The sequence below is a fragment of the Pseudarthrobacter sp. NPDC058329 genome, assembly GCF_042879835.1.
In the GTDB taxonomy this organism is placed as follows: Bacteria; Actinomycetota; Actinomycetes; order Actinomycetales; family Micrococcaceae; genus Arthrobacter.
In genome coordinates this window covers 225,906-280,290 of the sequence record NZ_JBHVZR010000004.1, presented here as the reverse complement: position 1 = coordinate 280,290, position 54,385 = coordinate 225,906, and the positions used below count along the sequence as shown (strand labels likewise).

Genomic DNA, 54,385 nt, shown 5'->3' with positions numbered 1-54,385 from the left:
ACCACCCAGCCACCACGGGAAAACGCGGCAACCAGACAGCAAAAATTTGAAACCAGCTGTAAAAACCAGACCACCCACAGGGGCGGGCAATCCAGTCAATTCAACCAATCCATAAAACAATTGGTATCAACAAACTTGGCACACTATTGAGTTCTCAAACAACAGACACACCCGGCACCACCACAACAAATTCCATGTCGAGGATCGCTCCGGAGCAACTTTCCAAACTTACCCGAACCCCCACCCCAAATCAAATCCACATTTCCAGGACCTTCATCAGCAGGAATCCGCCCCACACCACCCCAGGAGCACTCAAAAGCACTACCAGAATCGGCACAAATTTTTGGGGGATTGGCCGCCCGCGGTAACCAGCTCAACGCTGTCTCCCTCGCGGCGACTTAGAAAACAATACACCCCCACAGGCCCCTCCCCAAATCCCCTATCGAGGGGGTGCTGAACCCCGGAAACCCGCGGCAGAACAGGCCATAGGCAGCATAGGAGAGCCATCCGCCGTCGTACTCCATTCCTGTGCGGTGCGACACAGCCTGATTCGGCGAAGCTCAACCGGGTGGGCGGCTTAAATGCAGAAGGACCGGCAACCGTGAGGTTGCCGGTCCTTCTCAAGCAGCTGGTATCAGCAGGGCGGAATTACCAGGAAGACTTGGTGATGCCCGGAAGCTCACCGCGGTGAGCCATGTCGCGGAAGCGAACACGGGAGATACCGAACTTCTGGAAGGTGCCGCGGGGACGGCCGTCGATGATGTCGCGGTTACGCAGACGGATCGGGGACGCGTTGCGGGGCAGCTTCTGCAGGCCCAGGCGGGCGGCTTCGCGTGCTTCGTCGGTTGCGTTTTCGTCAACCAGGGTCTTCTTCAGCTCGAGGCGCTTTGCAGCGTAACGCTCAACGATGACCTTGCGCTGCTCGTTGCGAGCAATCTTGGACTTCTTAGCCATGTTTAGCGCTCCTCTCGGAATTCGACGTGCTGGCGGATCTTGGGGTCGTACTTCTTCAGGACCATACGGTCCGGATCGTTACGACGGTTCTTGCGGGTTACGTACGTGTAACCCGTGCCCGCAGTCGACTTGAGCTTGATGATCGGACGTACGTCCTTGTCCTTAGCCACTAGAGCTTCACCCCACGAGCGAGAATGTCGGCGACGACAACGTCGATGCCGCGTACGTCGATGGTCTTGATGCCCTTTGCAGAAACCTGCAGCGTGACATTACGGCGCAGGGACGGAACCCAGTAGCGCTTCTTCTGGATGTTCGGATCGAACCGACGCTTGTTGCGGCGGTGCGAGTGCGAAATGCTGTGCCCAAAGCCCGGCTCGGCTCCGGTCACTTGGCAGTGTGCTGCCATGACTTCTCCTCAAGAATTGAAAGTAATGATCCGCATATCTGCTGCTGGACCATGCTGCTAAGGGCGACCCAAAATGAAAGAAGGGCAACGGTTAGTCACGCAACTTGAGCCCCTAACTACCGGTCGCCCTGGAGAAATTACCGGGCAACCGGAGCAATTGCGCACGCTCCGCGCACTTAGCGCCTACCAAGTCTACGAGTTCACGCAATTAAAGACCAATCCGGCCTCCGAGGGTGTATAAGGAGGCTCTGAAACTAGAGCCTGGTGAACTGGGGGTACTTCGGCTTGAGGCCGTCGCCGGAGGACTTTCCGGCGACCCGGCGGACAACCCACGGACCGGCGAACTCCCGCACCCAGCGCGCATTCGCACGGACAGCCTCGAGCCGGCCGAGTTCCGGCACGGGCCTCATCGGCGGGACCTCGAGCGAATAGTCATGCTCCAGGACATCCAGCACGCGCTTGGCCATGTTGGCATGTCCCGCGGCGGACATGTGCATCCTGTCCTGCGCCCACATGCCCCAGTCGTAGTACTCGCTGAAGCGCCAGTAGTCCACCAGCAAGGCATCATGGTCGCCGGCGATGCCGCGGACCAGTTCGTTGTAAATGGCGGTGCGGCCACGGGTGGTGCTGAAGACCTTCGAACCCCGGGAGTCGAAACCTGTGAACATAACCACGGCGGCGCCGGTGGCGCGCAATGTGGCGATGGCGGCGTCGTACTCCACCAGGAGGTCGTCGATGTCTATCCTCGGGCGGAGAATGTCGTTGGCACCCGCGTAGATAGTCACGACGGTTGGTCGGAGTTCGACGGCGGCGTCCACCTGTTCAGCCAGAATCTGGCGGAGCTTCCTCCCCCGGATGGCGAGGTTGGCGTAGCCGAAGCCAGGATCGGCGGCGCCCAGCTGCTCAGCCACACGGTCCGCCCAGCCACGGACGCCGTTGGGGCGGGTGGGATCGTCGTCGCCCACGCCCTCGGTGAAGGAGTCACCAAGGGCCACAAACCGGGTAGTGAAATCCATTCGGCCAGTCTGCCACCAGTTGCTGGGAGCAACCAACCGCGGGACGGTGCCTAGCCTTCCCGCAGGATCCAGTGGTCGGAGTCCAACCGGCCAACAACCTTCTCACCAATGCGTGCCAGGTCCAGCACGTCCTGCTCCGTCAGAGCGTCCAGGAACAGGTCCCGAACGGTCTCGACGTGACCGGGCGCAAGTCCCACGATGGTTGCCATGCCCTCTTCGGTGAGGTGGGCCGTGGTGACGCGGGCGTCGTGCGGATGTGGACGGCGTTCCACCCACCCCCGCTTCTGCAGCTTGGTCACTACGTGCGAAAGCCGCGACAGGGATGCGCTGCTGCGGGCGGCCAGCTCACTCATCGGCAGGAACCGGTCTTGGGCCTCAGACAGCATGGCCAGGACCGTGTAGTCGAAAAGGGATAGCTTCCCCGCTGCATGGAGCTTGGTGTCGAGGGCCGCCGGCAGGAGCGTATTGATGCTTACGAGTGCCAGCCAGGCACGGCGTTCGTCGGCGGAGAGCCAGCGGGGTTCGGTCATGTGCCCATTCTACGAGAAGGGGGCGGTTGATCCTTCAACTAGCAGCAGTGCCGCCGGTAGGCTGGGCGCATGTATGTTGTCTCACTGAGCTACCGGGTCCCCCAGGACATCGTGGACTTTCACAACGACGCGCACATCGCCTGGCTGAAGAAGGCATTCGACGACGGCGTGTTCATCGCCGCCGGGCGCAAGGTTCCGCGGACGGGCGGGATGTTGCTCTCGCGGGCCGATCGCGCCACACTTGACGCCAGTTTGGCGCAGGACCCGTTCTATTCGAATGGTGTTGCGGACTTCGAGGTTGTGGAGTTCCACGCCGCGAGGGTTGCGTCGGGGTTCGAGAACCTGCTGGACAGCTAAGGTCCAACCAGGCCCGCCGTAGACTTTGCGGCGATCTTCTTCAGCCCGCCCTTTCGCGGCACCTTGACCGGTTGCGGCCACCGCGGCGTGAGCTGGTCACCCAATGTGACGCCGCGCAGTTTCCGGCCAAACAGCGGCAGGACCCAGTCGTGGACCCAGCGGCGCTGGCGCTGTTCCCATTCCCGCAGGCTGAGCTTTTCCGGCGGTTCCCAGTCCTTGAGCCGGATCTTATGCGGCACTCCCAGCTGGTCCAGCACCTGGCCCGCCAAGTACTTGTGGCCGGCCTTGGACATGTGGAGGCGGTCCGAGTCCCACATCCGGCGGTCGTGGAAGGCGTCGAGGCACCAGTAGTCCACCAGCACCGCGCCGTATTTGGCGGCGATGGCCCGGACCTGTTCGTTGTAGAAATTATTGCGTTTCTTCAACGGCTCAAGGAGAGCCGAAACCTTCACGTCAAAGCCCGTGAAGAGCACCAGCGTGGCCCCTGTTCCCGCGAGCTGCGCCACCAGCCTGTCATAGTCGGCCATCAGCGCCGCCATATCGGTCTTCACGTCCAGAATGTCGTTGCCGCCTGCGTAGACCGTGACGAGGGTGGGCCGCATGCGCAGCGCCGGCTCCAGCTGCTCGCCAATAACGTGCCGGAGCCGCTTGCTCCTGATAGCGAGATTCGCGTACCGCCACCCCGGCTGGGCCTTGGCAAGTTTCTCCGCCACCCTATCCGCCCAGCCCCGCACGCCATTAGGCAACCGTTCGTCCCGGTCCCCGACCCCCTCGGTGAAAGAGTCCCCCAGAGCAACAAACACCCGGCGCCCGGACTCAGGAAGCAAAGGTTCAGGACGCACCCCGCCAACGTAGCGGCCCAAGGAAAAGCGCGTACGACGCCGGGGTGAACAGCAAGTGCGAGAGCGTCACGGGTTTAGCCGCAGGACCTGATAGAGCGTCCGGGAAAAACCCGCAGGATCTGATAGGGCGTTTCGTAGGCGGCGGGAGGGACATCCGGCAGCGTGCGTCTAAGCGAGGAACGAGCGAGCACGCAGAGGATGTGCCTCCCGCCGGCCCCGGGCTTAGCCCTCGGCTTTGCCCTGGCGCCAATACCCCATGAAAGCAACCTGTTTCCGGTCGATCCCCACGTCACGGACAAGGTACCGCCGCATGTCCTTGATGACGGCGGCTTCGCCGGCAATCCAGGCGTAGAAGGGCATGGCGCCGGCGGGCATGTCGGGGTTTTTAGTGGCCTGGATTTCGGCCGTTTCCATCCGCTGGGGAGTCTCCCAGAGGATGTCCACATCCACGTTGACATCCTCCGGCTCGGGGCCCGCGCCGCCGTCGGCCGCTTTGATTCCCACCCAGCCGGGCACGGGCACTGCCTTGCGCACGGCTTCCTGAAGCAGTTCCCCGTGCGGCCGGGACCGGCCAATGGCGGCGCCCCGCGCGAGCCAGGTTATCTCGATGTCCGCGGGCGAGGAGAGTTCCAGGAAGTCGCCGGCCTCGGGGACCTCCAGGAAGGCGTGGCCTGTCATGTAGTCGGGCAGGCTTTCCAGAATGGCGGAGATGGCGGGGATGGCTGTCTCGTCGCCGGCGAGCAGGACACGCTGCGCCAGCCCGGGCCGCCATTCGATGCCGCCGTAGGCCTCTGCTGTGGAGCACTGTGCGGCGCGGTTGTTGGGGCCGATGAGGGTAAGGGCGTCCCCGGGCTTGGCGTTGAGGGCCCAACTGGCGGCGGGCCCTCCGTTGCCCTGGTCATCGAAGTGCATCACGAAGTCGACATCTATCTCGGGGTAGACGGTATCCAGGCGGGCCTGGCGGACGGTGTAGGTCCGCATGGAGCCGCGCACTGCCGGGTCCATGGCCAGCCATTCCCGGTACCAGCCGGACATGCTCATTTCGAAGACGGGCAGCGGAAGCTCTGTGCCGTCCGCCGCGAGGGACGGGATCATGAGTTTGATCCGGAGGTCGAGGGTGTCGCCGTTGACGCCGAAGTCCCGCAGCGAGTACCCGCCGAACGTGATCCTGCGGAAGTTCGGGCTAAGTTCCTGCACGGATGAAACGGTGACCTCAAACGCCAGGGTCATCGGCTCGGTGGAGGCAGCAGCAGTATCGCGGGTCTTCATGAAACGAGCTCCAGTTCGTTGGCGGGTATGTGGTGTCGGCCGATGGGAATGATCAGTGGAGTTCCGCTGACGGGATCCGGGATGACGCGGGATTCGAGTCCGAAGACGTTACGGACCAGCCCCTCGGTGACCACCTCTTGCGGCGCGCCCACTGCAACAACGGCGCCGTCTTTTAGGGCGATCACGTTGTCCGCATAGCGGGCGGCGAGGTTCAGGTCGTGCAGGACAATGGCCACGGTGGTGCCGCGCTGGCGGTTCAGGTCCGTCACGAGGTCCAGGACCTCCACCTGGTGCGCCAGGTCAAGGTACGTGGTGGGCTCGTCCAGCAGCAGGACGTCCGTTTCCTGCGCGAGGGCCATGGCGATCCAGACCCGCTGCCGCTGGCCGCCCGAGAGTTCGTCCACGTTCCTCTCAGCGAGGGCCAGCGTCTCAGTCGCTTCCAGCGCGCGCTGCACGGCGGCGTCGTCCTTCTCGCTCCAGCTGCGGAAGAAGCCCTGGTGCGGGTAGCGGCCGCGACCCACGAGGTCGCGGACAACGATGCCGTCAGGAGCTGTGGGGTGCTGCGGGAGCAGGCCAAGCGTGCGGGCCAGCTCCCGTGCCGGACGCGAATGGATGTCCTTGCCGTCGAGTGTCACGACGCCGGCCGCGGGCTTAAGGAGCCGGGACAGGCCACGGAGGAGGGTGGACTTTCCGCAGGCGTTGGCACCTACGATCATGGTTACCTTGCCTTCGGGAATTTCGGCGGTAAGCCCGTCCACCACGCAGCGCTGATCGTACTTCAGCGTCAGGTCCTTGGCGTTGAGAACTGCCACGTCAGGCATCCTTTCGGTTGGCCGTGACCAGGAGCCACAGCAGGAACGGGGCGCCGAGTGCACCGGTAATGACGCCCACCGGCAGCACCGTGCCGTCCAGCAGCAGGGGCGCCAGGTTGACGGCGACGTAATCCGCGGCAAGGACAATGAGGGCACCAACAAAGGCCGACGCCGGGAGGCTGGCTTTGCCGGTGAAGCGCCGGGCAATGGGCCCGGCGAGGAAGGCGACGAACGAGACCGGGCCGGCTGCCGCCGTCGCGACGGCTGCCAGTGACACGGCGATGATGACCAGGGCGAGGCGGGTGGCACCTACCCGAATGCCCAGGCCGGCGGCGGCGTCCGGCCCAAGTTCCAGAATGCGCAGGGGGCCGGCGATGGCAACGACTGCGGGAATCAGGAACGCGAGGGCGAGGGCCAGGACGCCTGCCCGGTCCCAGTTGGCGGAGTTCAGGGATCCGTTGAGCCAGACGAGGGCGTCAGCCGCGGTGCGGATGTCTGCGCGGGTCATCAGGAAGTTGACCACTGCGTGGAGCGCGGCGGCGATTCCGACGCCGGCAAGGATGAGCCTGTTGCCGGCGGCGTCGCCGCGGTTGGTCCCGCGGATCGCACCGCTGGAGATGGCGTAAATGATGGTGGCCACACCCAGCGCACCGCCGAGGGCTGCGCCGGAGACCGCCACACCGGAAGCACCGAAGACCACGATGGCCACTACGGCGGCAGCACTGGCGCCGTAGCTGATGCCGATGACGTCGGGGCTGGCCAGCGGGTTGCGGAGCATGGTCTGGAACAGGGTCCCGGCCAGGCCGAATGCGAGGCCGATCATGGTGCCGATGACAGCCCGCGGAAGCTTGTTTTCCATCACGATGAAGCTGGCCCCGGGTATTTTTTCACCGCCGGTCAGGTGCGCGAAGAGGATCCTGAAAAAGTCCGGAATGGTAACGGTGTAGCTGCCCAGCAGGACCGACACGGCAAACAGGATCACGACGGCGGCGGCCAGGAGGGCGGTCCGGTTCAGCAGTCTCCTGGTACCCCGTTGCCCTATCAGTTTTGGTCCTTTAGACCCTGTTTTAGCAGCCATATCTGATGGGGCAACGGGGGTTTTGGCGGTGACCGTCACAGTCCGGCCCCCTTGCCCCGGCGGATCAGCCAGACGAACACCGGTGCGCCGACGAGGGCGGTCATGATGCCGGCCGGGACTTCGCCGGGGAGGAGCACCACGCGGCCGATGATGTCCGCGCCCAGGAGCAGTACCGGCGCGAGGACCAGGGAGAAGGGCAGGATCCAGCGGTAGTCGGGGCCGGTGAGGAAACGGACGGCGTGCGGAATGACCAGGCCCACGAAGGCGATGGGGCCGGCAAGGGCGGTGGCGGAACCGCACAACAGCACGATTCCGAGGGCGGTGATGCCGCGGACCAGGCCCACGCGCTGGCCGAGGCCGCGGGCAATGTCATCGCCCAGGGCCAGGCTGTTGAGGATGCGCCCGGTCAGGAGCACGATAAGTGCTCCGGCGGCAAGGAACGGAAGCCCGGACACCACCACTGACCAGTCGCGCCCGGCGATCCCGCCCACCTGCCAGAAACGGAACCGGTCCAGGGTGTCCTGGCTGGAAACCAGGATGACGTTCATCAGTGAGTACAGGCCCGCATTGAGCGCGGCACCCGCCAGGGCGAGCTTGACCGGAGTGGCGCCGTCCCTGCCCAGGGAGGCGATGAGGTACACCACGACGGCGGCGGCTGCTGCCCCAACAAAGGCGAACCAGACGTAGCCGGAGAACGTGGCAATGCCGAAGACATAGATGCCGGTGACCACGGCCAACGCGGCACCGGCATTGACGCCCATGATGCCTGGATCGGCCAGCGGATTGCGGGCCACCCCCTGCATGGCTGCGCCCGCAAGGCCCAGCGCACCGCCGGCCAGGAGGCCAAGGACGGTGCGGGGGATGCGGGCGTGGACCACAGCGTGGTCGCCGTTGGCGGGATCGAACTGCGTGATTGCGTCCCAGACGGTGCCCAGGGGAAGGCCCCGGGCCCCGATGGCCAGGGAAGCCCCGGCCAGGAGTGCAAGTACAACAACGGCGGCCAGCAGCCAGGCGGTGCGCTTCCCCCCGAAAGCGCGGCCGTGGAGAGGACCAACAGGCCCCCTTGCCGGCACCCGGGTGCCGGCATCCCCCTGCCCGGAGGCCGCCGTCGTTGTACTGTGCGTCATGGAACGGTGCTTACTTCACTGCATCGGCTGCGGTGGCCAGCTGCGGCAGGAACGTGTCCAGCGACCACGGCAGGCTCAGCGGGGAGGCGGCGGAGATGGACAGCGTCAGGGTGTTGTCCGAATCAGCAACCAGTGCGCCGTTCTTGATGGCCGGGATCTGGCTCAGCAGCGGGTCGGCTTTGATGGCGTCAGCGGTGGAAGCGTCCGGAACCCAGGTCACAAAGACATCGGACTCAAGCTCGTTGGCCTTTTCTGCTGACCACGCAATGAAGAATTCCTTGGAGTCCTTGGAGTTGTCTTCAACCACTGGGGCCAGCTTCATGCCGATTGCGGAGAGGAAGCGGGGGCGGTTGTCATTGGCGGTGTAGACGTTGACGCCGTCACCCTTGGCGGGCTCGAGGTTGCCGTAGATGAAGCTCTTGCCCTCAATTTGCGGGTAGTCGGAGACCTTCTCCTTGATGGTGGCCTCGGTGTCCGAGATCAGCTTGGTGGCTTCAGCGTCCTTGCCCAGGGCCTTGCCGATGATGGACGTGGACTCCTGCCACGGGGTGCCGTAGGCCAGTTCGGGGTGGGCAACCACGGGAGCGATTTCGCTGAGCTTCTTGTAGTCCTCTTCAGTGAGGCCCGAGTAAGCCGCGAGGATAACGTCCGGAGTAAGCTTGGCGATCTCGGTGAAGTTGATGCCGTCGGCCTCGGAGTACTGAACCGGGGCCTTGTCCGAGCCAGTGCCGGCGCCGAGCTCCTCGAGGGCCGCATCCTTCCACGGCGTGGAGCCTTGGTCGTTGCCGCCCCACTCAACCTTGGGAACGCCCACCGGTACAACGCCCAAGGCAATGGCGACGTCGTCATTGACCCAGGAGACGGTGGCTACGCGGGTGGGCTGCTTCTCAATGGTGGTTTTTCCGAACACGTGCTCGATGGTGACCGGGAACTGCGCGCTGCTGGAGCTGCTGGCAGTGGAGTCGGAGCCGGAGGCAGCTGGGCCTGTGGAGCAGGCGGAGAGGGTGAGCGCCGCGGCGGCCAGGACGGCCGTGGCTTTGCCGGCTGACTTGAACAGCGTGCGGCGGGTGGCGCTGGGCACGGAGAAGAGGGAGGAAGCCATTGAATTCCTTAAGTGAATGATGCGAACTCAAGTAAGGCTAGCCTATCTTTGCAACGATTACGCAAGGCTTCTGTAACTTAATCCCCTTCGTGACGAACGGCACAGACCTTGGCGCATTTACCGTGCCTCAGCCACGCGGGGTCAGGTCCGGCCCAGTTTTCGGTATTCATCGGGCCGGAAGTGACCCCGCGTTGCCGTCAGCGGTACGAGAAGCTCATCAGGACAGCCTTCAGGGCACGGCCTTCAGGGCCCCAGTACCAGTCCTTCGCTGCATCGTCATCCGCGAACGGCTGGCCCGTGAACACCACGTCTGCAGTCAAAACGCGGTTGCCGAGCATAATGAGCCCGTTTTGCACTTCCCCGTCAGGCGAGACGGGTAATCCTGCGGTAAGCCCCATCCGATAATTTGAAACGCCGTCGTGGCGGTCAACAAAAAACGACGAATGGGGCGTGGGAACCGAGTGGCCGATAAGACCTGGTACCGGGTCCGTCTCAAGTACGGTCCGGTCGCCGGGACCGGCCACCACGTCCGCAATTTCGCCTGTGTAGATAGTGATTTCCGCCGGGCCAGTGGGATCTGACACCGTGGCAGTGCCCACAAACGGTGAGGCGGATGCCTCGAACAGCTCCGCGTGCCAGCCCTTTGGATACTGGAACGAAAGCCTGCCGTCCGGGAAAGTGAAGGTGGCCAGGCCCTCAGCGGGAGGAGTGGACGACGTCGCGCGTACACCTTCCGCCGTCGGGCTCGTACTGGCGGCGGGGGCCGTGCTCGTTGCCGCCGGGGCGGACGCCGCAGGAACCTGGGAATCGGCGCCGTCCGACGAGATGCTTGCCCCGCAGCCCGTCAACGTGAGAATTGCGGCAGCTGTCAGAGCCGGGAGGATGCCTGCGCAGTGTGCTGGGCGCATTTGTGGTGCCTTTCACGTAAAGGCCGTCAAACTCATCGGGTGTCAGATGCAGGACCCAGCGTTCCGCAGCTGCCCATCGGGGAGGATGAAGGCGAGTGCTTGATGTGCACCAGCATGGCACCGGCGCACCTTGGCAACCAGCGCCCCAGCAATATATCCATCGATTTGTTATGAACGTATTCCGCAGGTAACAGCTAGCGCAAAACGATGTCCACCGGGTTGGCTTCCGACCGCCAGGCTCCTTCCTGGCCCGCCCGCGGCTTAATGACCGGCGCCGTGAGCACCCCGGAACGGTTGGTGCGCTTGTCGCGGAGGATTTCGGTGACTGAACCAAGGTGCCGGGACAGGTCAATGACATTTTCGGGGGCGGCCAGCAGCAGCTGGAACCCGAATTCATGCAGCGCCTTGATTCCGGCCCCAGCGAATTCCTCAGATGCCAGCACAAAAGCTTCGTCCATCATCACGGTGCCGTACGTGGTGAAGCCCTGCTCGGCGATCCCCAGCTGGTAACTCAGCGCTGCGGCCATGATGAATGCGGTGAACCGCTGCCGCTCACCGCCGGACATCGAACCAGTGTCCGCGTGCATAAAGACCTCGGTCTTCTTCGCGCCGCCGCCCTTTCTGCCCGACGCCGGCCCGGCAACTTCCCGATGCTCCTTGCACTGGATAAACAGGTGACCACGGACATCCAGCACCTCGGCCCGCCAGCGCCTGTCTTCCGGTGCCTGCGAACCGAGCCGCTTGACCAGGGTTTCCAGTGACTTGTAGCCGGCGGTGAGCTCACCGTCGTCGTCCCTCTCACCACCTGCACCTTCGACGCGGGGACCATCGGACTTTGGCGGCCGGGTGTGCCGCGCCTTGAGGGCGTTCTGGATGGCATCCTTGAACTGCTTGGCCGTGGGAGGCAGGGTCTGCTTGATATCCAGTTCCAGGAAGCTGCCCTCGTGGAAGCTGACCTGTGAAAGGATGCCGTTCAGCGGGAGGATGCGGCTGGTGATGGAGCGGCGTTCCTCATCGAGCAGGTGCAGCAGGGTGCTGAAGGATTCGTGCGTGCGCTGGTTGAAGAACTGCCGGAATTCCGCTTCCTGGGCCGGCAGGCCGTCGCTGACAATCGCGTGGTACCGCGTCTCGAACTCGCCGGCAGCGCCGATTGTGGTCCCGTGGTCCGCCGAAATGGCACTGCCCCACTCGCGGACGAAGCCCTCGAAAATCCTGGTGAGGCGCTCGGCTGTGGCTTGCCCCCGGGACTCCGCCGTATGCAGTTCACCCAGCAGTGCGGTCTGCACCCGGTTGGCGAGGTTGTCCAGCTCGTGCATTTCCGTCACGTCGCCGAAATCGGCAAAGTACTGTTCCAGCGCGGTCACGGTGGCGTCCGACGGCGGCGCGTGGGCAAGGCGCCTGCGTGCGGCTTCCAGCAGGGAATCGGCAGCGGTCAGTTGCCTGTCCACGGCCTTGTACTCGCTTTGAAGGACAGCGGCTGCCTCGGTGCTGGACTGGTGCTTCCGCCGTACCTCCTCGATGGTGGCGCGCAGCGGCTCCAGGTCCGCCTGCGCTGCCAGGGCGTCCTTCAACCGCTGTTCAATCCTGGCCAGATCCCCGGCCGCGACTGCCGCCGACACCTGTTCCCAGGCGCGGTGGTCCTCGGCGATACGGCGCAGGGCGTCGAGTTGCCGGCTCATGCCCTGGTGCGAATCCTCGCGGGCCTGTGCCAGCTCCGCTGCTTTAGCCACGTCCTGCCGCAGGTCCGCCACCTGGCCGGCAACGAGTTCCAGCTTGGCGGCGTTGTCGAAGCCAAGGACGTAGTCCTGCCGGCCGGTGAAGCGGTCGTCCTTTTCCACGGTGTGGCGGTTGCGCTTGACCACCCCGCCCAGGCTCAGGCCGCGGTCCAGCCGTGCCAGCTCGTCCGGGTCCTCCACGCAGGGGTAAGCGAAGTCCAGCGCGATGCGTTCGCGGATCCAAGCCCCGGCTTCGGCGGCAACGCCCGAGGCGAGGATGTCCAGCTTGGTGAGCAGGTCGCCGTCGTGCACGTCCTCCAGCGCCAGCGCACCGCCGGCGAGCGGCTTGGAAACGTCCACGGCCCTCAGGGCGCCGCGCACCCTGTGGTCGTTGAGGTACCGGGTTACCGCAGCGAAATGTTCGCCGGGTACCAGCAGGGTGGTGGCGAGGTTCCGAAGCGCCCGCTCGGCGGCGGGCCGCCACTGCTCCTCCCCCTCGGCGAGGTCCATCAGTTCCCCGGCAAAGGGCATCCGGTCTTCTGCCACGCCGGTGGCGGCGGCGATCGCAGCCCGGTTTTCAATGCTCGACGGCGGCAGCAGTGACTTGCGCGTCTTCAGCGACACGAGCTCCTGCTCAGCCGCGGCCAGCTCGCGCTTTGTTGTTGCGTGGGCGTCGAAGGCTTCAAACCGGAGTTCCTGCAGGGCCTGGGAATTATCCTTGAGCTCGGCTGACCTTGCCGCCGCCTGCTCGTGCGCCTGTTCCCACCCCTCGGCGGTCCACTTCAGTTCGAGGCCGGCGTCGGTCAGTGCCTGACGTGCCGCCTCCTCCACCTGCTGGCGAAGTTTCAGGCCCACCCGGGCGTTTTCCAGGGATTGCTCAATGGCGGATATGGCGTTGCCGCCCTGGTTGTTGTAATCCGCCTCCAGCTGGCGCAGTTCCTTGGCCAGGCCGTCCCGGACGGCGCGCTCAGCCCCGAGTTCCTTGGCTTTTGCCTGTGCGAGCTCCTTGAAGCGGACCAGCATTTTCTGATGGACCGTGACGGCCAGCTGCTGCTTGTAGGCCTCGAACTCCTCGCCGGCCAGGTCCCGCAGCCGGTTGGCGTCCAGCAGCGCCTGCGCATACTCCCGGTTCAGCGCAGGGACCGGTGCGAGCTGGTCCCGCTGCTGTCGCACGTCCTCCAGCCGCTGCCTGATGGACATCAGGTTGCTGAACTCCTCCACGACGTCGTCCGCAGCCGCGAGCGTGGCCGGGGCGTCCAGGACCTGGTCGCGGAAGAAGGTGTTGACGCTGCCGCCCAGGCCCTTGCCCGCCTGGATGACGCGCAGGAGCGGAAGGGCCTGGTCCGAGTTGATGCCCAGCAGCCGGCGGAAGCGCTCCGCAAAGGCCTTATGCACGTCAAAGACCTGGGCGTCCGGGAAGATCGCCTCCAGAGCCGCCTTGGTGAACCGCTTGTCCGCGATGCCCTCCAGGGCCTCAAGGTCCAGCGGATCGTGGTCTACGAGATAAAAGCGGCCAACGTTCGACTCCGTCCCGTTCTTCGGCAGGTCAAACAGTGCCGAGACCGTCACCCGGGTACCGGCGGCGTTGTCGAACGTCAACGCGACGGCGGACCAGGTGGCGCCCGGCCGCTGGAAGGCACTCGCCGAGCCCTCCCCTACAGCCTTGTCGCCCACCTTGCCCCGCATGTACGTGAACGTGGTCCGCTTGTCCTCCACGGCACCGCCCGAACGCTGGGCAGCGGCCTCATTGGACCTCGGCCTCGCGTCGAAGACCCGCAGCATGGCATCAAACAGCGTCGACTTGCCGACGCCCGAGTTGCCGGTCAGCAGCGTCCCGTTACGGTCGACGTGCATCGTGTGCGCCCCGTGGAACGTGCCCCAGTTGACCACCTGCACCAGGGCAAGGCGCATCTGGCCAGGGTTCGTAAGCTCGCCCATCGGCAGCATGCTTGCGATGCTCACTTGGCTGGCTCCTTCGTGGCTGAGTACGACGACGGTGCTGCCGCCCCCGCCCCTTCGGCGTCATCGGGTTCCTCGCTCGTCTCAGCATCGAGCTCTATGAGCGTCTCTGTGCCCGTCGGGTCTGTGGTGGCTGCTGCCAGCGCCTCAATTTGGGCCGGGATGTCGCCGATGTTTTCGAATGGGAGGGCAAGGGGCAGGGCGTTGGAGATGGTGTAGACGTCGTCCAGGCCGGTGGGGAGGAGGAGTTGGCGGGCCAGGAGTTTCGTAATGGCCCGGTTGACGACGTCCGAGTCGCGGAGCGCGTCCTGCTGGCCCGCAGGCTGGTAGTGGGTGATCAGGTCGGCGATTTCCTCGCGGGTGATGGTGGGATCGGTCTGAGCGGTGACATGCCGGTCCAGCAGCAGGCGCATCCTCAACAGGACGATGGTCTCCACCCGGCTGAGTGCACGCTGCTGCCTCAGGATGCTGGAGCGGGTGCTGCCACCGATCGCCTCCGGGTCCACCGGGCGCAGGACGGCGATCTTTCGTTCATGATCCAGCTGCATGGTGAGGAACAGTTCGGACAGGCGGCTGCGCAGGATGACCTGGTTGTCCAGCAGGACGGTCCAGAGCTTTTCGTCCCGGCCGCCGTCCACGTAGGGACCTTTGAGCAGCTTCACCAGCGCCTGCCGCACCTTCATGGACAGGACGCCGGTGTCGCCGGGGAAGAGCGCGGCCCCGTCTATGAAGGTGTCGCGGGGGCTGAGGGCCTCCGTTTGAAGTCGTTCAGCGACCGATGCCGCCCGGGTTTCGACGGGCTCGGCCACCGGATCGGTGACGGGCTCAACCTCCGGGGCGGCCGTCGTCGTTATCTCTTCAGTCATCGTCAATCCTTTGGAAGCGTGACCAGCGGCAGGTAGGCCCTGCGCGTGGTGCCGTCTATCTGTTCGAAGTCCAGGGCGTCGAGGGCTTCGGTGTCGAAGCCCGCCCCGGCGTGCAGGGCGTGCGAGAGGAGCGCCCGGATGGTGTTGATGTGCTGTTCCTCCGGCGGCAGCTGCTTCCAGGCCTCGGAAAGGGTGCCGGCGCCGGCCATCGCGGAGCGGACAACGTCCGGTTTGGCCTTTCCGGTCCTCGGCGAGCGCACGCGGTCGGAATCGCTGAAGGCGATGGGGTCCGCGAGCTTGGGCGGCGCGGCGAACTCGTCCGGGTCAAACAGCTTCACCATGGACAGCGACTCGAAACCTGCGTTAAAGAGGACGGGTCCACCGACCAGCCCGGGACGTTCCCGTTCGTAGGGAAGGGAACGGATGGCCTGCTCGGCTTCCCGGAGGACCTGCCGGAGCCGTACCGACTGGCGGAAGTCATCACTTTGAACGTAGGTGTTGAGGCTTTCGCTGAGCTTGCCGTAGATCCGCTGGATCTGGCTGTGCTGCTGGCGAAGTTCAGCCACCAGGTTCTTCAGGGTCTCCCGGTCCTCCGGTGAGAGGTCGTCCGCGAACTGCCGGCTGAGGACCTCGCCAATGGCCGACCGGAACCTCAGCTGCTGCTGCGGGTCCTTTAGGAAGGCGGTGAAGGAACGGAAGGTCCTGCCCTCGGGGCTCTGGCGGAGCCGCTTGTCCGCCTCCAGCACCTGGGCCATGGTGGCACCCTTGGTCAGTGACTCCTCGATGATCTGGTTGCGCAGCCCGCCCACCAGTTCCTCGATCCGGTCGCGCATTTTCTTGTAATCGGCGGGCAGGCTCGCGGCTAGGTCAAGGATGTTTCCGGCGGCCTCAACGGCTTCGTCGTCATCCAGCAGGCCGTCGAATTCGCCGGAGCTGATGTCCTGGATCAGCTGCTGGCGGTCCTCGATCTCCTCCTCCAGCGATTCCAGGCGGGCGCTCTGGTCCGGGTTGGTCTCGTTGGCGAGCTTCTCGACGTCGCCCAGCAGCGTCCCGAGGCGCGAACCGTTGAGGGTGGACCGCTCGCTGGAAAGGCTGTCGAGGAACGCAAGTACGCGTGCCGCCGGTTCTGTGACTTCGTACACGATCTGGCCGGACTGGTTTCGGCGCGTCAGGAACTGGCGGCGCGTCCATTCGTCGCCAAAGGCCTTCCCGTTGGCTCCGCCGCCCAGGCCGGGCTCCTGCCGGCGAAGCTCCTCAAGGAAGGAGTCGACGTCGGCATGGAACTCCTCGAGCGGCAGCTGCGGCCGGGTGCGGGTGAAGGATGCCTGCAGCACGGCGATCACCCAGGGGGCGGAGCGCGTCAGGGCCCAGGCGGGTCCTTTGGTGAGGATTTCGAGGTCCCGGAGCCGGGCGCTGATGGCGTCAGCAGATGACCTGGCGGAGCGGGGCACACACTCTCCTTGGGCTGTCGAGGGGGTTGGGGCAGGAGCTCCAAACGGAAAACTGCCAACAACAAGGTTAACGCAGGCGGCCGCGACCGCTCCGTGACCTACTCCGCCGCATTGTTGCGATCCAATATCAAGAGCCCTTTCTGCGTGCCGTGGCTCTGGCCGGAACTGCGCGCCTGCCCCTACGCTCATGCCTACTGATCTCAACCAAAGCAACGTCGCAGCAGGGGGACTTATGCAGTTCGATCTAAGCGCAGTGGAAACCGCCACCTTGGTCTTCGCGGGCACACTGGTGTTCGCGTTTATCCTGGCCGCCTTTGTTCTCACGGCAGGACTGGTGGCGCTGGTGCTGCTGGGCACCGGAAAGCTTGGCTGGACAGTGGTTTCCAGGTCGCTCCTGGCCGTGGTCCACGGCATCAACGCCGGCTGGGACCGGCTGGTGCACCACGCCGCTGCGTTCGATCCTGCAGGGGACTTTCAGGGGCAGCCCTCCCCTAGCACGGGAACCTACCCGCGGGTAATATTGAGAGACAGCTGAAGGGTTCTCCAACCCGGCGGATCCTGGCTACAAAAGCTATCCGGCCAAGGAGATAACCCATGAGCTCCGCCACTGACAGCCCCTCAAAAACCAGCCCTGCCAACGACAAAACCCCCACAGACGCCCCCGCCGAGGAAACCCCGGTTCCCGCCGGCAACATCGGTGCCGGTGTTACCGCTGACGAGGCAAGGGCGGTCGCCGAGGCCGCCCGCGAAAGCGGTTGGGACCGCCCCAGCTTCGCCAAGGGGCTCTACCTCGGCCATTTCGACCTCAGCCTTGTCCACCCTTGGCCCGCCGCGGATCCGGCGGACGTGGAACTCGGCGAGGCCTTTATGGTGCGGCTTACCGAATTCGCCCGCACCATGGACGGGCGGGTCATAGAGCGGGACTCCAAGATTCCCGACGAATACCTTCGGGGCCTCGCAGACCTTGGCGTCTTCGGGATGAAGATCCCGCAGGAATACGGCGGCCTGGGCTTGTCCCTGGTGTACTACGGCCGGGCGCTGGCCCTGCTCGGCAGCGTCCACCCCAGCTTGGGGGCGTTGCTTTCCGCGCACCAGTCCATCGGCGTGCCCGAACCGGTCAAGGTGTTCGGCACGCCGGAACAAAAGCGCAAATACCTGCCGCGGTGCGCTGCCGGAGCCATCACGGCATACCTTTTAACCGAACCGGACGTGGGCAGCGATCCCGCCCGGATGGGCAGTACAGCGGTCCCGACGGATGACGGCGGGTCCTACATTCTGGACGGCGTAAAACTTTGGACCACCAACGGGGTGATTGCCGAACTGGTGGTGGTGATGGCCGTGGTTCCGGCGCACACCGACGCTGACGGCACCAGGCACAAGGGTGGCATCAGCGCCTTTGTGGTGGAAATGGACTCTCCAGGCATCACCGTGGAAAACCGGAACGCCTTTATGGGGCTGCACGGTATCGAAAACGGAGTGACCCGGTTCCACCAGGTACGGGTCCCGGCAGCCAACCGGCTGGGACGCGAGGGCCAGGGCTTGAAGATCGCGCTCACCACGCTCAATACGGGCCGGCTTTCTATCCCAGGCCTTTGTGTCGGCTCAGGCCGCTGGAGCCTGAAGATCGCACGGGAGTGGTCCAATGCCCGCGTTCAGTGGGGCCAGCCGGTGGGCATGCACGAGGCCGTCAGCAAGAAGATTGCTTTCATCGCCGCATCTGCCTACGCTTTGGACGCCGTCTTTGAGCTCTCCGCAGAGCTTGCCGACGCCGGCCAGAAGGATGTGCGCATCGAAGCTGCCCTCGCGAAGCTGTGGTCCACCGAGATCAGCTGCCGAATCGCGGACGAACTGGTGCAGATCAGAGGCGGGCGGGGTTTTGAGACGGCGGAGTCGCTGGCGGCGCGCGGAGAACGCGCGGTACCGGCGGAGCAGCAACTGCGCGACCTCCGGATCAACCGGATCTTCGAAGGTTCCTCAGAGATCATGAAGCTCCTCATTGCCCGTGAAGCGGTGGACGCCCACCTGGCCGCCGCGGGCGACCTTGCCTCGCTCACCGCGAGCCTGCAGGACAAGGCGAAGGCCGCCGTCGGCGCTTCAGGCTTTTACGCCAAGTGGCTGCCCAAGCTCGTGGCCGGCGCGGGCATGGATCCGCGCTCGTACAGCGAGTTCGGACGGCTGGCCAAGCACCTGCGGTTCGTGGAAAGGTCTTCGCGCAGGCTGGCCCGCCAGACGTTCTACGGCATGGGGCGCTGGCAGGCGAACCTGGCGCACAAGCAGGCCTTCCTCGGCCGGGTAGTGGACATCGGAGCGGAACTGTTCGCCATGACCGCGTGCTGCTCGCGTGCGGAGATGCTGCTCCACACTTCCCCGGAAAAGGCGGCGAGCGCCTACGAACTCGCCGAGGCGTACTGCGAGCAGGCACACGTACGGGTGGATGAGTACTTCGACCAGCTGTGGCGGAACACGGACGACGGCGACCACCAACTGACCCGGAAGGTCCTCGCCGGCGACTACACGTGGCTGGAGGCCGGCGTCCTGGACCAGTCGGAAGGCACGGGTCCGTGGATCGCGGACGCCTCCCCCGGGCCCTCGCAAAGGGAAAACCTGCACCGCAACTACCGCTGACGCCACTGGTCACAAAATAGTAAGCATCCTTGCTATCTCTGCGTGCCGATGATTGAGTTGAACCATGAGCAGCTCAACGGACCCAGAGAACCTGCCCCCGCGACGCGCCCGGGAGGACGGCGACCGCAGCGGAAGCTACCGCGCCGCCGCGGCTGACGATGATGCCACGCGCACCTATGACCAGGCGCCGGCAGCAGACACCACGCCGACCTCCACGTACGACCGCGTGCCCGAGGCCCGCGCCGGGTCCGGCGCCTCCGCGGAACGGGACTATGTCCCTGGAGCCCCGCCAACTGCTGTGGATCCGAATCTGACGGACCGGCAGACCGCCGTCGCCCGGGAGAAGGAGCGGTTCGGCGGCATCAAGGTGGGCTCCGCATTCTTCGGCTGGCTGACCGCCACCGGCATGGCTGTGCTGCTGACCGCCCTCGTGGCAGCGGCCGGAACGGCTGTTGGCCTGGCGACCAACACGGACGTCAACGAGGCAGTAAACCAGGCAACCTCGAACAGCGGCACCGTTGGCCTGGTGGGCATCATCGTCCTGCTGGTCATCCTGCTCCTCTCCTACTACTGCGGCGGTTATGTGGCAGGACGCATGGCGCGCTTCAATGGCGCCAAACAGGGTCTCATGGTGTGGATCTGGGCGCTGATCGTAGCGGTCCTCGTTTCCATCCTGGGCCTGGTGGCCGGACAGCAGTTCAACGTGCTGGCCAACCTCAACAGCTTCCCGCGCATCCCCGTTAACGAAGGGGACCTCACCACCACCAGCATCATCGCCGCCGTTGTGGTGGCACTGGTGGCACTCGCCGGTGCTGTGCTCGGCGGACTGGCAGGCATGCGCTTCCACCGCAAGGTGGACCGGGCGGGCTTCACTCCTGTCCAGGATGACAACGACGAGTAGTCAGGCCAGAATCTTTCCGTCCACGTAGTACCAGCGGCCGTTTTCCCGGACGAACCGGCTCACCTCGTGATGCGTGCCGCGCTCGGTGCCGTGCCGGAACCAGGCCTTGAACTCCACCGTCCCCTGCACATCCAGTGGGCCGCCGCGGCTGGTGGACACGATGTCCAGGCGCCGCCACTGCAGGTCCGGGTCCAGGTCGAGGTTTGCGGGGGCTTCCTTCTGATGCCAGGTGCGCAGCAAATATGACCCATCCAGGAGCACAAAGGCGCTGTAACGGGACCGCATCAGCTGTTCTGCGGTGGCTGCTTCTGCCTCGCCGGAGTGAAACCGCCCGCAGCACACGCGGTACTGCTCGCCGGACAGGCACATGCAGTTTTCCAGTCCCCGGTCTTCAGCCATGACCTGATGTTGTCATATCGGGTAACAGCTTTGAAACAACGCCGGACGCGCCCCTCCGCCCGGCGGCACAGCCCAGCAAAATTCCGTAGGGTGGAGAAGGAGTTGTTGCCTCGGCAGAGGGACGCAGGTGCGGGCTTTACGGCCGGAAGAGAGGAGAGATGACGTGGAAAATCCGGATACGCTCATCCTCAACCTGACCTTTTTGGGCACCGTGGGAATGGCTGTCCTGATGTTCCTGGTCCTCTTCCTGCTTGGAGTGATCACGCTGGTGCTCGCTGGGCTGGGCAGGCTCGCCGCCATCACGCTGATGGCATTGTTCGGCCGGCGTGCCACCAGGGAAAGCATCCCCCGGGTCCGTTTGGCCGGCCCTGCCAGGACAAGGCACGACGACGGCACGCCGCCTGGCGCTGCCGGCCCCCCTGCGGCGGGCCCACCCGCGGTCAAGACCCCTAAACCCAAGCGCCCGCCCCGGGATTGGCGGGGTGCGCTCAAGCCGGCGAACCTCCGTTCGGCGCTGCGCACCGCCGTCGTACATCACCCCGCGGTGACGGCCGCACGGCCCGTACCCCCCGTCCTTGCCGAGGACTGGGCCTCCGCTGTCGCGGAGGCGGACGCGAGGGCAATGGCACGCGCGCGGGCGGCGGCACCCGAAATCAAACTGTCAGTCCGGGACCTGCCCGATCCCCGCGTGCCTGCCGACAAGGTGGTGGAGGTCGCTCCACTCGTGGAGTCGGCACTGGACAACCACCGCCCCGGCCGGGTGCCGCGGTCGTTCAAGAAGGCGCAGGCCCCGCGTCCAGTGACTCCGCTGGATACGGGATCGCTGGTGTCCCTATCCGGCCGGGCCCAGGTGCAAGCGCTCAAAGGCGCCGGTAAACAGCCCTTACCCTGAGCAACCATCTGGGTTAGCGTGAACCCCATGGAATTCAGATACCTCGGTAACAGCGGCTTCAAAGTCTCGGAAATCACCTTCGGCAACTGGCTGACGCACGGCTCCCAGGTCGAAAATGACGTCGCCTCCCAGTGTGTGCGGGCCGCCCTCGATGCCGGCATCAGCACCTTCGACACGGCAGACGTCTACGCCAACACCGCCGCGGAGACAGTGCTCGGCGAAGCCCTGAAGGGTGAGCGGCGCGAGTCCCTGGAGATCTTCACCAAGGTCTACGGGGCCACCGGCCCCAAAGGTAAAAACGATCTGGGCCTGTCCCGCAAGCACATCATGGAATCCATCAACGGTTCGCTGCACAGGCTGCAGACGGCATACGTGGACCTGTACCAGGCCCACCGCTACGACTTCGAAACCCCGCTCGAAGAGACGATGCAGGCGTTCGCGGACATTGTCCGGCAGGGCAAAGCCCTGTACATCGGCGTCAGCGAGTGGTCCGCCGATCAGCTTCGCGCCGGGCATGCGTTGTCCAAGGAACTCGGCTTCCAGCTCATCTCCAACCAGCCGCAGTACTCCATGCTGTGGCGCGTCATCGAGGCTGAGGTTGTGCCGGCGTCCGAGGAGCTGGGCGTGTCCCAGATCGTCTGGTCCCCCATGGCCCAGGGCGTCCTGAGCGGCAAGTACCTGCCCGGCCAGCCCGCACCGGACGGCAGCCGGGCCACGGACCAGAAGGGCGGCGCCAAGATGATTGAACGCTGGATGCGCGACGACGTCCTGGCCGGGGTCCAGGAGCTCAAGCCCGTCGCAGAGGAAGCCGGGCTTTCGATGCCGCAGCTGGCCGTGGCCTGGGTGTTGCAGAACCCGAACGTGGCTTCGGCCATCATCGGTGCTTCCCGGCCGGAGCAGATCGCAGACAGCGTGAAGGCGGCCGGGGTGAAGCTGGAGCCGGAAGTGCTGAAGAAGATCGACGCCGCCATCGGATCCCTCGCCGAACGTGATCCGGAGCAGACCAAGTCCCCGGCCAAGCGGGAACACTAAGCGGTGGGGGCCGCTTCGGAGCTGCCGGACCTCGCCGTCACCGGCTCCACAGGCGGCCTGGGCGGAATGGTGGCGCGGCAGCTCGCCGCGGCCGGCTCCGCCCAGCGCCTGCTGGTCCGTGACCCCGGACGCGCACCGGAACTGGAGAACGCTCCGGCAGCCGTGTGCAGCTACTCGGATTCCCCCTGCGGCGCGGGCGGCCCTGGAAGGCGTCAAGGTCCTGTTCATGGTGTCCGCCGCGGAAACCCGGGACCGGCTGCAGCAGCACCGCGGTTTTGTGGACGCTGCCGCGGCCGCGGGTGTCCAGCATGTGGTGTACACGTCGTTTTACGGCGCAGCACCGGATGCCACCTTCACGCTGGCCCGGGACCACTACGGCACGGAGCAGCACATCCGACATTCCGGGATGGACTACACCTTCCTCCGGGACAACTTCTACCTTGATTTCCTGCCGCTCCTGGCGGGCGGGGACGGTGTGATCCGCGGGCCTGCCGGCGACGGCGTGTTCTCCGGCGTCGCCCGGGAAGACATCGCGCGCTCCGCCGTGGCGGTCCTCCGCGACCCCGCCATTCACCGAGGCAGGACGTACAACCTGACGGGGCCCGAGGAGCTCACCCTGACGGACGCTGCCCGGATCCTGACCGAAGGAACCGGGCGTACCATCAGCTACCACCCGGAGACGGTGGAGGAAGCCTACGCATCCCGCGCCTCCTATGGCGCGCCGCCCTGGCAAGTGGACGCGTGGGTCAGCACCTATACTGCGATGGCAGCCGGGGAAATGGCAGGGATTTCGCCCGATATCCACGGGCTGACCGGGCAGGACCCGATCGGTCTCACCGAGTTCCTGAAGCATCCGCTGCTGTAGCAAATTCAGGCGTTGACGCGCTGGCGGGCCGGGCGTAAACCTGAGGCAGGGACCCTCCGGCCCGCCAAGCAGATCCCAGTCAGAATCGCAGCGCCATGACCCAGATCCAGCCGAACCCGCAGTCCACCCGTTCAACGGCAGCGCCCGGGAACGTGCAGGCCCCCGCAGTCCTTGCAGCGGGCCCAACTGCCGGCCCGCTGACCCCCGAAGAACTTCAGCTCGGCGCCCGCAACCATTCCATGCCCCTGGAAGCGCTCCGCCGCGACATCACTCCGCCCGGGCTCCACTACGTCCTCACACACTTCGACATCCCGTTTATCGACCCCGCCGCCTGGCACCTTCGGATCAACGGGGCAGTGGAGCGCGCCCTGGAGCTGCGCATGCCGGCGCTGAGGAAGGATCCCGCCATCACCGTGCCGGTCACTTTGGAGTGCGCGGGCAACGGCCGGTCGCTCCTGAAGCCCCGCCCGCTCAGCCAGCCGTGGATCCTTGAAGGAGTGGGCACGGCAGCCTGGACCGGCGTTCCGCTCGCCTATCTATTGGGCAAGGCCGGCGTCCTGCCGAACGCCGTCGAGGTGGTTTTCACGGGTGCGGATGCCGGGATCCAGGGCGGCGTCACCCAGCGGTACGCCCGGAGCCTGCCGATCCATGAGGCGATGCGCGCCGACGTCGTACTCGCTTACAAAATGAACGGCAACGAGCCGCCGCCCCAGCACGGCTACCCGCTTCGGCTGGTGGTCCCCGGCTGGTACGGCATGACGAGCGTGAAGTGGCTGGAATCCATCGAGGTGGTCACGGCGCCCTTTACCGGCTACCAGCAGGCGGTCGCGTACCGCTACCAGGACTCAGCGGACGACGCCGGTACGCCGGTTTCGCGGATCAGGGTGCGTTCGCTGATGGTCCCGCCGGGCATCCCCGACTTCTTCACCCGCAGCCGGGTGCTGCCGCGGGGTCCCGTGATGCTCCAAGGCAGGGCCTGGTCCGGGGCCGCGGCCGTAACTGCCGTGGAAGTGGGTATCGACGGCAAGTGGCTGCCCGCGCACCTGGAGGAATCTGCGGGCGGATTCGCCTGGCGCAAATGGACGCTGCCGTGGGTGGCTGACCCGGGCGAGCATGAGCTGTCCTGCCGCGCCACCGATGCCAGTGGCGCCACGCAGCCCCTGGAGCAGAACTGGAACTACCAGGGACTGGGCAATAACGTAGTTCAGCGGATCAGTGTTCGGGTGGAGTAGGGACGTTCGGGCTTGACCTGGCCTGGCTGACGCCCTTGGGCGGCTGGCCCCCTGCGCACCAGCCCCGGGCTATACTCGGTGCCAGCCATGACCAGCCTTCCTTCCTCCCCCGCCAGTGTCCGCATCGATGCGTGGCTGTGGGCCATTCGGGCCTACAAGACCCGCTCTGCGGCTACGGCGGCGTGCCGCGCCGGTCATGTAAGACTGAACGGCACCCCGGCAAAGGCGTCCGCGACACTGGTCAACGGCGAGACCGTGACGGTCCGGATGTCAGGCTACGAGCGCATCCTTGAGGTGCGCCGCCTGATCAATAAACGTGTTGGCGCGGAAGCTGCTTCCCATTGCTTCACCGACCACACGCCGCCGCGGCCTGTCGCTCCTGCGCTGGGCCTGCCCCAGCGGGACCGTGGCGCGGGCCGGCCTACCAAGAAGGACCGCCGCGAGATGGAACGTCTCCGCGGAGCTTAAGCGGCACCGCTGCGGCGGCCTTGGCTTAGCTGTTGATCCGCGTCCGGACGAGGTTGGCAAAGGGCAGCTTCCCGTATTCGTCAACGAAGGCGGAGTGGTAGTCCCCCTCGGCTTTGTTCAGGGCTTCGGCTGGCAGTTCCTTCCACGCGATGAGCAGTTGCCCGGCGTCCTTGAGTTGCCAGACGAGGCGGCCGTCCCAGTGCCCCGGTGGCTTGCCCTGCCCGAAGTCCAGGAACTCCTGGATTTGCCGCCGCAGGCCACGGTTGCCCTTGCTGCCTGGGCCGGCCTTGCCCATATAGAGGACGACGGCGGCGTCCACCCACTCCGCGGTCAGGGTTGGGTGGGGCAGGGACGGGTCCTTTTTCTTGAACACGCCAGCGGTGCTTTTCTTCAGGAAAACCGGCTGGAATCCTTCCGGCCGCAGGACCGCGAAGACGCCCGTTCCTTGCGGAACCCGCATGATCTCAAGGTCCTTAAATGACCTGAAGCCCGCAAAGCCGTCAGCTTTCAGGCCCTTCCTGGTGAACTGCATCCCTACATTGAACAGCAAGGCTTCGAAGCTTTGGCACTTTATCTAGAGCTGAGCGGTTTATCCACATAGGGCTGCAGGGTCCGTGCCCTTGCCCGGTCCTGCTGGAAGACTTTGGTTATGGAAGCGGATCAGGCGTTGGCGGGAGCAGTTGGGGCGGAGAACCGTGCTGGTCCTTCCATTGCTGATGTCCTTGAGTTGCTGGCTTCCGTTCCTGTCTCTGCTGATGGCCCGGGGATGATTGATCAGCTGCGGGATCTTGAGGACGTGAAGTCGGCGGCCGCCGCGAAGCAGGCACGGATCGCCGTCGCCTACGACCTCGCAAGGAGACAGGAGCAGGCTGCTGCAGGTGTCCCTGCCGGCGAACTCGGCGCCGGAGTGGGAGCCGAAATTGCCCTGGCCCGGCGTGAGTCCCCCGCCCGGGGCGGCAGGGTGCTTGGCTTGGGGAAAGCCCTGGTCACCGAGATGCCCCACACCCTCGCAGCCCTCGAGTCCGGGCAGCTGAACGAGTGGCGCGCCACCCTGCTGGTGCGAGAAACAACGTGCCTTGCAGTGGAGGACCGGTGCGCGGTGGACGAGGAACTCGCCGCGGACACCGGCACCTTCAACGGTTGCGGAGACCGGACGATCATCGCAGCCGTCAAAGCGGCGGCCTACCGCCGTGACCCGGGCTCGGTGGCGAAGCGGGCCAGCCACGCCATCACCGAGCGGACTGTCAGTCTCCGCCCGGCACCGGACACCATGACCCTCCTGACAGCACTGCTGCCCGTCGCCCAGGGTGTCGCCGCGTACTCGGCCCTCACCCAGCAGGTCGATGCCCTGAAGTCCGCCGGCGATGACCGGTCCAGGGGCGCGATCATGGCTGACGAACTGGTCGAACGCATCACCGGCACCCCAGGCGGCCTCACCGGTATCGACATTCAGCTCGTCATGACCGACCGCACCCTCTTCCAAGGCGACAGCGAACCAGCCCGCCTTCCCGGCTACGGCATCGTCCCGGCAGAGTGGGCCAGAAAAGCAGTCTTCGACGGAACGTTTGGTTCAGCGAGCACGGGCAGTAAAGCGTCCGGCTCCCGCAGCGGGGTCGCGCGAGCAGAAGTCCCAGAATCCGCCGGCACCTCGGGCAGGACCGAGCTCAACGTCTGGCTGCGACGGCTCTACACGGCCCCGGCCGACGGAGAACTGGTCGCGCTGGACTCCAAAGCCCGGCTTTTCCCGCCCGGGCTGAAACGCTTCCTCCAAGTCAGGGACGACACCTGCCGCACCCCCTACTGCGACGCGCCCATCCGCCACCACGACCACATCATCCCCTGGCACACCAACGGACCCACCACCAGCAGCAACGGTCAAGGCCTCTGCGAACCCTGCAACCACACCAAAGAAACCCCCGGCTGGACATCCCGAACCGTTACAGGACCAGGGCAACGGCACACAGTAGAACTCCACACCCCCACCGGCCACACCTACCGATCTACGGCCCCACCCCTGCCCGGCACTGCCGCGGCTGTTGCTGTTGCTGTTGCTGAGAAGGCAACCGCCCGCCGTCGGCGGAAACTGAGGCGCGGGGTCAAGTCGCTCAAACGCGCCAAGGTACGAATAGCGGCGTGAGTTCACGTTCATCGTTGGTTCCCTCTGCCCACCCCCAAGCGCGGAAGCGTAGAGTGGCCTAAGACGCCTGATTCTGGACGCCTTGCTGCTGAGGGAGAAATCGTGACGATTGACTGGGACGAAAAAAAGGCCCTGCTACAGGAACCGAACATCGCGAAGGTAACCCAGCTTTGCGACGAACTGATGGAAAAGAAGCCGGGCTCCACTGTTCCTTACATCGACCCGGTTCACGACGAAGATGAGTGCCGGATCGTCAGCCTGCAGGTCAGCCCCGGAAAGGGCACCGAATCGGGATTTGTCTCGCACTACAACGACGACGAAGCCGCGCGCCGCGCCACACAGATCTATGAACTCGCCGAGCTTGACTTCCGCTACGTCATGCCGTGGAATGCCTACCCCTGGGTCCGCGATCCGGGTATGCCGTCTGCCCTCAGCGTGCAGGAGAAGACCGACGGCCTGCGTCCCTTCCGCCAGTTCCTCAAAATCAATTCCCGTGTTTCCGCGATCATCGCCCACGGCACTGACGCCTCAACCTTCCTCACCCTGTTCGAGAAGACCTACCACTCGTCACTGAAGAACAGCGGCATCAAGGTGTACAAGGCAACGGCCCTTGGCGGCCGCGCGTTCGCCGTCTCGGAAGCCAAGCAGGAAGAGCTCCTGGCCAAGAGCGTGGATATCTACAAGGACGCCATGCAGCGGGCAGGCATCCAGCACCTCTAGCCTGCCCACGCCGATGGATGTGCTCGACTGGCTGCTCGACTCCGATCCCGCCATCCGCTGGCAGGTCCTGCGCGACCTCACCGACGCTCCCCCTCGCGAGATCCAGGCTGGGCGGGAGCGGGTCACCAACCAGGGCTGGGGCGCCAGGCTCCTCACCCTGCAGGGCACGGACGGACAATGGGCCGGAGGCACCTACTGGCCGGCAACCGACGATGACCCCGACAGCCAGCCCTGGACAGCGACCACCTACAGCCTCCTGCTCCTGCGGGACTTCGGCCTGGACCCCGCAAGCACCGAAGCCCGGCAGGCGATCGGCCTGGTCCGCGACAACAGCCGCTGGGAGGAAGGCAACCAGCCCTTCTTCGAGGGCGAAGTGGAGCCCTGCATCAACGGGATGACCGTGGCACTAGGCGCCTACTTCGGCGAAAAAGTCGATTCAGTCGTGGAGCGGCTGACCCGGGAACAGCTCGCCGACGGTGGATGGAACTGTGAGGCGGAGCGAGGTTCCACCCGGTCTTCGTTCCACACCACCATCTGCGTCCTCGAAGGGCTCCTGGAACACGAGCGCGCCACCGGCGGAACCACGGAGTCCCGGCAGGCCCGGCACCGCGGGGAAGAGTACCTCCTCGAGCGCGGGCTGCTGAGGCGCTATTCCACTGGTGAGCTGATCAGCGGAAACTGGCTGCTGTTTTCCTACCCCACCCGCTGGTTCTACGACGTCCTTCGCGGGGTGGACTACTTCCGGGCCACCTGCGGCAGCCGTGACCAACGACTGGAGGAGGCCGTTGAGGTGGTGCGGTCCAAGGTGCAGCCGGACGGCAGATGGTTGCTGGAAAACACCCACGCCGGCAAGGTCCACTTTCCGCTGGAGGACGGCGACGGACAACCAAGCCGGTGGAACACCCTGCGCGCGCTGAGGGTGCTGCGGTGGTACGACGGCACAAAAGCCGCTGAGCTCAGCCTTCCATCAACCTTCGGCGGTGCTTCAGCTCCTTGACCCACGCCCTGGTGACCAGGTCAGGAAATGGTGAGCCGCCGTCGTCGCGACCGTTTTGCCTGGCCACGCCGAGGCTCCGGAAGGCGCGACCGGACTCCAGGTCGGCGATCAGCGGGCCAGACGCCTTCAGCCCGATTTCCACAGCCTGGGCAGCCGTCCTGTCGGTAAGTCCAAGCTCTGTGGCCCAGCCCAGGAAGTGGCGGCGGGAGATCCCGGTCCGTTTTCCGTTCATGGCCAGGGCAAGGGATTTGTCGCCGTAAACCACTGTGGAGGGGATGTCGTACACCGGGGCGATCGTCCATTCCCCGTCAGGCTGCTGGACCATGGACACGTTCTTGGCGTGCAGGTCCCCGTTCCCGCTCAGCCATGCGTACGCCGCCTGGATCGCCAGGTTCCGAAGCGCGGGAAGCGGCGCTGAGCAGTAGTCGGCGAGCGCATGGCAGACCTGCCCGTACCCCACGTTGTACTTGTCCGCCGGGTAAAGCTTCAGCACCTGCGCTCCGTCCTCTACGGCGAGGCGCCGCACGGCCCCGGTCCCTGCTCCCGCCGCGGGTAAGCGGTCAAAGCGCTCCACGAGCAACCCGGGCCGGCCTGCCACATCGCGGATCAGCTGAACGCGGCTCAGCGGAATCCGAAGCTTGGCGGCGTAGCGGAACATCATCAGCTCGTTTTCCACGACATGCGGAAACTCGGGTGCATTGAGTTTGAGGATGAACTGACGCCCGGTGCTGGCCACCGGAACCGAAATCATTCCGGCGGACAGCTTGTCCTGTACCCCGGCCAGGGCTACAGGATCAATGACGTCCGGATCGCCGAGGAGCTGATCGAAGTCCAGGGGCCGTTGCGGATCCAGCTGGACGGCGTGATCATCCGGGTTCAAGGGTTCCCCGTGGCCCACGATTTGGACGTCGCCCACCGGATTCCCACCTGCTGCAATCAGGAGGGACAGGTCATCGTCCGCACTGGTCTTGATGGAACGGCGCAGGGCGTTGAGGCGGCGGCCCTCCGGCAGCAGCCCGGTGAAATAGGGCGGGGCGGCCCCCGCCCCGGATTGCACAGGTTCGGTCGAGAGCGGAAGTGACGTTGCGACGGCGGGGCCCTGGCTGGCAAGGTAGCCCGCCACATAGCTGAACCTGGTGCCGCCGTCGTGCCGTTCAAGCCGCGCGGCGAGCACGCCGGCCTTATAGATGTCCGCGATGCGGTGCCTCATCTCTCGGAGCCCCCGTCCGAAGTCAGCTTCGCCAGTGAGTGGGCTGCAGAGCCTGTTCGTGTGGTGGCCTTCAGTTCGAGGCCAAGCGTTTCAAGCACCGCGATCAGGGAATCCAGCTGGACGCTCGGTTTTCCCTGCTCAACGAAACGGACAAAGCGCTCGGAGACGCCCGCCAGCTGGGCGAGCTCGTGCTGCGTCAGCCGGAGAGACCCACGTCGGGCCCGAACCTCGGCGGCCAACCGGTCAGAGAAAGAGTTTGTGATGACGGACCTCCTAGGTACGAACGTGCCGGTCTGTACTATGATTGAAATGCTACAGCCGGCTGACGGTCCGGAACAGGGCCTCATCGGTACGGGCGTTCCGGTGAAAGCCAATAAGGGTTCCACCCTGGCCCCAAGTCCTCCTCAAGCAGTCGCAACGAGACAATCGTCGTCACCGAACTCTGCATTGACACCTGCTGTGACCCCTGCCATATTTAAGATGTGAACCTGTCAGACAGCCCGACAGCAGGACAGCCTGCAGCCCTTCCGCTCGCAAGGCTTAGTGCTGCCGAAGCGGTGTTCAACGCCCTCCGCCAGGACATCGAGTCCGAGCGGCTGGCAGTGGGCAGCAAACTCAGCTCGGAAGCAGCCCTTTCCCAGCAGTACGGGGTCAGCCGGTCAGTCATCCGCGAAGCTCTCCGCTCCTGCACCGCCCTTGGCCTCACGGTTACCAAAACGGGCAAAGGCACGTTCGTTATCGCGAAAAAGGTGGCAAACGACCTCACGCTCGGCCAATACTCTGCCCGGGACCTGACCGAAGCTCGCCCGCACATCGAGGTTCCCGCAGCCGGGCTGGCCGCTGAACGCCGGAGCCACGAAGAGCTGGAAACACTCCGCCACATCGTCGCCGCAATGACCACCGAAACCGATCCCGAGTCCTGGGTGGCCCTGGACTCGAGCTTCCATGCCGCCATCGCCCGCGCCAGCGGCAACAAGGTGTTTGCCAGCGTGGTTGCCGACATCCGCGGGGCCCTTGCCCATCAGTCCGAAACCCTGAACATGGTGGCAGACCGGCAGCACGCCTCCGACCTGGAACACCAGGAGATCCTGGCCGCCATCGAGGCCGGCTCGCCGAAGGCCGCGAGCAAAGCCATGGCCCGCCACCTGGCCGCCGTCGGCATCGCCCTCGATTCCATCCTGAACAACTAACGTCCACCACCGAACACACCTCCACCCAAGGACCCCATGCCCTCCCCTGCGCTTTCTGCTGCCCGCACACCTGCTCCGGCACTGCCGGCCCTTCCGCAGCACGCCCCGCTGGTCACCGCCATCCGCGACGGCCTCGTCGAAAGCGTGCACTACGGCTCGGCCATCGCCATGGCCGCAGACGGATCAACCGTGGCATCCGCGGGTGAGCCCTCAAAGCCGTTCTATCCGAGGTCCTCCCTCAAGCCCCTGCAGGCCGTCGCGATGGTCCGCGCCGGCCTTGAACTCCCGGCCGACCTCCTTGCCCTGGCAGCGGCAAGCCACTCCGGTGCGGCCAAGCACCGCGAAGGAGCGCTGCGCATCCTTGAGCTGCACGGGCTCAGCGTCAATGCCTTCGACAACAGCACCGACCTCCCCTACGGCGCCCGCGAGCGCGAGGAATGGCTGCGCACCGGCGGTGCGGCCACCCAGCTCACCCAGAACTGCTCCGGCAAGCACGCGGCCATGGCCGCCACCTGCGTGGTCAACGGCTGGCCGGTCCACGGCTATCTGGATCCCTCACACCCGTTGCAGCAGCTCGTCGCCAAAACCGTCAGGGACCTCACGGACGAGGAACCATTCACCGTCAGCACCGACGGCTGCGGCACCCCTCTGTTTGCCCTCACCCTGCAGGGCATGGCCCGCGCCTTCGGCCTCATCGCAGCCGCCGCGGGCACTGGTGCGTACGACGACGGCGGGCCGGTTCCCCGAAGCGCGGCAGCCGCCGTCGGACTCGCCATGCAGCAGCACCCGGACATGGTGGCCGGCGAAGGCCGCGACGTCACCGCCCTGATGCGCCTGCTCCCGGGCTCCGTGGCCAAGGACGGCTTTGAAGGCGTCCAGCTGGTGGGCCTGGCCGATGGCAGTGCCGTTGCCGTGAAAATTTCCGACGGCGGGGACCGCGCGCGGATGCCCGCCACGGTCAAGCTCCTCGAGGCGCTGGGCGTGGACACCGCACGCCTCTCCGGCATCGCAACTGCCCCGGTGCTGGGCGGCGGCCACCAGGTGGGCCTGCTGCAAGCCACCGACTTCCTGAACCACTCGTCCGAACCCGTCAACGAAGCCCTGTAAGGACCCATGACTACCATCGAAACCGCCGCAACCCTCGCAGACGCCGGCGTCCGCTCCGAACACGACCTGCTCGGAGACCGCAACGTTCCGGCCGACGCCTATTGGGGTGTCCACACCCTCCGGGCTGTGGAGAACTTCCCCATCACGGGCCAAAAGCTGGCCTCCAACACGCACCTGGTCCGCGGACTCGCAGCCGTCAAACTCGCTGCCGCCCGCACCAACCGTGAACTTGGGCTGCTGGATGCCGAACGCTCCGACGCCATCGAACAGGCGTGCCAGGACATCCTGGACGGCCTGCTGGCCGATCAGTTCGTCGTTGACGTCATCCAGGGCGGCGCCGGGACGTCGTCGAACATGAACGCCAACGAGGTCATTGCCAACCGCGCGCTGGAAATCCTGGGCCATCCCAAGGGCGACTACACCCGCCTGCACCCCAATGACCACGTGAACCTGTCGCAGTCCACGAACGACGTGTACCCCACGGCCGTGAAACTGGGCACGATTTTCGCTGCCCGGGAACTGCTCGACGCCCTGGCAGAACTCGAGGAAGCCTGCGCCTCCAAGGCGCTGGAATTCCGCACGGTGGTGAAGATGGGCCGCACCCAACTGCAGGACGCCGTGCCCATGACCCTGGGCCAGGAGTTCGGCACCTACGCCATCACCATCGGCGAGGACCGGCTCCGCCTCGCCGAGGCCGAACTGCTGATCCACGAAATCAACCTCGGCGCCACGGCCATCGGCACCGGGCTCAACGCCCCGGCCGGCTACGCCGAAACCGCCTGCCGGCATCTGGCCGGGATCACCGGCCTGCCGCTGGTCACCGCCCCGGACCTGATCGAAGCCACCCAGGACGTGGGCGCCTTCGTGCACCTTTCCGGAGTGCTGAAGCGGGTGGCCGTGAAACTCTCCAAAATCTGCAACGACCTCCGCCTGCTCTCCTCCGGCCCGCGCGCCGGCTTCGGCGAGCTCAACCTGCCGGCCGTACAGTCCGGCTCCTCCATCATGCCCGGCAAGATCAACCCGGTGATCCCGGAAGTTGTCTCCCAGGTGGCCTACGAGGTGATCGGCAACGATGTCACCATCACCATGGCCGCCGAAGCCGGGCAGCTCCAGCTCAATGCCTTCGAACCCGTCATCGTCCACAGCCTCCACAAGAGCATCTCCCACCTGGAAGCAGCCTGCCGCACCCTGACCGCCCGCTGCATCCGCGGCATCACCGCCAACACCGAGCATCTCCGCCGCACGGTGGAGCAGTCCATCGGCCTGGTCACCGCCCTCAATCCCCATCTGGGCTACGCCACCGCCACCGCGATCGCCCAGGAAGCGCTCGCTACCGGCAAGGGCGTGGCCGAACTTGTCCTCGAGCACGGCCTCCTGACGAGCACCCAACTCCAGGAACTCCTCAGCCCCGAACGCCTCGCCAACCTCAGCAAGTAAGGACTCCCCATGACAAACTCCCCCATCACGGACCACACCGTCCCGCCCCAGGCGCATGCCTCCGAGTCGGCCCTGCACGCCGAGGACAAGGGTTACCACAAGAACCTCAAGCCGCGGCAGATCCAGATGATCGCCATCGGCGGCGCGATCGGCACCGGCCTGTTCCTCGGCGCCGGCGGCCGCCTCAACGCCGCGGGTCCGTCACTGGTCATCGCCTACGCGGTGTGCGGCTTCTTCGCGTTCCTCATCCTCCGGGCACTGGGTGAACTGGTGCTGCACCGCCCCTCGTCGGGCTCGTTCGTGTCCTACGCCCGTGAATTCTTCGGCGAAAAGGCCGCGTTTGTTTCCGGCTGGTTCTACTGGATCAACTGGGCCACCACCACCATTGTGGACATCACCGCCGCCGCTCTCTACATGAACTTCTTCGGCAACTACATTCCCTGGATGGCAGCCGTCCCGCAGTGGGCCTGGGCGTTGATTGCCCTCGTGGTGGTCCTGGCACTGAACCTGGTCTCCGTGAAGGTCTTCGGCGAAATGGAATTCTGGTTCGCCCTGATCAAGGTGGCCGCCCTGGTGGTCTTCCTCATCGTCGGCACCTACTTCGTCATCTTCGGCACCCCCGTGGACGGCCAGCAGGTGGGCTTCAGCCTCATCGCGGACAACGGCGGCATCTTCCCCAACGGCCTGCTCCCCATGATCATCCTGATGCAGGGCGTGCTGTTCGCCTACGCCTCCATCGAGCTTGTGGGCACCGCCGCCGGCGAAACCGAGAACCCGGAAAAGATCATGCCCAAGGCCATCAACTCCGTTGTCTTCCGCATCGCCGTCTTCTACGTGGGCTCGGTCATCCTGCTGGCCCTGCTGCTGCCCTACACCTCCTACGAAAAGGGCGTCAGCCCCTTCGTGACGTTCTTCGGCTCCATCGGCATCCAGGGCGTAGACGTCATCATGAACCTCGTGGTGCTTACCGCCGCACTGTCCTCCCTGAACGCCGGCCTGTACTCCACCGGCCGCATCCTGCGCTCCATGTCCGTCAACGGCTCCGCCCCCAAATTCGCCTCCCGCATGAACAAGGCCGGCGTCCCCTATGGCGGCATCGCCATCACCGCCGGCGTCTCTTTGCTGGGCGTCCCGCTGAACTACCTCGTGCCGGCCGACGCCTTCGAAATCGTCCTCAACGTCGCCTCGGTGGGCATCATCATGACCTGGGCAACCATCGTGCTGTGCCAGATCCAGCTCAAGCGCTGGGTGGACAAGGGCTGGCTCAAGCGCCCCTCGTTCCGGATGTTCGGCGCCCCGTACACCGGGTACCTCTCACTGCTCTTCCTGGTGGGCGTGCTGGTGATGGTGTTCATCGAATCCCCGCTCACCATGCTTGTCACCGCCATCGCTTCCGTCCTGATGGTGTTCGGCTGGTTCGCCTGCCGCAAACGCATCCGCGAGATCGCCGAGACCCGCGAAGGCTTCACCGGGATCGCACCCGTGGTCGCCAACCCGCCGTCGGAGACCTTCAAGAAGTAGTCCCGTTCCATAACGCACGACGGCGGCACCCAGGTTCCGGAGCTACAGAACCCGGGTGCCGCCGTCGTTGTTATCTGGGCAGTTGCGGAGCTATGGCGAGGGTTTGACCACCAATGCCGACCCGCCGCCACGCCTGACGGGCTCGGCGGCTGCCACTGTTCGTCCGTCGGGAAGGAACTCAACGGCCGTGGCGGCACCGAGTTCGGCTACGGAGCTGAACGCCGGATGTCCGTACTCCTTGAGCTGGGCCTCGTAGGCTGCGATGAACGCCGGCTCAGCCTGCGGCGTTGCCGAGTTGCGCTGCGAGGCGCGCGGGGCGGCGAGGGCGTCAGAGATACTCATGCCGAGGTCGATCCGGTTGATGAGTGTCTGCAGCACCGTGGTGATGATGGTTGCGCCGCCAGGTGAACCGAGCGCAACGAAAGGCTTGTCGTCCTTCAGCACGATCGTAGGCGACATTGACGAGCGCGGCCGCTTGCCCGGCTGGATGCGGTTGGGATCCGTTTCGCTGTACACCGGGGAGAAGTCCGTCAGCTCATTGTTGAGGATGAAGCCGCGGCCGGGGACCACAATGCCGGACCCGCCCGTCTGCTCAATGGTGAGGGTGTACTCCACCACGTTGCCCCATTTGTCGGACACGGTGAGGTTGGTGGTGTTGATGTTCTCGGTGTCGGAAGTGTCGGTGAGCGCCGCCGGTTCAACCGGACAGGTGCCGTCGTAAGAATTGACGTCTCCCGCGGCCACGGGTTTCGGCGCGGCCTTGGCCGGATCAATCTCGCACGCCCGTTCCTTGCCAAAGACCGGGTCCAGCAGTTCCTCGGTGGGGACGTCCACAAAAGCGGGGTCGCCCACATACTTGCCGCGGTCCGCGAAGGCCAATGCGCCCGCTTCAAGGTAGTGATGCAGGACCTTGGGCTTGTCGTTGGCCAGCGCGGGAAGGTCGAACACCTCGAGGATGTTCAGCGCCTCGCCAACGGTGGTGCCGCCACTGCTGGACGGCGCCATGCCGTAGACGTCGTAGCCGCGGTAGTTCACATGGGTGGGATCCTGGTCCAAAGCCTTGTAGTCGTCAAGGTCATCGGTTGTCATAACGCCTGCAGGTCCGGGCAAAGTGTTGGGATCCGGGTTGCTGGGTGCGTTCCGGACCGTGGTGACGATCTCCTCCGCTATTGGGCCTTCATAGAAGGCGTCCGTTCCTTCCTGGCCCAGGACACGATATGTCTGCGCCAGGTCCGGGTTCTTCAGGATGGAACCGACTACCGGAAGCTGGCCTCCCGGGAGGAACAGCTCGGTGGTCGCGGCGAATGGCTTGAAGCGCTCATCATTCTCATCAGTCTGCTGGCGGAACGTTTCGTCCACCACAAAGCCGTCCGTTGCCACCTCGATGGCGGGCTGCAGGGCCTCGGCGAGATCCAGGCTCCCCCAACGGTCCAGAGCACGCTCCCAGGTGGCCGGTGTACCGGGCACTCCTACAGACATGCCGCTGGTGGCCTGCTTGATGAACGGATAAGCCTCGGTGGTGCCGGGCTTAACGAAGGCATCCCGAGGCATCGCAGCGGGGGCAGTTTCCCGACCGTCGATGGTGCTGACGGTCCCCCTCCTGGCGTCGTAGAAAACGAAGTAGCCGCCCCCGCCGATACCAGCGGAATAGGGTTCGGTCACGCCCAGGGTGGCAGCTGCCGCGACTGCGGCATCAACGGCGTTTCCGCCCTTGCGGAGGACTTTCAGGGCCGCCGCGGAGGCGTCCAGGTCCACGGTGCTCACGGCGCCGCCGTAGCCTGTGGCGGTAGGGGTCTTTTTGGCCTCATCGGCCTGCCCCGAGTGGGCAGCGGCCGGACTAACCAACGCTCCTGTGGTTACGCTCATAGCCAGCGCCGCCGTCATGGCTGCAAGCCGGCGTCCCAGATTTGGCATGATTGCTCCTGAACGGGTTTGAGTGATGTGCGTCACAGGGTACTCCTCGCGCCTGGGACACTCAACGGCTGGTGCTACCCGGGCCGGTCCACCGGGACGCGTCACGCAACGGCAGGGCAACCTCCCTGCCAGGGCGGATCGCATATGCTTCCTGTGCAGCCACGGCTGCGGGCACCACGGATGGCACCCATGCAGTTCAACGACGAACCAAACCGGGAGACGGTATGACCAACTGGCGGATCAGGGACTTCCACTCAGCGGACCTCGACGGGATCCTGCACCTCTGGGAGACCCTCAAGTCCCACAACGTCGAACCCGTATACGCACTGTCCGAAGTCCTGGCGTCCTGCGAGAAGGACCACGCCGTGGTGGCGGTGCAGGGTGACCAGGTGGTGGGCGCCGCCGTCGGCCGCGCCGCGCACGACCAGGGCTGGATCGTCTTCCTTGCCACCCTTCCTGAGTACCGCGGCCGCGGCATCGGCACCTCACTGCTGGCCGCCGTCGAAAACCGCATGGCCCCGCACGGGCTCAACAAGCTCTCCGCGCTGATGCCCGAGTCTGAAACCCGCGTGGAGGCCTTCCTGGGCCGCGGCTTCGCGCTCAAGAAAAACCTGCGCTACTTCGAGCGGACCATCCCCGTCCAGCGCCAGGAACTCGGTGCGCTGGGACAGCTCGGGGGACGCGTGCTGGCCCGGGACCTGTGGGAAAACGTGGCCGGCATGCGCAAGGAAAAGGAACTGCTCGAGCGCCGGCTCGTCCTTCCCCTCGCGGAAGCGGACCTCGCCGACGAATTCGGCGTCGTGCCGCCACGCGCCGTTGTACTCTTTGGCCCGCCCGGCACCGGCAAAACCACCTTCGCCAAGGCCATCGCCTCCCGCCTGGAATGGCCCTTCGTCGAAGTATTCCCCTCCCGGCTCGCCGCGGATCCGCAGGGCCTGGCCGGGGCGCTGCGCGAAACCTTCCTCGAAATCGCGGAGCTGGAGCACGCCGTCGTGTTCATCGACGAGGTGGAGGAGATCGCCTCCCAGCGGTCCGGGGAGCCGCCTTCGCCGCTGCAGGGCGTAACGAACGAGTTGCTCAAGATCATCCCCGCGTTCCGGGAACAGCCCGGCCGCCTGCTGGTCTGCGCCACAAACTTCATCCGCGCCCTGGACACCGCTTTCCTCCGCCACGGCCGCTTCGACTACGTCATCCCCATCGGGCTCCCCGACCGGCAGGCCCGCGAAGCCATGTGGCAACGCTTCATCCCGGCGCCCGTGGTGGACGCCGTGGACGTGGAACTGCTCGTCGAACGCACCGAAGGCTTCTCCCCCGCGGACATCGAGTATGCCGCCCGCAGCGCCTCCCAGCGCGCGCTGGAGAAGGCAGTGTACGACGACGGCGGGCTGGCGTCCGGCGGCACGCTTTCCGTCCGCGAGGCGGTGCGGAGGGGACCGTCCACCCAGGATTACCTCGACGCCATCGGTGAAACCCGGACCACCGTCAGCGCCGAAGTCCACCAGGACTTCCTGGAGGACATCGACGCCCTCGGCCGCGTGTAGTTTTTACTTATGTCTTCCAACCCCCTCCGGCATGCCATGGCACGCATGGGCGGCCGCGATCCGCATGAAAAGCACAGGGCAGCCACGCCGCTTGAACTCTTCTTCGACCTGACGTTTGTGATTGCCTTCGGCGTGGCTGGCAGCCAGTTTGCGCATGAAATCGCTGAAGCGCACTTCATTCCCGGCCTGCTGGGCTTCTCCTTTGCGATGTTCGCCGTCATCTGGGCCTGGATCAACTTCACCTGGTTCGCCAGCGCCTATGACACTGACGACTGGATCTTCCGCGTGGTCACCATGGTCCAGATCGTGGGAGTCCTGATCCTCGCCATGGGAATCGAGCCCATGTTCCGTTCACTGGTGGAAGGCGACCATGTCGATAACGCGGTGATCGTGGGCGGCTATGTGATCATGCGGCTCGCGCTGGTGGCGCAGTGGCTGCGGGCAGCCAGGCAGGATCCCGCGCGGCGCAGCACATGCCTGCGCTACGCCAGGTACCTCGCGCTGGTGCAGCTCGGATGGATTGCGGTACTGATCATTGAGGCCGACGTTCCCACCACGCTCATTATGATTGTGCCCCTGATCGCGCTGGAGATGGCCACCCCCTATGCCGCCGAGCGAAAAGCCAAAACACCGTGGCACGCACATCACATTGCCGAGCGGTACGGGCTGCTGGCCATCATCGCCCTCGGCGAATGCCTCATCGGCGCCATCGAAACCCTCCGTGCCATCGTTGCCAACCATGGCTGGAGCGTCGACGCTGCACTGGTCGGCTTTGGCGGCACCGCCCTGGCCTTCGCCATGTGGTGGACCTACTTCATGCTGCCTGCCGGACGGGCGCTGCACCTGCGCCGGCACCGGTCGTTCCTCTTCGGCTACGGCCACATCCCCATCTTCGCCGCGATAGCGGCCACGGGTGCCGGCCTGCATGTGGCCGCCTACTACATTGACCACGAGGCCCACATCAGCGGCGCGGTGGCCGTGGCCAGCATTGCCGTTCCGGTGGCACTGTTCAAGGGCTCCTTGACCTGGCTGTACAGCGTCATGGTTGGGCCGGACCGCACCGTCATCACCGTGGCCGCCATCGTGCTGACGGCACTGGCGGCGGCGGTTGGGCTGGCTGCCGCCGGGGTTTCGGTTCCGGTGTGCCTGCTGGTGATTGTGCTGGCTCTCGGCCTGTCAATTGTCATTGACGAGCGCCGCGGCTCGGAGCGGCTGCATCACGCCCTGGAGAAGCTGGAGGCCGGGACTACTGCTTCCCGCCCGTCCTAGCATCCGAGGCCGCGTCACCCGCGGCATCCGGCTCCCCGTAGGACAAGTTCTCGTAGTCCGTGGTGTCTTCCTCATCCAGCTGGTCGTCCAGCTCCTCCAGCAGCCACGGATTCACCCGGGCGAGGATTTTCCGAACTTCCTCCACCTCGACGGCGGCGTACAGCACAGGACGCGCATCGCGGTACTTGGTGACGGGCGGCTTGTCAGGCCATTTCTCAGCCAGTGCTTTGACCCGTTCGGGCAACGAGTTGTGGGCGTTGTCCGCGATTTTGACCAGGGCGGCATCATGGTCCTCGGCAATCTCGCGGATCCCGGCCTGATAGTCGTCCGGGTTGCCGTGCAGCCGGGTGGTGACGCGTTCAATGATCTCCACCGCCCGCTCGGAGACGCCCATGTCCAGCAGGGCCTGGCGGGTGATGGGAGTGTCCTCGGCAATGTCGTGAAGGTACCCCGCGATCCGGATGTCGTCGTCGAAATCGGCGAGGGCGTCTCCAACGGCGAGGACATGCTCCCGGTACGGGCGCTTCAGTTTGTCCTTCTGCCGGTTGTGGGCAACCTCGGCAAGGACCTTGGCGGTCTCTACCGTAAATTTGGGCGCCGGGCTCTGCTCCGCGGCCTGCTGGTCTGACATGTTCTAAGCCTAGGCGGAACAGACGGCCCGGGCTCAACCGGGCTCAGCCGATCCGGGGGCTACTGCTTGCCGTACTTCCGATGAACTGCCTGCTTGCTGACGCCCAGGCACTGCGCAATGGCCTCCCAGGACAATCCGGCCTGCCTCGCGCTCCGGACCAGCGACGATTCGGCCCTGTTCACTTCCTTCTGCAGTTCGGCGACGGCGTGCAGTGCCTCCGCCGGCCCCATGCCATCCATTGATCCCACGAGTGTTTTCATGCGGTCCACCTCCATGGCGTCAACAATAATTGACGGACCGCCGGACGTCAACGGAAATTGACGGGGCCGCCTTGGAGGGACCCGGGGTCAGCGCCGGGCTGAGTCGACCCCAGTCCACACCCAGGGCTCCCGCGGCAGGGCAACCGGGTCAAAAGCAGCCATTGCCCGCTCAAGGGGCCCGGCCGGCAGCCCCAGCGATTCCAGCAGCGTGTCCCTCACGGCGTCAGCTGGAAGTCCGGCCTCCGCCAGATCCCGCAGCGTCACCGCACCGTCGCGCTTGGCCAGCCGGACGCCGTCGGCATTCACCACCAGCGGCACATGCACATATTCCGGAACGGGAATATTCAGGAGCGTGGCAAGAAGCGCCTGCCGCGGGGTGGAAGGGAGGAGGTCGTCGCCGCGGACCACCTGATCTATGCCCTGCTCGGCGTCGTCCACCACCACGGCAAGGTTGTAGGCGGTCACGCCGTCGTTGCGGCGCAGCACAAAGTCATCCACCAACCCGGTATAGGAGCCGTGCAACAGGTCGCGCACCGTGTATTCCGCGACGTCGGCGCGGAGCCGGGTGGCAGCGGGGCGGGTGGATCGCTTGAACTCCAGCTCAGCGGGATCGAAGTTGCGGCAGGTCCCCGGATACGCACCCTGCGGCGCGTGCGGAGCGGACGGAGCGTCCTGGATTTCGCGCCGGGTGCAGAAGCATTCGTAAGTGAGCCCGGCACCCGTGAGCCGGGAGATCGCTTCGTCGTAAAGGGTGCCACGGGCGGTCTGGCGCACCACGTCGCCGTCCCAGGTGATGCCAATGGCCAACAGGTCCCGCAGTTGCTCCGCTTCCGCGCCCGCCCGCGCGCGGTCGAGGTCCTCCACGCGGAGCAGGAACCTCCGGCCGGTGGAGCGGGCAAACAACCAGGCAAGGATGGCCGTCCTCAGGTTCCCCACATGGAGTTCACCGGAGGGACTGGGGGCAAAGCGGCCTGCGGAGCTCATGGATCAACCCTATGCGGGAAGGGTGATTAGGCCGGAACAACACAAGAGCCCCTCAGCTACCGATGACTTCGGGGATCCGACGTCGGTAGCTCAGGGGCTCTTGCCGTGTTTGCAGAATGACCGTGGTGTGAACAAGAGTCAATCAGCGGCGGCCTCCTTGCGGGAAGCTGTGTCCAGTTGCCGGGGGGTGTGCCGGGAGCCTGTCAGCCAGTTGGGATTCAGCGGTAGCTTTGCCTTCGTTGCCATCATTTGAGCAGAAGACCTACAGTGGGGACAACAAGCAGTGCCTCGAGTGGTCAATCTGACCAACTCAGCTGGCCCTGCGCCGACAGGAACTGATCAGATTGCAGGAATTGGACGCCACCGACAAGCGCATCCTCAAGGGCTTGGACGAAGACCCCCGCGTTCCCGTTATGGTGTTGGCACAGCGGCTGGGCCTGGCCCGCGGAACAGTGCAAAGCAGGCTGGAGCGGATGACGGCCTCGGGAGCGCTGCGCCCGAACAGCAGCAGGGTAATTCCCGCCGCGCTGGGACGCGGGGTGGCCGCCTCCGTGAGCGCCGAACTGGACCAGAGCCACCTCAACGAGGCCATAGCCGCGCTGCGGAACATTCCGGAGGTGCTGGAGTGCCACGCGCCGGCCGGGGACACCGACCTGCTGATCCGCGTGGTGGCCACCAGCCCGGACGACCTCTACCGCGTCTCGGAGGAAATCAGGCTGTGCCCGGGCATCGTGCGGACTTCCACCAGCATGTTCCTCCGCGAAGTCATCCCCTACCGCACTACCGGCCTGCTCGCCGACTGACCGCCTACACGGGCGGGCCGGCGTTTGACTTCAGGTTTTTCATGACCAGGGTTGAGGTCAGCCGCTCAACCCCGGGCAGTGACGTGAGTTCGGCGTCGTAGAAGCGCTGGTAGGCAGGCAGGTCCTCGGCGATAACCTTCAGCAGGTAGTCGGGCGACCCGAACAGCCGCTGGGCCTCCACGATGTTGGGATTCTCCGCGACCCGGTCCTCAAAGACCTCCATCGTGGAGCGGTCCACCTGGCGGAGGGTCACGAACACAATCGCCTCGAACCCCAGGCCGACGGCAGAGGGATCGATGTCCGCGCGGTAGCCCCGGATCACGCCCGACTGCTCCAGGTCGCGCAGCCGCCGATGGCACGGAGCAACGGTCAGACCGACCTTTCCGGCGAGCGCCGTGGCGGTCATCCGGCCATCAACTTTAAGGTGGCGCAAAATATTTCGATCAATATGGTCGATCACGCAAAAATCTTATCGCCGAAGCCGCTCCATGCGCGAAATAGGACAGCACTTCTTGGGTGAAAGTATCTAAGGTTTCTCCTGACGGACCCCACGGCAGGAGAAACTATGAACCCCGAGCTGTTTTTCGCCTTTGTGCTGGTGGCCGCAGCCCTTGCCTGCACGCCCGGAGTGGACTGGGCGTACTCCATTGCAGCCGGGCTTAGGGCGCGGAGCTTTGTGCCGGCAGTGGCCGGGCTTTGCGGCGGGTATGTCCTCCACACGGTCCTGCTGGTGGCGGGGCTTGCCGCACTTCTTACGGGAATGCCCGGCGTCCTGGGCTGGCTCACCCTGGCCGGTGCCGGGTACCTGATGTGGCTGGGTGTGAGCACGCTTCGGTCCTGGCGCGGTGCCAGCTTCTCGGCAGGTACCGGCAGCGACGACGGTACACGGCTCCGCACCTTCCTGCAGGGCATGGGAACCAGCGGCATCAACCCCAAGGGCCTGTTGTTCTACGTGGCACTCGTACCCCAGTTTGTGAGCGCGGAGGCCGCCCTGCCCGTCCCGGTCCAGTCCGGCGTGCTGGGGATGACGTTTGTGCTGCTCGCCGGCCTGGTGTACACCGCCGTCGCGCTGCTGTCCCGCACCCTGCTGCAGAGCCGGCCTGGCGCCGCCCGGGCGGTGACGCTGGCCAGCGGGGTGATCATGGTGGTGCTGGGTGCCGTACTGCTCGGCGAACAACTCCTGCCGCTTTTCAACGGAGAGCAGGTTGCCGGCGCCTAGCCGGACAACCTAATCGTCGCTGAGTTTCTTCCAGTCCTGCTCCCAAATCCGTCGCATTTCCTCGTCCTTGCGGATGGGCACGGGCGCTGCGATCTCCCGCTGTGGCACCGGGTCCTCGTGCCGCCGCCCCCAGTCCCTTGGGTTCAGCGACCTCCGGCTGGAGTCGAGGAGCAGCAGCGCCCGGTCCGTCAGGGCGTCATTTCGCAGGGTCAGGTGCGTCTTCCGCCGGCGCAGGACCTCTGCCAGTGCCTGGTTCGCTGCATCCAGCCGGCCCTCACGCCGCAGGGCCCGTGCCCGCACAATCAGAAGGGCTGCAGAGAGATCGTCCGCGTTGAGCAGGCCGTCGGTCCAGTCGATCACTGTCCGGCTCCGGCCGAGGGTCAGCGCCAGGGAGCAGCGCGCCAAAGCCATGGGGAGCGATGGCGGCAGCCCGGTGAGCGCGTCCAGCGCCGCCTCCGTGCGCCCGGTCTCCCGCAAGGAGTGCGCCAGAGCCAGGAACACCGATTCCTCGCTGAACAGGACGGGGATCTCCACGCGCTCGGCCAGTTCGATGTGCGTGACGATCCTGGTGAGGTAGGTGGACGAATAGCGGTTGGCTTCATCCTCATTCCTGGTAGTGAGCCCGCGCTGGAGAAGTTCCGATGCGCGCAGGTAGCCGCCCTGCTTGTAGACCAGCAGGCCGGCCATGAGGTAGCAGAGCCCGGCCCATCCGGGGTAGGCGCGTGCCAGTGTGATCAGCTGCTCGGGCTGGCGGCTGGTGAAAACCGCCTCGTGCACGGCTTTGGCGGGCTTGGGCGGCATCCGTTTCAGCCGGGGAATCTCGCCGTCCACGGAGAGCAGTGCCGGGTGGCGCCCACCGAGCACGCCGGTGAGCAGGCTGCCCACTCCCCCGGCAAGGTCATGGACCGGCGTGCGCAGCTGGGGTTGGCCAAAGGGTGTGAGGTCGCGGCGGTCCCAATAGATCGGTGCGGAGTCCCCGGGCGTCATCTTTCCATGCTAACCGGGACCCCTGGCAGCCGGGCGATCCCGCACTGCCCCGCGCACCACGATGCCGGGCCAACCTGGGCCTTGTTCCGGCAGGAAATTTCCGCGAGGCTGGTAAGTACCCTTGGCAGTTCCGACATCAGCAAGGAGAACGCCGTGCACATCGACAAGTCCCAGATCCTCGAGCTCCTCAGGCACCAGGGGGAGAATGACAAGGCCGCCCAGGCGGAGTCCGAACTGCCGGAGCAGGTGGACACTGACCAGCACGCCGACCTGCTGTCCAAGCTGGGCATCAATCCTGCGGAATTGCTGGGAAAGCTTCCGGGCGGCCTCGGGGACAAGCTGGGCGGGCTGGGCCTCTAGCTCAGCCCCGTTCCATAAACCACTCGGTGAAGGCGGCGGCCCTCCCGGCGGGGTCCAGCCGCAGGACCCAGAGGTTGTCGTAGGTGGGCCGGTCGCCCGAATAGATGGTGACGGCCTGGATAAACGCGGTGTCGCCGTCCGCGCCCAGCAGTTCCCAGCTGAAGGTCCAGTCACCGGGTTCATCACGGGCTGCGAGCCAGCCGTCCACGATGCCTTCGCGCCCCTGCCACGCGTGGGGGTCATGGGGCCGGGTTTCGTACCGGGCGTCGTCGGTAAAGAGGGCGCCGATGTCCTCGGGCCGGTTGCTGGCCCAGGCGGCCTGGTAATTGTCCATCCAGGCCTGCACGTGCTCGCGGGCTAAAGTTCGCTCAGTCATGGTGCCGTTCTACGCCCCTCCGCAGGGGGCCGCAAGGGCCTTACCCGTTGGCGGCGGCGACCCACACGCCGATCACCCAGGTGCTGGTGGCCAGGCAGGCCAGCCCGAACTCGGCGAGCATACCCAGTCCGGTGGCTTTGAGGGCTGCCCAGCTGGAGGTCGTCGCCGTGCCGATGTTCCGCGTGCGGAGGAATTCGCTGAGCAGCAGGCCGGCCGCGAAACCGACGAATAGCCCCACCACGGGAATGATGAACATTCCCACCACTCCCGTGACCAGTGCCACCACGATGCTTCGGCTGGGTATCGCGTGTTCCTTAAGCTTCCTACCCGTGAGGACTGCACTGGCGGCCATGCCCGCAACCACAAACACCATGGCAATCGCGAACACCACCCAGCCCGCGGCGCCGGCTCCGCCCCAAATGGCCCAGGCCAGCAGGCTGGCACCAATCAGGATGCTGCCCGGAAGTACCGGGATCACGGTGCCTGCCACGCCTACCAGAATTGCCAGGCCGCACAGGACGGTCACCACGGTTTCGGAGTTCATGATCCCCAGTCTATGGTTGGGGCCCGTTTGGACTGCGACGGCGGTGCCTCCCGCGCGAGGGGAGCCACCGCCGTCGTAATTCTAAGAAAGCGCAGGGCTGCTACCCGGCCTCCACCGCAGCGGCGACAGCGGCGGTCACGGCGGGAGCCACCCGGGGATCGAGGGGGCTGGGCACGATGTAGCTAGCCGAGAGGTCCTCTGCTGCGAGCTCGGCGATGGCGTAGGCAGCGGCAAGCTTCATGGCAGGGGTGATGCGCCGGGCGCCGGCGTCCAGGGCGCCGCGGAAGATGCCAGGGAAAGCCAGCACGTTATTGATCTGGTTGGGGAAATCGCTGCGGCCGGTGGCCACCACGGCGGCGTACTTCACGGCGACCTCGGGCAGGACCTCGGGATCGGGGTTGGAGAGGGCGAACACGATGGCGTCCTGGTTCATCAGGGCCAGGTGCTCCTCGTCCAGCTTCGAGGAGGAGACGCCGATGAAGACGTCGGCCCCGGCCAGCGCCTCGGCAGGGCCGCCGTTGATGCCGCGGGGGTTGCTGCGGCCGGCGATGTCGGCCTTCTTGCTGGCAGTGTCCGTGGCGAGATCCTGGCGGCTGGCGTTGATGATGCCGCGGGAGTCCAGCAGGACCACGTCGGTGATACCGGCGGCCAGCAGGATTTCGGCGACGGCGATGCCGGCTGCGCCTGCACCGGAGACCACAACACGAAGGCTTTCCAGTTTACGGCCGGTCACCTTGGCCGCATTGGTCAGCGCGGCGAGGGCAACGACGGCGGTACCGTGCTGGTCATCGTGCATCACCGGGCAGTCCAGGGCCTCGATGAGCTTTTCCTCCAGCTCGAAGCAGCGGGGCGCGGAGATGTCCTCGAGGTTGACCGCGCCGAAGCTGGGGCGCAGGCGGACAAGGGTTTCCACGATCTCGTCCACGTCCGTGGTGTTGAGTACGAGCGGAATGGAGTCCAGGTCGCCGAAGGTCTTGAACAGGGCGGACTTGCCCTCCATGACGGGCAGTGAGGCGCTGGCTCCGATGTTCCCCAGACCCAGGACGGCGGTGCCGTCGCTGACCACGACTACCAGGCGCTCGGCCCAGGTGAGGGTTCGGGCCAACTCCGGCCTGGCATGGATTGCCCGGCTGACCTCCGCCACACCCGGAGTGTAGGCGATGGACAGGTCACGCTTGTTGGACAACGGAACGGTGCTGGCGATGGAGAGCTTGCCGCCCTGGTGGGCATCAAAGATCTCGGTTTCGCTTAGCGCCGTGGCTGCGGAATTGTCGGTGGCTGCAATTGCGTCAATGGACACGTCGTTGTCTCCTGGTGCTCGCCGTGGGCACACGGCACGTAGGGATCAGGCCCAAACAGGCCTGAACGGAAGTGGTGCGGCGGAATACCCTGGGGTGGCGGGTCCGTGGGAGCTCGGGGATGGGCCCTGCTGCTCCGTTTCGACCATGGTAGGCGGCGGGAAGCGGGCTTCCGGTGCAGTTTGACGGTTGGAAATGGTGCCAAAACGTTTATCCAGGCGCATCTGTGACCCACGCCACGGCAATAAGCCCGATTTAATCCATTATTGGTCTAGACCGATTACGCGCTTTGGTGGAGTGTGTAGCTGCCCCCGGCGGCCGGAGCGAGGCGCGTGCAGGCCTTCTTGAGGTCTTCCTCAGCCTCGAAAAGGGAAAGGCGGCGGTTCCGGACGGACTGGACCAGACCAGTGACCGTCAACAAAAGGACCCTGGCCGCGGTGGCATCACCGGAGGCATTGGACACCAGTTTTTCGCTGAGAGCGTCGATGTCGCGCAGGAGGGCCGTAGTGTCCCGGTCCGGAAGGTAGACGCCTCGGCTCAAGCACTGCTCGACGGCTGGCTGCATCACCCTCATGTGGAAGATCTCCATCACCAAACCGCCCAGCGCCCTGCCACGGAACCGCGCCGCACTGGTGCTGCGGGCCACCTGCAGCTCTCCAAGCTGGTGGCGGTAGAGAGCCAGCATCAGGTGGGTGCTGGTGGGGAAGTAGCGGTACAGCGTGCCCGGGGGCACGTCAGCCCTGGCGGCCACCTCGGGCAGTTCCACTGCGTCCAGGCCCTTCCGGGCGAAGCCGGCGGCAGCATCGAGGATGCGCGCATAGCGGAGCCGCTGGCGTGGAGCGGAGGGCACGGCGGCCATGGGCGGATGGTCTGGAAAGGTCTCAGGCATCTGTATTCCGGGGTTGTGATCCTATGGTGCAGCAGCCGTGAGCGTCCCCATCCCGGACCGCCTGCAATCCGGTTCAACTATACGGCACCGTACTGCAGCGTAACTTGTCAGCTGCCTTAGTGACGGGCCGTTCGAAAGTCAGGCCACGCTCTTGATTTTGACCACGAAGACAGCGCCGAGCAGGCCGATGATGGCGGCCATGGAGAAGAGTGTGCCGTACCCGCCGAATTGCGTCACCGCGAGGAAAGCGAGGCCCGTTGCGAACACTTGCGGCAGCGAGGCGGCCACGTTAATGACTCCCATATCCTTGCCTCGGTCCGCGGCCTGCGGGAGCACCTGCGTCAGCAGGGCGAAGTCAACGGCCTGGTAGGCGCCGTAGCCGATGCCCAGGATGCCGGCCCCAATCAGGGCGCCGGTCCACACGGGGAAGAACGCCATGGTGAGGCCTGCCATGGCGATCATGACGGAAGAGGCGATCACGAATGGCTTGCGCTTGCCCACCCGGTCGCTCCACGGCCCCGCGATCACCGCAGTAATCATCACCAACACCGCATAAATGCCGGTAAGGGTCAGGACCCCCAGCGCTGGGTTCTCATGCTTGATGACGTCCGCGAGGAAAAAGATCAGGTACACAATGGTCAGCTGGTTGCAGACGTTGACCAGGAAGCGGGTGAGCCACGCCCACGCGAAGTCCGGGTGGCGGGCCGGGCTGATCCAGAAGCCGCGGAGGAAATTGCCCCACGAGAACGGCGGGCGGAGCTCCCTGGGCAGCGGCGGGTCATTTCGGTGGAACAGGTACGGCAGCACGGAGAACAACAGGGCGGCCGCACACATGGCGTATCCCACCATGAAGTTCCCGGAAACTACCGCCCCGAAGACCGCGCCAAGGAGGATCCCCGCCGTTTGCCCCAGGGCAGCCAGTCCCCCCACGCCGCCGCGCTGCAGCACCGGAACGCGGTCCGGAATGGCTGCGGTGATGGCCGCGTAGGCCGCGTTGGCGCCCAGCTGGACCAGGCACCAGAACAGGACCATCAGGGCAACAGCCGTGGCCCCGGACATTGCCAGCAACGCTGCGGTGGCCAGGATGGCACCCGCCAGGACCCAGGGGGAACGCCGGCCGAAACCTGAGACCGTTCGGTCGGACAGCGCACCGAAGAGCGGATTGGCCACCAGGGATACGGCGGCCCCGCACCCAAGTACGAGGGAGGCGATGGCTTCCTTGTTGGCTTCGTCGATGCCAATGGCCTGCTGGGCGATAAAGATGTTGATGGGTCCGAAGAACGCGGCGTTAATGCCAACATTGACCAGCACCAGCCCGGTTACCCAGCGCGCCGTGACCTTCTGCGTCGGTTCGGCGAGCGCAGCAGTCGTGGTCCGCGGAACGTCCGGCGGGACCGGTGTGTTGGACAGGCTCATGGCTGGTTCCCCCCGGGGCAGGTGCTGATGCTGGAAATCAGACTATCGTGGGCCTTGCCCGGCGTCTGTGCCGCACGCCGGGGCAGTTGCGAGTGCGCGGCATTCCGAGGCTCGAAGGAGAACCACATGAACGCTGCTTCCACCCCTGCCATCAACACGGCCGATCTCTATGACGAGCGCGGCGACGAATTGGGCTCGGTGTCACTGCAGTTCCAGTCCCTGGGCGGCCGTTCCCACTTCAGCGGACAGGCGCGGACCATCCGCTGCTTCCAGGACAACGCCCTGGTGAAATCCACGCTCGCAACCCCCGGCAACGGCAATGTGCTGGTGGTGGACGGCGGCGGTTCGCTGGGGACTGCCCTGATGGGGGACATGATCGCCGAAAGCGCCGTGGCGAACGGCTGGGCCGGCGTCGTGATCAATGGGGCCATCCGGGACCGCAAAGCTATCGCCCAACTGGACCTCGGAGTCAAGGCATTGGGCAGCAACCCGCGCAAGAGCGCCAAGGCTGGTGCCGGCGAAGTTGATGTGGACGTGGAGATCGACGGCGTGACCATAAGGACCGGGGCGATGATCTGGTGCGACCCGGACGGCATCCTCGTGGAGCGCTGACCACCCGCCCGCTTGGACGAACTTTCGGTTCCGGGGAATGGGCAGGGGCGTACGATAGTTACTGAAAGCAACTATCGTGGATTTCCCTTTCCCTGGAGCACTTATGTCCAAACCCACTGCCGTGCGCGCCGCAGGAGAAACCCTGACGAAGCGCCAAATTGTCACCGTGATGGTGGGCCTGATGCTGGGCATGTTCCTGGCATCGCTGGACCAGACCATCGTGTCCACTTCCATCTACACCATCGCCAACGACCTCGACGGGCTCTCCCTCCAGGCCTGGGCCACCACCGCGTACCTCATCACATCCACCGTCAGCACCCCGCTGTACGGCAAGCTGAGCGACATCTTCGGCCGCCGCCCGCTGTACCTGACGGCCATCGTGATCTTCCTGGCGGGATCCCTGTACGCCGGATCCGTCCACTCCATGACCGAACTGGCCCTGGCCCGTGGCGTCCAGGGGCTGGGTGCCGGCGGCCTGCTGGCCCTCGCCCTGACCATCATCGGCGACATCGTGCCCCTGAAGGAACGGGCCAAATACCAGGGCTACTTTATGTCCGTGTTCGGCATCTCCTCGGTGCTGGGCCCCGTAGTGGGCGGTGCGTTTGCCGGCTCCGCCAACATCCTCGGCTTCGAGGGCTGGCGCTGGGTGTTCTTCATCAACCTGCCCATCGGCCTGGCCGCCCTGGCTGTGGTGTTCCTGTTCCTGCACCTGCCGGCCAAGCACGTGAAGCAGAAGATCGACTACTGGGGTGCTGCGGCCATCACCCTGGCTATCGTGCCGCTGCTGCTGGTGGCGGAGCAGGGCCGCAGCTGGGGCTGGGCATCCCTGAACTCCTTCCTCTGCTACGGCCTGGGCATTGTGGGCATCATCGGGTTCCTGCTCGCCGAGAAGCGCGCCGGGGACTACGCGCTGATCCCGCTGCGGCTCTTCCGGAACGCCACGTTCGGCCTGTCGTCGCTGCTGAACTTCATCATCGGCATCGGCATGTTTGGAGCCATCGCCATGCTCCCGATGTACCTGCAGCTGGTCAAGGGCCTCACACCCACAGAGGCCGGCCTGATGATGATCACCTTCACCATCGGCATCCTCAGCGGCTCCATCACGGCCGGCCGCACCATCTCCGCCTCCGGCACCTACCGGATCTTCCCCATCATGGGCACGGCCATCCTCACGGCTGCGGCCCTGGTGATGGGACTGTCCCTGGGCGTGGACACGGCCCTGTGGGTTCCGGGACTGATCGCGGTGTTCTTCGGCATGGGCCTGGGCTTCTGCATGCAGCCGCTCACGCTTGCCATGCAGGTGTCCGTGCCGCGCCGGGACATGGGCGTGGGCACCTCCTCCGCCGCGTTCTTCCGTTCCATGGGCGGCGCCGTGGGAACTGCTGTGTTCATCTCCATGCTGTTCAGCCTGGCCGCCGGCCGGATCGCAGACACCATGAGGACCGCCCTGGGAAATGCCGATTACCAGGCGGTCCTTCAGGACCCCGCGGTAGCGGCGGACCCCGCCAACGCGAAGCTGTATGAGTTCTTCCGGAACGGGGCATCCAACGAATCCCTCAATGACACCAGCTGGCTCCACACGGCCAACAGCACGCTGACCCGGCCCATCACCGAGGGTTTCGCGTACGCCATCGACACCGTCATGCTCACCGCAGCAGTGCTCACCGGCATCGCCTTCCTGATCAGCTTCGCGCTGCCGAACAAGAAGCTCACCGACTCCAAGGCGGTTCCGCAGGAGCCGGCCGTGGTGCACTGACCTTCGCTGCCCGGTTCTGAGGCCGACGACGGCGGGACCCTTCCGCCGTCGTCGGCATCTTCCGGTGCGCCGGGCAGGAAGGCGCCCGGCACCGCCCGACTGGAAACCGTGCGCCGTGGCGTGGAACACTGTACAGCGCGTGTGCGCCGGCCCAGTGGCCGGTTCCGCAGCCGACGACGTCCGCACCGCATCCATCCAAACCCCAGACCAAGGGAGCACCATGCCCACTGCCCAGGAGCAGACAACCGCCCAGATACCGCGGCGGGTGATCTGGCTGGCACTTGCAGGTGCGGTGGGCGGATTCCTGTTCGGTTTCGATTCGTCCGTGGTGAACGGCGCAGTGGACGCCATGAAGGATGAGTTTGCGTTGTCCGAGGCTGTTACGGGCTTCGCCGTGGCCATTGCCCTGCTGGGCTGTGCAGCCGGAGCCTACCTGGCCGGCAAGGTTGCCGACCGCTACGGCCGCATCCCTGCCATGAAGCTGGGTGCGCTGCTCTTCCTGGTCAGCGCCCTTGGCACAGGGTTCGCCTTCAGCGTCGGGGACCTGATCTTTTGGCGCCTTGTGGGCGGGCTGGGGATCGGCCTGGCCTCGGTGATTGCCCCGGCGTACATCTCTGAAATCTCGCCGCGCAAAGTCCGTGGCCGCCTGGCATCGCTGCAGCAGCTTGCCATCACCACGGGTATCTTCGCCGCGCTGCTGTCCGATGCGCTCTTCGCCACCAGCGCGGGAGGGGCCGGCCAGGCGTTCTGGCTGGGGATCGAGGCCTGGCGCTGGATGTTCCTGGCCGCAGCGGTGCCCGCCGTGGTGTACGGCTGGGTGGCCTACACCCTTCCCGAATCCCCCCGCTTCCTCGTGTTCCTGGGCAAGGAGGACGAGGCCCGCAGGGTGTTCGATTCGATCGCCCCGGCTGAGGACACCGACCGGCACATCCGCGAGATCCGTGAGGCCATCGAGGAAGACAAGGTCGCCGGCCAGAAGGGCTCGCTGCGCGGCAGGACCTTTGGCCTGCAGGCGGTTGTCTGGGTGGGCATCATCCTGTCCGTCCTGCAGCAGTTCGTGGGCATCAACGTGATCTTCTACTACTCCACCACGCTGTGGAAGGCGGTGGGATTCCAGGAAAAGGACTCGCTCACCATCTCGGTGGCCACCTCCATCACCAACATCCTGGTCACCCTTGTAGCCATCGCACTGGTGGACCGCATCGGACGGCGTCCCATCCTGCTGGCGGGCTCAGTGGGTATGGCCGTATCCCTGGGCGCCATGGCCCTGGCATTCTCCACGGCTGTTGGTTCCGGCGAAGAAATTCCCCTGCCGGGCGCCTGGGGTCCGGTTGCCTTGGTGGCCGCGAACGTTTTTGTGGTCAGCTTCGGCGCGTCCTGGGGGCCGCTGGTGTGGGTGCTCCTCGGCGAGATCTTCCCGTCCCGGATCCGCGCCCGGGCCCTCGGCCTGGCTGCTGCCGCGCAGTGGGTGGCGAACTTTGCCATCACGCTGAGCTTCCCGGTCATGGCCGCCGGTTCACTGCCGCTGACGTACGCCATGTACGCACTGTTCGCGGCGGCGTCATTCTTCTTTGTAATGTTCAAGGTGCCCGAGACCAATGGCATGTCGCTGGAGCAGGCGGAGACCCTGTTCGTGGCGAAGGGCTCCAAGAAGGGCTAGCAACGCCCTCCCACTTCCTGCGGGAACGCATAAACCCCCGCTCACTTTCCGTGGGCGGGGGTTTGCGCTTTACCGGTCCGGCCTGCGCGGCAGGTCAGGCGAAGTAGACGCCGATCCGGTTGCCGTCGATGTCCTCGATGCGGATGTCGATGTCGTACACGTCGCGGAGCATGGCCTGCTGCATGATCTGCCGCGGGCTGCCCTGGTGCACCAGCCGCCCGTCCTTCATGGCCAGGATGGTATCCGAGTAGCAGGACGCGAAGTTGATGTCGTGGACCACCAGGACGATTGTCTTGCCGAACTCGTCGGCCAGCCGGCGCAGGAGCCGCATCATCTCCACCGAGTGCTTCATGTCCAGGTTGTTCAGGGGCTCATCGAGCAGCAGATACTGCGTGTCCTGCGCCAGCACCATGGCGATGAATGCACGCTGGCGCTGGCCGCCGGAGAGTTCGTCCACGAACTTGTCCGCCATGCGGGTCAGGTCGAGGTGCGCGATGGCCTCCTCCACCTTGCCGAGGTCCTCCACCGTGGGCCGGCCGCCGGAGTGGGGGAACCTGCCGAAGGCCACAAGGTCCCGCACCGTCAGGCGCATGGTCAGGTGGTTCTCCTGCCGCAGGATGGCCATGGTCCTGGCCAGTTCCCGGCTGTCTGTGGAAGCGATGTCCAGCCCGGCCACGGAGACGGCCCCGGCCTCAAGCGGCTGCAGCCGGCTGATCAGCGAGAGCAGGGTGGATTTTCCCG

At 65.5% G+C, this 54,385-nt stretch carries 54 protein-coding genes and 1 pseudogene (1 of these 55 running past the window's edge); 24 read left to right on the top strand and 31 right to left on the bottom strand.

Features of this window, described 5'->3' with window-relative positions:
* Nucleotides 1-648 precede the first annotated feature (648 nt).
* The 5 genes from rpsN to ACFVYC_RS08720 form a co-directional block, all read right to left on the bottom strand.
* On the bottom strand, nt 649-954 hold the full coding sequence (gene rpsN, locus ACFVYC_RS08740) for a 30S ribosomal protein S14 (protein ID WP_015938870.1): 306 nt from the start codon (nt 952-954) through the stop codon (nt 649-651).
* A gap of 2 nt (nt 955-956) precedes the next feature.
* Nucleotides 957-1,124, bottom strand: coding sequence for a 50S ribosomal protein L33 (gene rpmG, locus ACFVYC_RS08735; RefSeq protein WP_013602737.1), 168 nt, complete (start codon nt 1,122-1,124; stop codon nt 957-959).
* Nucleotides 1,124-1,360, bottom strand: coding sequence for a 50S ribosomal protein L28 (gene rpmB / locus ACFVYC_RS08730; protein ID WP_003798559.1), 237 nt, complete (start codon nt 1,358-1,360; stop codon nt 1,124-1,126). Before rpmB ends, rpmG begins: the two co-directional genes overlap by 1 nt.
* A 254-nt stretch (nt 1,361-1,614) precedes the next feature.
* Entirely contained in the window at nt 1,615-2,376 is a 762-nt protein-coding gene (locus ACFVYC_RS08725) for an SGNH/GDSL hydrolase family protein (protein WP_387549012.1), read from the bottom strand.
* Between the two features lie 50 nt (nt 2,377-2,426).
* Nucleotides 2,427-2,906, bottom strand: coding sequence for a MarR family winged helix-turn-helix transcriptional regulator (locus tag ACFVYC_RS08720; protein ID WP_387549010.1), 480 nt, complete (start codon nt 2,904-2,906; stop codon nt 2,427-2,429).
* Nucleotides 2,907-2,975: 69 nt separating this feature from the next.
* Between ACFVYC_RS08720 and ACFVYC_RS08715 the strand changes: the two genes are divergently transcribed.
* On the top strand, nt 2,976-3,263 hold the full coding sequence (locus ACFVYC_RS08715) for a YciI family protein (protein WP_307097745.1): 288 nt from the start codon (nt 2,976-2,978) through the stop codon (nt 3,261-3,263).
* Here the strand turns inward: ACFVYC_RS08715 and ACFVYC_RS08710 are convergent.
* The 10 genes from ACFVYC_RS08710 to ACFVYC_RS08665 form a co-directional block, all read right to left on the bottom strand.
* On the bottom strand, nt 3,260-4,105 hold the full coding sequence (locus ACFVYC_RS08710; protein ID WP_387549008.1) for an SGNH/GDSL hydrolase family protein: 846 nt from the start codon (nt 4,103-4,105) through the stop codon (nt 3,260-3,262). The two genes, ACFVYC_RS08715 and ACFVYC_RS08710, sit on opposite strands and share 4 nt — an antisense overlap.
* Before the next feature lie 222 nt (nt 4,106-4,327).
* Entirely contained in the window at nt 4,328-5,374 is a 1,047-nt protein-coding gene (locus ACFVYC_RS08705; protein ID WP_387549007.1) for a siderophore-interacting protein, read from the bottom strand.
* Nucleotides 5,371-6,186 carry an ABC transporter ATP-binding protein gene (locus ACFVYC_RS08700; protein WP_387549005.1) on the bottom strand — a complete coding sequence of 272 codons (816 nt, stop codon included), beginning with the start codon at nt 6,184-6,186 and terminating at the stop codon, nt 5,371-5,373. Before ACFVYC_RS08700 ends, ACFVYC_RS08705 begins: the two co-directional genes overlap by 4 nt.
* 1 nt (nt 6,187) lies before the next feature.
* Nucleotides 6,188-7,303, bottom strand: a complete 1,116-nt coding sequence (locus ACFVYC_RS08695; RefSeq protein ID WP_387549003.1) for a FecCD family ABC transporter permease — start codon at nt 7,301-7,303, stop codon at nt 6,188-6,190.
* On the bottom strand, nt 7,300-8,391 hold the full coding sequence (locus tag ACFVYC_RS08690) for a FecCD family ABC transporter permease (RefSeq protein WP_387549001.1): 1,092 nt from the start codon (nt 8,389-8,391) through the stop codon (nt 7,300-7,302). Before ACFVYC_RS08690 ends, ACFVYC_RS08695 begins: the two co-directional genes overlap by 4 nt.
* Before the next feature lie 10 nt (nt 8,392-8,401).
* A complete protein-coding gene (locus ACFVYC_RS08685; protein WP_387548999.1) occupies nt 8,402-9,493 on the bottom strand; it encodes an ABC transporter substrate-binding protein in 1,092 nt (363 codons plus the stop codon).
* Nucleotides 9,494-9,690: 197 nt separating this feature from the next.
* A complete protein-coding gene (locus ACFVYC_RS08680; RefSeq protein WP_387548997.1) occupies nt 9,691-10,401 on the bottom strand; it encodes a hypothetical protein in 711 nt (236 codons plus the stop codon).
* A 194-nt stretch (nt 10,402-10,595) separates the two neighbouring features.
* On the bottom strand, nt 10,596-14,078 hold the full coding sequence (locus ACFVYC_RS08675) for an ATP-binding protein (protein ID WP_387548995.1): 3,483 nt from the start codon (nt 14,076-14,078) through the stop codon (nt 10,596-10,598).
* Nucleotides 14,075-14,941, bottom strand: a complete 867-nt coding sequence (locus tag ACFVYC_RS08670; RefSeq protein ID WP_387548993.1) for a DUF4194 domain-containing protein — start codon at nt 14,939-14,941, stop codon at nt 14,075-14,077. Before ACFVYC_RS08670 ends, ACFVYC_RS08675 begins: the two co-directional genes overlap by 4 nt.
* A 2-nt stretch (nt 14,942-14,943) precedes the next feature.
* Complete coding sequence (locus ACFVYC_RS08665; RefSeq protein WP_387548992.1) at nt 14,944-16,392, bottom strand: DUF3375 domain-containing protein; 1,449 nt, start codon at nt 16,390-16,392, stop codon at nt 14,944-14,946.
* A gap of 232 nt (nt 16,393-16,624) precedes the next feature.
* Here ACFVYC_RS08665 and ACFVYC_RS08660 point away from each other — a divergent pair, with 232 nt between their 5' ends.
* The 3 genes from ACFVYC_RS08660 (at nt 16,625) to ACFVYC_RS08650 (ending at nt 19,918) form a co-directional block, all read left to right on the top strand.
* Nucleotides 16,625-16,927, top strand: coding sequence for a hypothetical protein (locus ACFVYC_RS08660; protein WP_387549026.1), 303 nt, complete (start codon nt 16,625-16,627; stop codon nt 16,925-16,927).
* A gap of 59 nt (nt 16,928-16,986) precedes the next feature.
* The gene (locus ACFVYC_RS08655) at nt 16,987-19,017 is read left to right on the top strand and encodes an acyl-CoA dehydrogenase family protein (protein WP_387548990.1); all 2,031 of its coding nucleotides are present in this window, start codon (nt 16,987-16,989) and stop codon (nt 19,015-19,017) included.
* Between the two features lie 64 nt (nt 19,018-19,081).
* Nucleotides 19,082-19,918: a hypothetical protein gene (locus tag ACFVYC_RS08650; protein WP_387548988.1), complete on the top strand. Its 837-nt coding sequence runs from the start codon at nt 19,082-19,084 to the stop codon at nt 19,916-19,918.
* Here the strand turns inward: ACFVYC_RS08650 and ACFVYC_RS08645 are convergent, their stop codons facing one another.
* Nucleotides 19,919-20,317, bottom strand: a complete 399-nt coding sequence (locus tag ACFVYC_RS08645) for a YchJ family protein (protein ID WP_387548986.1) — start codon at nt 20,315-20,317, stop codon at nt 19,919-19,921.
* A gap of 163 nt (nt 20,318-20,480) precedes the next feature.
* Between ACFVYC_RS08645 and ACFVYC_RS08640 the strand changes: the two genes are divergently transcribed.
* The 5 genes and pseudogenes from ACFVYC_RS08640 to ACFVYC_RS08620 all read left to right on the top strand — a co-directional run bounded on the left by ACFVYC_RS08640 (nt 20,481) and on the right by ACFVYC_RS08620 (nt 24,806).
* Nucleotides 20,481-21,209: a hypothetical protein gene (locus ACFVYC_RS08640; RefSeq protein ID WP_387548985.1), complete on the top strand. Its 729-nt coding sequence runs from the start codon at nt 20,481-20,483 to the stop codon at nt 21,207-21,209.
* A gap of 27 nt (nt 21,210-21,236) precedes the next feature.
* Nucleotides 21,237-22,241 (top strand): aldo/keto reductase family protein, encoded by a 1,005-nt coding sequence (locus ACFVYC_RS08635; protein WP_387548983.1) that lies wholly within the window; start codon nt 21,237-21,239, stop codon nt 22,239-22,241.
* Nucleotides 22,242-22,307: 66 nt separating this feature from the next.
* Nucleotides 22,308-23,106, top strand: a pseudogene (locus ACFVYC_RS08630) (SDR family oxidoreductase).
* 95 nt (nt 23,107-23,201) lie between these two features.
* Nucleotides 23,202-24,338 (top strand): sulfite oxidase, encoded by a 1,137-nt coding sequence (locus tag ACFVYC_RS08625; RefSeq protein WP_387548981.1) that lies wholly within the window; start codon nt 23,202-23,204, stop codon nt 24,336-24,338.
* An 87-nt stretch (nt 24,339-24,425) separates the two neighbouring features.
* Nucleotides 24,426-24,806 (top strand): RNA-binding S4 domain-containing protein, encoded by a 381-nt coding sequence (locus tag ACFVYC_RS08620; RefSeq protein ID WP_387548979.1) that lies wholly within the window; start codon nt 24,426-24,428, stop codon nt 24,804-24,806.
* A gap of 25 nt (nt 24,807-24,831) precedes the next feature.
* Here the strand turns inward: ACFVYC_RS08620 and ACFVYC_RS08615 are convergent, their stop codons facing one another.
* Nucleotides 24,832-25,338 (bottom strand): hypothetical protein, encoded by a 507-nt coding sequence (locus ACFVYC_RS08615; protein WP_387548977.1) that lies wholly within the window; start codon nt 25,336-25,338, stop codon nt 24,832-24,834.
* A 117-nt stretch (nt 25,339-25,455) separates the two neighbouring features.
* Here ACFVYC_RS08615 and ACFVYC_RS08610 point away from each other — a divergent pair, with 117 nt between their 5' ends.
* The 3 genes from ACFVYC_RS08610 to ACFVYC_RS08600 all read left to right on the top strand — a co-directional run bounded on the left by ACFVYC_RS08610 (nt 25,456) and on the right by ACFVYC_RS08600 (nt 28,660).
* Nucleotides 25,456-26,943: an HNH endonuclease gene (locus ACFVYC_RS08610; protein WP_387548975.1), complete on the top strand. Its 1,488-nt coding sequence runs from the start codon at nt 25,456-25,458 to the stop codon at nt 26,941-26,943.
* Nucleotides 26,944-27,045: 102 nt separating this feature from the next.
* The gene (locus ACFVYC_RS08605) at nt 27,046-27,663 is read left to right on the top strand and encodes a uracil-DNA glycosylase (protein WP_387548973.1); all 618 of its coding nucleotides are present in this window, start codon (nt 27,046-27,048) and stop codon (nt 27,661-27,663) included.
* A 13-nt stretch (nt 27,664-27,676) separates the two neighbouring features.
* The gene (locus ACFVYC_RS08600; protein ID WP_387548971.1) at nt 27,677-28,660 is read left to right on the top strand and encodes a hypothetical protein; all 984 of its coding nucleotides are present in this window, start codon (nt 27,677-27,679) and stop codon (nt 28,658-28,660) included.
* Here ACFVYC_RS08600 and ACFVYC_RS08595 read toward each other — a convergent pair.
* Together ACFVYC_RS08595 and ACFVYC_RS08590 are read right to left on the bottom strand one after the other, a co-directional pair.
* Nucleotides 28,620-29,870: a type II toxin-antitoxin system HipA family toxin gene (locus ACFVYC_RS08595; RefSeq protein WP_387548969.1), complete on the bottom strand. Its 1,251-nt coding sequence runs from the start codon at nt 29,868-29,870 to the stop codon at nt 28,620-28,622. The two genes, ACFVYC_RS08600 and ACFVYC_RS08595, sit on opposite strands and share 41 nt — an antisense overlap.
* Nucleotides 29,867-30,109: a helix-turn-helix transcriptional regulator gene (locus tag ACFVYC_RS08590; RefSeq protein WP_387548967.1), complete on the bottom strand. Its 243-nt coding sequence runs from the start codon at nt 30,107-30,109 to the stop codon at nt 29,867-29,869. The genes ACFVYC_RS08595 and ACFVYC_RS08590 overlap by 4 nt, the downstream gene beginning before the upstream one ends.
* Before the next feature lie 243 nt (nt 30,110-30,352).
* Here ACFVYC_RS08590 and ACFVYC_RS08585 point away from each other — a divergent pair, with 243 nt between their 5' ends.
* Genes ACFVYC_RS08585 through ACFVYC_RS08570 form a run of 4 tightly spaced genes read left to right on the top strand, consistent with a single transcriptional unit; the run spans nt 30,353 to nt 35,125 of the window.
* Nucleotides 30,353-31,060 (top strand): FadR/GntR family transcriptional regulator, encoded by a 708-nt coding sequence (locus ACFVYC_RS08585; RefSeq protein WP_387548966.1) that lies wholly within the window; start codon nt 30,353-30,355, stop codon nt 31,058-31,060.
* A gap of 36 nt (nt 31,061-31,096) precedes the next feature.
* Complete coding sequence (locus ACFVYC_RS08580; protein ID WP_387548964.1) at nt 31,097-32,167, top strand: asparaginase; 1,071 nt, start codon at nt 31,097-31,099, stop codon at nt 32,165-32,167.
* 6 nt (nt 32,168-32,173) lie between these two features.
* On the top strand, nt 32,174-33,604 hold the full coding sequence (locus ACFVYC_RS08575) for an aspartate ammonia-lyase (protein ID WP_387548962.1): 1,431 nt from the start codon (nt 32,174-32,176) through the stop codon (nt 33,602-33,604).
* Between the two features lie 9 nt (nt 33,605-33,613).
* Nucleotides 33,614-35,125, top strand: a complete 1,512-nt coding sequence (locus tag ACFVYC_RS08570) for an amino acid permease (RefSeq protein ID WP_387548960.1) — start codon at nt 33,614-33,616, stop codon at nt 35,123-35,125.
* Between the two features lie 90 nt (nt 35,126-35,215).
* Here ACFVYC_RS08570 and ggt read toward each other — a convergent pair whose 3' ends face one another.
* Nucleotides 35,216-37,039 carry a gamma-glutamyltransferase gene (gene ggt / locus ACFVYC_RS08565; protein WP_387548959.1) on the bottom strand — a complete coding sequence of 608 codons (1,824 nt, stop codon included), beginning with the start codon at nt 37,037-37,039 and terminating at the stop codon, nt 35,216-35,218.
* A gap of 224 nt (nt 37,040-37,263) precedes the next feature.
* Between ggt and ACFVYC_RS08560 the strand changes: the two genes are divergently transcribed.
* Both ACFVYC_RS08560 and ACFVYC_RS08555 read left to right on the top strand, forming a co-directional pair.
* Entirely contained in the window at nt 37,264-38,580 is a 1,317-nt protein-coding gene (locus ACFVYC_RS08560; protein ID WP_387548957.1) for an ATP-binding protein, read from the top strand.
* Between the two features lie 9 nt (nt 38,581-38,589).
* A complete protein-coding gene (locus ACFVYC_RS08555) occupies nt 38,590-39,849 on the top strand; it encodes a low temperature requirement protein A (RefSeq protein WP_387548955.1) in 1,260 nt (419 codons plus the stop codon).
* On the opposite strand, the gene ACFVYC_RS08550 is transcribed toward ACFVYC_RS08555, so the two are convergent.
* The 3 genes from ACFVYC_RS08550 to gluQRS all read right to left on the bottom strand — a co-directional run bounded on the left by ACFVYC_RS08550 (nt 39,827) and on the right by gluQRS (nt 41,724).
* Nucleotides 39,827-40,480 (bottom strand): phosphohydrolase, encoded by a 654-nt coding sequence (locus tag ACFVYC_RS08550; RefSeq protein WP_387548953.1) that lies wholly within the window; start codon nt 40,478-40,480, stop codon nt 39,827-39,829. The genes ACFVYC_RS08555 and ACFVYC_RS08550 overlap by 23 nt on opposite strands.
* A 59-nt stretch (nt 40,481-40,539) precedes the next feature.
* Nucleotides 40,540-40,740: an AsnC family protein gene (locus tag ACFVYC_RS08545; protein WP_387548951.1), complete on the bottom strand. Its 201-nt coding sequence runs from the start codon at nt 40,738-40,740 to the stop codon at nt 40,540-40,542.
* 87 nt (nt 40,741-40,827) lie between these two features.
* Entirely contained in the window at nt 40,828-41,724 is an 897-nt protein-coding gene (gene gluQRS, locus ACFVYC_RS08540; protein ID WP_387548949.1) for a tRNA glutamyl-Q(34) synthetase GluQRS, read from the bottom strand.
* A gap of 344 nt (nt 41,725-42,068) precedes the next feature.
* Between gluQRS and ACFVYC_RS08535 the strand changes: the two genes are divergently transcribed.
* On the top strand, nt 42,069-42,527 hold the full coding sequence (locus tag ACFVYC_RS08535; RefSeq protein ID WP_387548947.1) for an Lrp/AsnC family transcriptional regulator: 459 nt from the start codon (nt 42,069-42,071) through the stop codon (nt 42,525-42,527).
* A gap of 4 nt (nt 42,528-42,531) precedes the next feature.
* On the opposite strand, the gene ACFVYC_RS08530 is transcribed toward ACFVYC_RS08535, so the two are convergent.
* Nucleotides 42,532-42,987: an Lrp/AsnC family transcriptional regulator gene (locus ACFVYC_RS08530; RefSeq protein WP_387548946.1), complete on the bottom strand. Its 456-nt coding sequence runs from the start codon at nt 42,985-42,987 to the stop codon at nt 42,532-42,534.
* 105 nt (nt 42,988-43,092) lie between these two features.
* Between ACFVYC_RS08530 and ACFVYC_RS08525 the strand changes: the two genes are divergently transcribed.
* Complete coding sequence (locus tag ACFVYC_RS08525) at nt 43,093-43,746, top strand: LysE family translocator (RefSeq protein WP_387548944.1); 654 nt, start codon at nt 43,093-43,095, stop codon at nt 43,744-43,746.
* A 9-nt stretch (nt 43,747-43,755) separates the two neighbouring features.
* On the opposite strand, the gene ACFVYC_RS08520 is transcribed toward ACFVYC_RS08525, so the two are convergent.
* Nucleotides 43,756-44,733 carry a hypothetical protein gene (locus ACFVYC_RS08520; RefSeq protein ID WP_387548942.1) on the bottom strand — a complete coding sequence of 326 codons (978 nt, stop codon included), beginning with the start codon at nt 44,731-44,733 and terminating at the stop codon, nt 43,756-43,758.
* A gap of 153 nt (nt 44,734-44,886) precedes the next feature.
* Here ACFVYC_RS08520 and ACFVYC_RS08515 point away from each other — a divergent pair, with 153 nt between their 5' ends.
* The gene (locus ACFVYC_RS08515) at nt 44,887-45,093 is read left to right on the top strand and encodes a hypothetical protein (RefSeq protein WP_387548940.1); all 207 of its coding nucleotides are present in this window, start codon (nt 44,887-44,889) and stop codon (nt 45,091-45,093) included.
* 1 nt (nt 45,094) lies between these two features.
* Here ACFVYC_RS08515 and ACFVYC_RS08510 read toward each other — a convergent pair whose 3' ends face one another.
* From ACFVYC_RS08510 to ACFVYC_RS08490, 5 genes are all read right to left on the bottom strand, one after another.
* Nucleotides 45,095-45,469: a nuclear transport factor 2 family protein gene (locus tag ACFVYC_RS08510; RefSeq protein ID WP_387548938.1), complete on the bottom strand. Its 375-nt coding sequence runs from the start codon at nt 45,467-45,469 to the stop codon at nt 45,095-45,097.
* Between the two features lie 40 nt (nt 45,470-45,509).
* Entirely contained in the window at nt 45,510-46,013 is a 504-nt protein-coding gene (locus ACFVYC_RS08505; protein ID WP_387548937.1) for a DUF456 domain-containing protein, read from the bottom strand.
* Between the two features lie 100 nt (nt 46,014-46,113).
* Nucleotides 46,114-47,313: an NADP-dependent malic enzyme gene (locus ACFVYC_RS08500; protein ID WP_387548935.1), complete on the bottom strand. Its 1,200-nt coding sequence runs from the start codon at nt 47,311-47,313 to the stop codon at nt 46,114-46,116.
* A 278-nt stretch (nt 47,314-47,591) separates the two neighbouring features.
* Nucleotides 47,592-48,200: a TetR family transcriptional regulator gene (locus ACFVYC_RS08495; protein WP_387548933.1), complete on the bottom strand. Its 609-nt coding sequence runs from the start codon at nt 48,198-48,200 to the stop codon at nt 47,592-47,594.
* Nucleotides 48,201-48,338: 138 nt separating this feature from the next.
* Nucleotides 48,339-49,616, bottom strand: a complete 1,278-nt coding sequence (locus ACFVYC_RS08490; protein WP_387548931.1) for an MFS transporter — start codon at nt 49,614-49,616, stop codon at nt 48,339-48,341.
* Nucleotides 49,617-49,742: 126 nt separating this feature from the next.
* On the opposite strand from ACFVYC_RS08490, the gene rraA reads away from it, so the two are divergent.
* From rraA to ACFVYC_RS08475, 3 genes are all read left to right on the top strand, one after another.
* The gene (gene rraA, locus ACFVYC_RS08485) at nt 49,743-50,228 is read left to right on the top strand and encodes a ribonuclease E activity regulator RraA (protein ID WP_387548929.1); all 486 of its coding nucleotides are present in this window, start codon (nt 49,743-49,745) and stop codon (nt 50,226-50,228) included.
* A 103-nt stretch (nt 50,229-50,331) separates the two neighbouring features.
* A complete protein-coding gene (locus tag ACFVYC_RS08480; RefSeq protein ID WP_387548927.1) occupies nt 50,332-51,984 on the top strand; it encodes an MDR family MFS transporter in 1,653 nt (550 codons plus the stop codon).
* Between the two features lie 220 nt (nt 51,985-52,204).
* Nucleotides 52,205-53,644, top strand: a complete 1,440-nt coding sequence (locus ACFVYC_RS08475) for a sugar porter family MFS transporter (protein ID WP_387548926.1) — start codon at nt 52,205-52,207, stop codon at nt 53,642-53,644.
* A gap of 94 nt (nt 53,645-53,738) precedes the next feature.
* Here the strand turns inward: ACFVYC_RS08475 and ACFVYC_RS08470 are convergent, their stop codons facing one another.
* Nucleotides 53,739-54,385 carry the 3' portion of an ABC transporter ATP-binding protein gene (locus ACFVYC_RS08470; protein ID WP_387548924.1) on the bottom strand. It continues 112 nt past the right edge of the window, so only the last 647 of its 759 coding nucleotides appear in the window; the start codon falls outside the window, past its right edge — the gene reads right to left on this strand; it ends in the stop codon at nt 53,739-53,741.

Coding starts and splice junctions, on each gene's coding strand:
- rpsN (WP_015938870.1), bottom strand. CDS start 954: ATGGCTAAGAAGTCCAAGATTGCTCGCAACGAGCAGCGCAAGGTCATC.
- rpmB (WP_003798559.1), bottom strand. CDS start 1,360: ATGGCAGCACACTGCCAAGTGACCGGAGCCGAGCCGGGCTTTGGGCAC.
- ACFVYC_RS08725 (WP_387549012.1), bottom strand. CDS start 2,376: ATGGATTTCACTACCCGGTTTGTGGCCCTTGGTGACTCCTTCACCGAG.
- ACFVYC_RS08720 (WP_387549010.1), bottom strand. CDS start 2,906: ATGACCGAACCCCGCTGGCTCTCCGCCGACGAACGCCGTGCCTGGCTG.
- ACFVYC_RS08715 (WP_307097745.1), top strand. CDS start 2,976: ATGTATGTTGTCTCACTGAGCTACCGGGTCCCCCAGGACATCGTGGAC.
- ACFVYC_RS08705 (WP_387549007.1), bottom strand. CDS start 5,374: ATGAAGACCCGCGATACTGCTGCTGCCTCCACCGAGCCGATGACCCTG.
- ACFVYC_RS08690 (WP_387549001.1), bottom strand. CDS start 8,391: ATGACGCACAGTACAACGACGGCGGCCTCCGGGCAGGGGGATGCCGGC.
- ACFVYC_RS08685 (WP_387548999.1), bottom strand. CDS start 9,493: ATGGCTTCCTCCCTCTTCTCCGTGCCCAGCGCCACCCGCCGCACGCTG.
- ACFVYC_RS08680 (WP_387548997.1), bottom strand. CDS start 10,401: ATGCGCCCAGCACACTGCGCAGGCATCCTCCCGGCTCTGACAGCTGCC.
- ACFVYC_RS08670 (WP_387548993.1), bottom strand. CDS start 14,941: ATGACTGAAGAGATAACGACGACGGCCGCCCCGGAGGTTGAGCCCGTC.
- ACFVYC_RS08660 (WP_387549026.1), top strand. CDS start 16,625: ATGCAGTTCGATCTAAGCGCAGTGGAAACCGCCACCTTGGTCTTCGCG.
- ACFVYC_RS08655 (WP_387548990.1), top strand. CDS start 16,987: ATGAGCTCCGCCACTGACAGCCCCTCAAAAACCAGCCCTGCCAACGAC.
- ACFVYC_RS08650 (WP_387548988.1), top strand. CDS start 19,082: ATGAGCAGCTCAACGGACCCAGAGAACCTGCCCCCGCGACGCGCCCGG.
- ACFVYC_RS08645 (WP_387548986.1), bottom strand. CDS start 20,317: ATGGCTGAAGACCGGGGACTGGAAAACTGCATGTGCCTGTCCGGCGAG.
- ACFVYC_RS08635 (WP_387548983.1), top strand. CDS start 21,237: ATGGAATTCAGATACCTCGGTAACAGCGGCTTCAAAGTCTCGGAAATC.
- ACFVYC_RS08625 (WP_387548981.1), top strand. CDS start 23,202: ATGACCCAGATCCAGCCGAACCCGCAGTCCACCCGTTCAACGGCAGCG.
- ACFVYC_RS08620 (WP_387548979.1), top strand. CDS start 24,426: ATGACCAGCCTTCCTTCCTCCCCCGCCAGTGTCCGCATCGATGCGTGG.
- ACFVYC_RS08615 (WP_387548977.1), bottom strand. CDS start 25,338: ATGCAGTTCACCAGGAAGGGCCTGAAAGCTGACGGCTTTGCGGGCTTC.
- ACFVYC_RS08610 (WP_387548975.1), top strand. CDS start 25,456: ATGGAAGCGGATCAGGCGTTGGCGGGAGCAGTTGGGGCGGAGAACCGT.
- ACFVYC_RS08600 (WP_387548971.1), top strand. CDS start 27,677: ATGGATGTGCTCGACTGGCTGCTCGACTCCGATCCCGCCATCCGCTGG.
- ACFVYC_RS08595 (WP_387548969.1), bottom strand. CDS start 29,870: ATGAGGCACCGCATCGCGGACATCTATAAGGCCGGCGTGCTCGCCGCG.
- ACFVYC_RS08580 (WP_387548964.1), top strand. CDS start 31,097: ATGCCCTCCCCTGCGCTTTCTGCTGCCCGCACACCTGCTCCGGCACTG.
- ACFVYC_RS08575 (WP_387548962.1), top strand. CDS start 32,174: ATGACTACCATCGAAACCGCCGCAACCCTCGCAGACGCCGGCGTCCGC.
- ACFVYC_RS08570 (WP_387548960.1), top strand. CDS start 33,614: ATGACAAACTCCCCCATCACGGACCACACCGTCCCGCCCCAGGCGCAT.
- ggt (WP_387548959.1), bottom strand. CDS start 37,039: ATGCCAAATCTGGGACGCCGGCTTGCAGCCATGACGGCGGCGCTGGCT.
- ACFVYC_RS08560 (WP_387548957.1), top strand. CDS start 37,264: ATGACCAACTGGCGGATCAGGGACTTCCACTCAGCGGACCTCGACGGG.
- ACFVYC_RS08555 (WP_387548955.1), top strand. CDS start 38,590: ATGTCTTCCAACCCCCTCCGGCATGCCATGGCACGCATGGGCGGCCGC.
- ACFVYC_RS08550 (WP_387548953.1), bottom strand. CDS start 40,480: ATGTCAGACCAGCAGGCCGCGGAGCAGAGCCCGGCGCCCAAATTTACG.
- ACFVYC_RS08545 (WP_387548951.1), bottom strand. CDS start 40,740: ATGAAAACACTCGTGGGATCAATGGATGGCATGGGGCCGGCGGAGGCA.
- gluQRS (WP_387548949.1), bottom strand. CDS start 41,724: ATGAGCTCCGCAGGCCGCTTTGCCCCCAGTCCCTCCGGTGAACTCCAT.
- ACFVYC_RS08525 (WP_387548944.1), top strand. CDS start 43,093: ATGAACCCCGAGCTGTTTTTCGCCTTTGTGCTGGTGGCCGCAGCCCTT.
- ACFVYC_RS08520 (WP_387548942.1), bottom strand. CDS start 44,733: ATGACGCCCGGGGACTCCGCACCGATCTATTGGGACCGCCGCGACCTC.
- ACFVYC_RS08510 (WP_387548938.1), bottom strand. CDS start 45,469: ATGACTGAGCGAACTTTAGCCCGCGAGCACGTGCAGGCCTGGATGGAC.
- ACFVYC_RS08505 (WP_387548937.1), bottom strand. CDS start 46,013: ATGAACTCCGAAACCGTGGTGACCGTCCTGTGCGGCCTGGCAATTCTG.
- ACFVYC_RS08495 (WP_387548933.1), bottom strand. CDS start 48,200: ATGCCTGAGACCTTTCCAGACCATCCGCCCATGGCCGCCGTGCCCTCC.
- ACFVYC_RS08490 (WP_387548931.1), bottom strand. CDS start 49,616: ATGAGCCTGTCCAACACACCGGTCCCGCCGGACGTTCCGCGGACCACG.
- rraA (WP_387548929.1), top strand. CDS start 49,743: ATGAACGCTGCTTCCACCCCTGCCATCAACACGGCCGATCTCTATGAC.
- ACFVYC_RS08480 (WP_387548927.1), top strand. CDS start 50,332: ATGTCCAAACCCACTGCCGTGCGCGCCGCAGGAGAAACCCTGACGAAG.
- ACFVYC_RS08475 (WP_387548926.1), top strand. CDS start 52,205: ATGCCCACTGCCCAGGAGCAGACAACCGCCCAGATACCGCGGCGGGTG.